Source organism: Paracoccus cavernae, from assembly GCF_042430175.1.
Lineage (GTDB): Bacteria > Pseudomonadota > Alphaproteobacteria > Rhodobacterales > Rhodobacteraceae > Paracoccus > Paracoccus cavernae.
In genome coordinates, this window is record NZ_JBHMDZ010000013.1 from 165912 (window position 1) to 221562 (window position 55651).

The following is a 55651-nucleotide window of genomic DNA, read 5'->3' on the forward strand; positions in this document are numbered from 1 at the left end:
CGGACATGTCCCCGGCTGAGACAACCACCCCGCCGCTCGCCGCCTCGAACAGGGGGCACGTCGTGGTGTCGGTTGACGCAATGGGGGGCGACCGCGGCCCCACTGCCGTCATCGCCGGCATTGCGGCAAGCGCCGCCGAGAATTCAGAGCTTCGCTTTATCGTCCACGGACCTGAAGCGGAGCTTTCCGCATTGATCGCACAGCACCAAGGCCTTGCCGAGCGCTGCACGATCCGCAATGCGACCGGCGTCGTCACCATGCACGACAAGCCCAGTCAGGTCGTGCGCAACGGCGATGGCACCAGCATGTGGTCCACCATCGAATCGGTGCGCTCGCACGAGGCATCCGTCGCGGTTTCCTGCGGCAATACCGGCGCGCTCATGGCGGTGTCGATGATCCGGCTGCGCAAGCTGCCCGGCGTCAACCGTCCGGCGATCGCCTGCTTCTGGCCCTCGCGCAATCCGCAAGGCTTCAACATCATGCTTGATGTCGGCGCCGACGTGAAAGCCGATGCGCCCGATCTTTTGCAATATGCGCTGATGGGGGCCTCCTATGCCCGCAACGGGCTGGGCGTCGAACGTCCGCGCGTCGGGCTGATGAATGTCGGCACCGAAGAGCATAAGGGCAAGGCAGAGCTCAAGCTCGCGCAAGAGCTGATCGCCAATGCCGCGCAAGACGCCAATTTCGAATATATCGGCTTTGTCGAAGGGGGCGATCTCGCCTCGTCCAAGGTTGATGTCATCGTCATGGACGGTTTCACCGGCAATATCGCCCTCAAAACCGGCGAAGGCACTGCCAAGCTGGTGGGCGAGTTCCTGAAAGAGGCCTTCAGCGCCTCGATCCTGTCCAAATTCGCGGCCCTTCTGGCGATGTCCTCGCTCAAGCGGCTGCAAACCCGCATCGATCCGCGTCGCGTGAATGGCGGCGTCTTCCTCGGCCTGAACGGCACCGTCGTGAAATCGCATGGCTCGGCCGATGCGACCGGCGTTGCCGCCGCGATCCGGCTTGCCTCGGACCTTGCGAAATCGGGCTATCAGGACCGCCTCGCCGCCCGCGTCGCCCATGCCGCCGCCTCGCCCGAGGCCGGCCGCGTCTCACAAGATGAACAAGGCCAAGCCGCCGGTTCGTCGCAATCGGAGAGTCAGGAATGATTCGTCGCTCGGTTGTTCGGGGAACGGGTCACTACCTGCCCGAGCGCATCGTCGAAAACGCGTTTTTCGAACAACAACTTGAGACCTCGGACGAGTGGATCCGCGCCCGCACCGGAATCGAGCGGCGCCATTTCGCTGCCGAAGGCCAGACCACCAGCGATCTGGGCATCGAGGCCGCGAAGGCGGCTTTGGCCAATGCGGGATTGAGCGCCGACGATATCGACGCGATCGTCGTCGCGACCTCGACCCCCGATCTGACCTTCCCCTCGGTCGCAACCATGATCCAGGGCGGTTTGGGCATGTCGCGCGGCTTTGCCTTCGACGTTCAGGCGGTTTGCGCCGGTTTCGTCTTTGCGCTTTCGACCGCCGATGCGATGATCCGCGCGGGTCAGGCCGACCGCATCCTCGTTATCGGGGCCGAGGCTTTCAGCCGCATCCTCGATTTCACCGACCGCTCGACCTGCGTGCTTTTCGGTGACGGCGCGGGCGCGGTCATCCTCGAGGTGCAAGAAGGCGAAGGCACCAATCAGGACCGCGGCATTCTGGCACTCGACCTCAACAGCGACGGGCGCTACCGCGACCTGCTTTACGTCGACGGCGGTGTTGCGACCACGGGAACGGCGGGCCATCTGCGCATGCAGGGCAATCTTGTCTTCCGTCACGCAGTCGAAAAGCTGGCCGCAACCGCCCATCGCGCGCTCGACAAGGCCGGCATTCCCGCCGAATCCGTCGATTGGCTGGTGCCGCATCAGGCCAATATCCGCATTATCGAGGCCACTGCGAAACGCATGGAGCTTCCGATCGAAAAGGTCGTGCTGACCGTTGCCAATCACGGCAACACCTCGGCCGCCTCGATCCCGCTGGCGATGTCGGTCGCCAACAGCGAGGGCCGCTTCAAGACGGGCGACGTTCTTGTCGCCGAAGCCATCGGCGGCGGTCTGGCTTGGGGAAGTGTCGTCCTGCGCTGGTAATCCGGCGCGGGCGAAGGCCCCTTACCGCAATTGCGAATCCTTCGAGCCGCGCCGGTTGATCCCGCTGCGGCTTTTGAATGTCCGGTCCCTGCCCTGCTGGCATTCGACACAAAGCTTGACGCCTGGGATCGCCGCGCGCCGCGCCATCGGGATCTCTTCGCCGCATTCCGCGCATTCGGCGAAACTCTCGCCGCTCGGCACCTTGTTCTGCGCGCGCATCCGCGCCAGTTCGTCGGCGATCGAGGCCTCGATCTGCTCGTTCACCGCCCCATCATGCGCCCAACCTCCAGCCATGCCCGCCTCCTTTCATGCGATGCAGATGACATAACCATGAAGGACCAACATATGGTGCGGGCCGCAAAGTTCAAATCAGCCCTTGGTCCCTGAGCCAAGGCCGTGTTCCACGCAAGCGAGCCTCACCCGCCTTACGCCGGGGTAACTTTGGCCCTTTTTGGGGCAACTCCGGCCCCGATCTGAACCGCTATTCTGGCTCTTGCGGCACTTCCTCCGCCTATATCGTCAGAAAACCGTTTCTAACGCTCGAATATTGCAGGAAAATAGATTAGCGATGGGAACACATCCCGACGCACGATGTTGACTCACAACGGTAAAGTCCCCATCCTGACGCCTATTCGAAAGGTAGATTTCATGAGCGACAACACTTTGACCCGCATGGATCTTGCAGAGGCAGTTTTCCGTGATGTCGGACTGTCCCGGCACGAATCTGCCCAGCTCGTCGAAAGCGTGCTCGGCCATATTTCGGATGCGCTTGTGCGCGGCGAGCAAGTGAAGATCTCTTCCTTCGGGACCTTCTCGGTGCGCGACAAGAACGAACGCGTCGGCCGCAACCCGAAAACCGGCGAGGAAGTCCCGATCACGCCGCGCCGCGTCCTGACCTTCCGGCCCTCGCATCTGATGAAAGATCGCGTGTCGGCGGGTAACAAGCGCTAAACGGGATGACCAAAGCCCCTGACGCCTTCCGCTCGATCGGCGAGGTATCGCGCCTCATTGGCGTCGCCCCCCACGTCCTGCGTTACTGGGAGGGGCAGTTTCCACAACTTTCGCCGGTCAAACGCGCGGATGGCCGGCGCTACTACAGGCCGGACGACGTGCGTCTCGCGGCGGGCCTTTGTCAGGTCATGCGCGAGGACGGGCTGAGCATCCGCGGCGCCAAGCGCCTGATTGCCGAGGACCGCGGCGCAGGCCTGCGCCAGATCGGTGCAGCCCGCCTTGGTGCTTTGCTCGATCCGGCAGCGGGTCAACCCGCGCTCTCGGGTCCGGTGGTCCGGCTTGCCGTTCCGCAGGAGGCACCGGCAGCCGAGGCTCCCGATGCCGCGCTGCCCGCAGATGCCGCAGCCGAAACCGTCCCGCCCGCACCCGAACTCGATGCTGCAACCGTGGCGCAGGCAAAGCCCGCCCCACCCGCACCTGCACCTGCAGCACCGAAACCGGCAAGCGAACGCGAGGCTCCGGCCCAGCTCCCCTTCGATCTCGACGCGCAGGATTCTCCGGATGTCGCGAATCAAGTGCCCGCAGCAGATGCGTCGGCAACAGATTCGCACCCCGCCCGCGACGATTCTGCCGATGGCACCGCGCAATCGCATACGATTCCCGCGAGCGATTGGCTCGATCATCTCGATCGGGTTCTCGACAAGCTCCAAAGTCGCCGCAGCGCGCCGCCGCAAGCGGCAGCAGCCCTGCGCGATGCGCTGAAAACGGCGCTCTAAACCGTGCTGCGGCAGGGTTTTTCCACAAGATTTCAAAATCTTGGATTTTCTCTCCAAGAAAGCACTCTCCCCCCCTTGTGCCCGTCCTCCGGTTCGATCTATATGACCCTCGTCGGGCCGTGGCGCAGCCTGGTTAGCGCGTCCGTCTGGGGGGCGGAAGGTCGAGAGTTCGAATCTCTCCGGCCCGACCATATCAGAAACGCTCATCTCCATCCGGGGGTGAGCGTTTCCGTTTTTACGGAGTCCGCATGAACGGCGTCTTGCCAGATCAGGCCCTGCGCGTCCTGATCGCCAATGGGGCGATCACCGCAAGCCAGCCCATTCTTCCCGAACAGATCCAGCCCGCGAGCCTCGATTTGCGGCTTGGCCAGTCGGCCTGGCGCGTCCGCGCCTCGTTCCTGTCGGGTCGCGATCGTCTGGTCTCCGAGCGGCTCGCCGATTTCGAAATGCACCGCATGGATCTGAGCGGCGGCGCGGTTCTGGAAAAGGGCTGCGTCTATCTGGTCCCGCTGATGGAGCGACTATGTCTGCCCAAGGGGCTCGATGCGGTGGCCAATGCCAAATCGTCGACCGGCCGGCTCGATCTGCTGACGCGCCTCGTGACCGACAACGGCACCGAATTCGACCGCCTGCCCGAGGGCTATGACGGCCCCCTTTACGCCGAGATCTGCCCGCGCTCCTTCTCGGTCCTCGTGCGCCCCGGCATGCGCCTGAACCAGCTGCGCCTGCGTCAGGGTCAGGCCGTGCTCGACGATGGCGAGCTGCGCGCTCTCCATGCCGCAGAGCCCCTTGTCTCTGGCGAGGCATTGATCGACGAGGGTCTGGGCTTTTCCGTCGATCTGCGCCCCGAAAGCGGCGATCTGGTCGGCTACCGCGCGCGGCCCCATACCGGCGTGATCGACCTAGACCGCATCGGGGCCTATCCCGCCCGCGACTTCTGGGACACGCTCCACACCGATGACGGCAGCCTGATTCTCGACCCCGGTGCCTTCTATATTCTCGTCAGCCGCGAAGCCGTGGCGATCCCGCCCGATTATGCCGCCGAGATGTCGCCCTATCTCGCCATGGTCGGCGAGTTCCGCGTCCATTACGCGGGCTTCTTCGATCCGGGCTTCGGTCACGGTGTCGCGGGACAAGGCGCACGCGGCGTGCTGGAAGTGCGCTGTCACGAGGCCCCCTTTGCCCTCGAACACGGGCAGGTCGTGGGCCGTCTGGTCTATGAGCGCATGGCCGAGCGCCCGGAACGCCTTTACGGCACCGGCATCGCCTCGAATTACCAAGGTCAGGGCCTCAAGCTCGCCAAGCAGTTCCGCTAAGGCTGCCGGCGCGCGCCCCATCCGGTCCCTGCCCGTCGCGTCACGCCCTTCTGCCGTTGACCTGCCGCGCATGGGGGTATAGCTCAATCCCATGACCAAGATGCCGACCCTTTTCGCGACGCTCTATTACCCGCTGCCATAGGTAGCGGTCACTTTGTCATGTCCCCGCTGCAACTGTCAGCGGTTCGCCATGATTTCTCCATGAACCCCTGACTCTCTTTTCAGGATGCCGTTCATGCCCGCCCTCCCGCCCTCCTCCGTGACGATCATCGGCTTTGGCGCCTTTGGTGCGCTGATGGCAAACCATCTCGGGGCATTGGCTCCGCTTTCGGTCTATGACAGTGATCCGGCCGCGAGGGATCGCGCAAAGGCGCTGGGGCTGCGCGTGCTGGACGATCCGGCAAAGATCACCGCCTCCGTCGTCGTTCTGGCGGTACCGGTCCAGACCCTGCCCGCTTGTCTGGCGCAGATCGCGCCGCATCTCGGGAGGGGCCAGATGGTGGTCGATGTCTGCTCGATCAAGGAAGAGCCTGCACGGCTGATGCGCGAGATGCTGTCGCCCGAGGTCGAGCTTCTGGCCAGCCATCCGATGTTCGGTCCCGCCAGCGCCCAAGGGGGAATCGCGGGTCAGCAGATCGTGCTTTGCCCTTTGCGGGGTACGGGCTGGCCGCGCGTCGCAGCCGCCTTGCGCCGCGCTTTGGGGCTGAAGGTCATTGTGACCACGCCCGAAGATCACGACCGGCAGGCCGCGCTCTCGCAGGGGCTGATCCATCTTCTGGCGCAGATCCTGCCGCCCGCAGCCAAAGCCCCGAAAATCCGCACCAAAAGCTACGAGCTGCTGTCTCAGGCCCTCGCCATGGTCAGCCATGACGCGCCCGAGGTGGTCGAGGCGATCACGCGGCGCAACCCGCATATGGCGGGGCTGCGCGCGCATCTTTTGAAGGCGCTGGAGTAGAGCGCTCCCGCCTTAGCGGCCCAAGCGGCGCGTGATCTGCGCGGCCTGACGGGCGCGTTTGGCCGCCTCGCGCGCGTTCTTTTGCTGTTGGCGCATCTGCGGGCTGACGGTTTGGCCCTGCGTTTTCGCAGCCCCCGCGCCCGTGCCTTTCGCGGCGCCGGCCTGTTTGCTCATGGCTTTGCTCGCGCGGCGCATGGCCCAGTTGGCAAGCTGGCGGCTCGCCATTTTGGTGATCTGGTCGATAATGCTCTTCATCGCGTTCCCCTGTCCTATTCGTCGTCGAAAAGATCCTCGGCGGGGCCGTTGGCCTCGTCCTCGGCGTGCTTTTCAGGCAGCAGACCCGCAGGCAGCCCGTCGGATGGCGGACGCGATTCCAACAGGCCCGCCGCGCGGAGCTCGGTCAGACCCGGCAGATCGCGGGCGCTTTCGAGGCCGAAATGGTCGAGAAAATCCTCGGTCACGACGAAAGTCGCCGGACGGCCCGGCGTCATGCGGCGGCGGCCGATGCGGACCCAGCCCATCTCGATCAGCTGGTCCAGCGTACCGCGGTTCACGGCAACGCCGCGGATCTCTTCGATCTCGGTGCGGGTGACGGGCTGGTGATAGGCGATGACCGCCAGAGTTTCGGTCGCGGCGCGCGAGAGGCGGCGGTTTTCAACCGCGTCCTCCTCCATCAGAAAGCCGAGATCGCCCGCCGTGCGGAAGGCCCATGCATCGCCGACCTTGACCAGTTGAACGCCCCGCCCCTCGTAACGCACGCGCAGCCCGTACATGATCTCGGCCGGCTCGCTGCCCGGCGGCATGCGTGCGGCGATCTGGCGCGTGGTCATGGGCTTGGCGGAGGCAAAGAGAATCGCCTCGACCATGCGCTCCTGCTCGAACAGGGGCGGCGGCGGAAATGTGTTGAGGTCGGGCTCGGGGCCGTCGGCCGTTGCGGATGCAGTGGTATCGGAGAGGTCGTTCACGTCGGGTCCGATTCTTGGTTGCGCCGCCGGATCGTGATCGGGGCGAAGGTTTCGGATTGGTGGATCTCGATCGCGCCCTGCCGCGCCAATTCGAGCGAGGCGGCAAAAGTCGCCGCCGTGGCCGAGCGGCGGCGCCGGCTTTCGCCTTCCCAGCCATCGGGGAGAAACTGTGCCAAAGCGGTCCAGTCGCCGGTAAAGCCGATCAGCGAGCGCAGACGGTCGAGCGCTTGCTCCATCGTGAAAACATCACGGCGATCAAAGGCATAGGGGCGAAACTCGTCACGGGTTCTGAGCCGCGCATAGGCCCGCATCAGGTCGAGAAGCCCCGCTTGCCAGCGGGTTTCGCGGTTGCGGGTGATCTCTTCGGGGGCACCGCGCGCGAAGCGCTGATGGCCGAGCCGGTCGCGGGCCATCAGCCGCGCCGAGGCCTCGCGCATGGCCTGCAGACGTTCGAGCTGGAAGGCGAGATGACTGGCCATATCCTCGGCCGAGGGGCCATCGGCTTCGGGATCGGGCGGAAGAAGCAGGCGCGATTTCAGATAGGCGAGCCATGCCGCCATCACGAGATAGTCGGCGGCAAGTTCGATCCGCAGGGCACGCGCCTGATCGATGAAGGCGAGATATTGTTCGGCCAAGTCGAGGACCGAGACCGCCATGAGGTCGACCTTTTGCCTGCGCGCCATCGTCAGAAGCAGATCGAGCGGGCCCTCGAAGCCCGAGACATCGACCATCAGCACCTCTTCGGCGCGCCGTTCGGCTACGGTCTGATCCGGCGCGGCTTGCCCCGTCGGGCCCTGCCCCTCTGCCGCGGGTGTGCCGGAAATCGCGATATCGGGGCCTGCCGGCGAAAGATCAGTCATTATCGGGAAATCAAAGGCCAATGCGCGGGGCGGGAAAGGGGAAGACGGAGCGAGCCGAAGCTCTTTCTTTGCAAGATTGTGTCAGAATCCGCAAGCGCATGGTCCCTGTCAACATTTGAGCGGGCGGGGTGAGGCGGACGGCCCCCTCCCCGCGATGCAAGGCCGATGCGGGGCCCTGCCCCGCACCCCGGGATATTTGGCCATGAAAGAGGGGATCAGGCGAGGCCGCCCAAAGCGCGCAACTCGGCGCGAAGATCCGCAAGATCGGCATCGTCGGGTGCTTTGCGGAAGGACAAGGCGGCATTCGCGCGTCGCAGCGCGGCGTCCCGAAGTCCGCCCGAGGCGGCAACGATCCGCTCCATCTCGGGGATGGTTTCGTTGCAGCTCAGGACCATGTCGCAGCCGGCCGCGATCGCTGCTGCGGCGCGCTCGGGCAAGGTTCCCGAAAGCGCCTGCATCCCGATATCGTCGGTCATCAACAGCCCGTCGAAACCGATGCGGTTGCGGATGAGCTCGATCACCGGCTTCGAGGCGGTCGCGGGGGCATCATCGACGGCGGTCAGGCGGATATGGCATGTCATCGCCATCGGCAGATCGGCCAGAGCGCGGAAGGGCGCGAAATCGGTCTGCTCGAGATCGTAGAGCGTCGCGTCGATCACCGGCAGGTCGTGATGGCTGTCGACCTTGGTGCGGCCATGGCCCGGCAGATGTTTCATCACCGGCAAAACGCCGGCAGCCATGAGACCGTCGGCCGCCGCGCGCCCCAAACGGGTCACGGTTTCGGCGTCGCCACCGAAGCAACGGTTGAGCAGGAAGGGATGGGTGGTTGCGCCTGCGATATCGAGACCCGGCGCGCAATCGACGTCGATGCCCATCGCCTGAAGCTCTTCCCCGAGCAGTCGGTATTGCAGCCAGACCGCACGCTCGCCATGGGCGGCGAGATCAAGCGGCGCGGCGAAATCGGTCCAATGGGGGGCGCGCATGCGCTGCACGCGGCCGCCCTCCTGGTCGATCAGGATGGGGGCATCGCGGCCCACCGTCTCGCGCAGCCCGGCGGTCAGGCGGGTCAGGCGTTCGGGTGTGTCGACATTGCGGCCGAACAGGATGAAGCCCCAAGGATCGGCGGCGCGGAAAAAGGCGCGCTCGTCGGGGGAAAGATCGGGACCGGCGATCCCTCCGAGGATGGTCGCGCCGGTCTTGCTTGTGATCCCGCTCACTTTGCGGTCGCCGGGATACAGTCGATGCCTTCGGCGATCAAAGCGGCGCAGAAGCGGCGGGCCTCGTCGCGGCTCTCGAAGCCGGCTGCGCGCAGACGCCAGAAGTTGCGCCCGCCGCTTTCGGCTTTCTGGATGACTTGTGCCTTGCCCGAGAACAGGCTGCCGAATTTGCCCGAGACGCGGTTCCACTCGCCTTCGGCCAGCGCATTGCTGTCGAATGCGCCGATCTGGACCATGGCCGCACCCGAAGCGATCGCCGAGGGGGCGACTTTCGGTGCGGGTGCCGGAGCGGGCGCCGCGGCGGCGGCCGTTTGCACCGGAGCGGCAGCAGCAGCCGGGGCTGCGGCGACAACGGCGGCGCGGCGCGGACGCGGTGCCGGACGGGCCGAAACCTTGACGGCTGCGGGCGGCGGCACGGCTGCAGCAGCAGCCTCGGTCAGGGCGGCGTTGATCGCATCGGTATCGGCGGCCTCGCCCGAAAGACCGGTCACGGCCTCGTTGGCGGGAGTTTCGCCGATCGGAGCAGCGGGCGTCTCGGCGAGACTTGCCAGACGCTGCGCTTCGGCGGCGGCAGCGGCCTCTGCTGCGGCAGCAGCTTCGGCATCTGGGCGCGGGATCACGCGCTCGCTGTTGGCCGTGATCGGCAATTCGGTATCGCGCGAGGGCGTGCGCGCGGTTGCGCCCAGCTCGCCCATCGCGACGTCTTCGTCGGTGAGATTGGTGGTTTCGGGGGCAATCGCGACCTGATTGGCCGGACGCTCGTTCGCGCCACCCGCGACGTTATTGACGGCCAGGCCGGTATAGGAGGTCAGCTCGCCGCCCGGGTTGTCGGGAGCCGAGCGTGCCTCGCCCTGAATGGCGCGGATCACCGGCACGCCGGAGACATCGCGGACCACGAGCTTGTAGCCCCAGACCAGCAGCATCACCATCAGCCCGACCGAGACCAGCGCGCCGAGATATTGCGTGAAACGGCCGACACGGCCGATCACGGTCGTGCCTCCGGTCAGCAACCCGTCGTCACCCTGCGTATGATAGCGCGATTCGTCCCATTGCGGATCGTTGTCCCAATCCTCGGCATCCCCGTCGTAACGGGGATCGCCGCCATTGGGATAGTCACGCACCTGCCGGGGCTGTGCACCAACAAATCCGCCGGAGCGGAAATCAACCACTGCCATGTCCTGCCTGCCTGCCGGTTGGTCCGGCCTAAATCGTTGACTGCTCACTCAAGGCCGACCCGGCGCCTGTATCAGCGCATTTCCGTTGCCGGCGTGACCCCAAGAATACCAAGGCCGGCCGAAATAACAACGCCGACGGACCGCGCCAATGCGATTTTTGCGGCGGTTGCCTCGGGATTTCCGTCCTGCACGAAGCGCAGCGAGAGGTCGTCATTGCCGCGGTTCCACAGCGAATGCAGGTCCGAGGCCAAGTCATATAGGAAGAATGCAATGCGGTGCGGCTCGTTGGCGCGGGCCGCGATCTCGACGATGCGTGGCCATTCTGCAACTTTTTTCGCAAGCTCAAGCTCTGCCGGATGCGAAAGTTGCGTCAGATCGGCCTTTGCCAGCGCCGCATCCGAGACATCGACCCCCATGTCGGCCGCGCGCGTCGTCACCGAATTGATGCGCGAGCTGGCGTATTGGACGTACCAGACAGGGTTGTCCTTGGACTGCTCGAGCACCTTGTCGAAGTCGAAATCGAGCGCCGCATCGTTCTTGCGGGTCAGCATGTGGAAACGCGTCACATCGGCGCCGGCCTGTTCGACGACATCGCGCAGCGTGACGAAAGTCCCTGCCCGCTTCGACATCTTGAAGGGCTCGCCGTTCTTGAAAAGCTTCACCAACTGGATCAGCTTGACATCGAGCGGCACGCGACCGTTCGACAGCGCCTTGACCGCTGCGGTCATGCGCTTGACATAGCCGCCGTGATCGGCGCCGAAAATGTCGATAAGCTGGTCGAAGCCGCGGTCGATCTTGTCCCAGTGATAGGCGATATCGGGTGCGAAATAGGTCCAGCTGCCGTCGGATTTCTTGACCGGACGATCAACGTCGTCGCCGTGCAGCGTCGAGCGGAAGAGCGTCTGCTCGCGCGGCTCCCAATCTTCGGGGGTCTTGCCCTTCGGCGGTTCGAGCACGCCCTCGTAGATCAGCCCCTCGGCCTGCAGCCGCGCGATCGCGGCCTCGATGCGGCCGGTCCCGTAAAGTGCCTTTTCGGAGGCATAGACGTCCATCTCGACGCCGAGCATCGCGAGATCCTCGCGGATCATCGCCATCATCTCGGCGGTGGCGAAATCGCGGATCTCGACCAGCCATTCGGATTCGGGGCGGTCGATCAGGCTCGCGCCGTATTTTTCCTTCAGCTTCTCGCCGACGGGGATCAGGTAGTCGCCGGGATAAAGCCCCTCGGCGATCTGCGGCTCGAGGCCGTTGGCTTCGCGGTAGCGTTCGTAGGCGGAACGCGCCAGCACATCGACCTGCGCGCCGCCGTCGTTGATGTAATACTCGCGCGTGACATCATAGCCCGCGAAGTCGAGCAGCGACGACAGGGCATCGCCGAAAACCGCGCCGCGGGTATGGCCGACATGCATCGGGCCGGTCGGGTTGGCGCTGACGAATTCGACGTTGACCTTGAGGCCCTGCCCAAGCGTCGAGCGCCCGTAATCGGCACCGGCTTCCAGCGCCGAGCGCACGACGCCCTGCCAGTTGTCGTCCGCAAGGCGCAGGTTCAGAAAGCCGGGTCCGGCGACATCGGCTGCGGTGATGCGCGGGTCTTCGCGCAAAAGTTCGGCAAGCGCGTCGGCGATCTCGCGCGGCTTTTTGCCGGCCGGCTTGGCCAATACCATCGCGGCATTCGTGGCCATATCACCGTGGGCCGGATCTCGCGGCGGTTCCACGGCGACAGCAGTCATGTCCAGCCCGTCGGGCAGGACGCCCGAGGCCGCAAGTTTGCTCAACGCGTCAAGGACCAGCGTGCGAATATCGGAAAAGAGGTTCATGGGATCCATCCTAGATTGCTATGCGGGATAGCCTTGCGGGCAAGGGGCAGTCAACCTCCGGCCATGCTTCGGGCCCCGCAATTCGGGCTAATGGCGCGCGAAACCGCGTGAAAACGTGCAGATACGCGCGATTTGCGCGTCAAGGCGGGGCGAGGCACCATTCCGAACCCCAAAACCGTCCGCGCCGTTCGGCCGGAGCGGAGCACCCCTGCCCGCCCCTGTTCCGCGCGGGGCGCATTTCGTGATCACGATTGACGTTTCCAGGCAATTGCGGTAGTGGCCGAATATCGCATTCGGCGACATTCACAGGGGCGTTTGGAAGATGCGTCCCGACCAGCCGTCAGGCATGGACCTGCCCGCTGTTTTGGACACTCAAGCACCATCGCGAAAGCCCTAATGACCAAATTTACCGATCTCAAGCTGGACCCCAAGGTCCTTCAGGCAATTGCCGAGGCAGGCTACGACAGCCCGACCCCGATCCAGGCCGGTGCGATCCCGCCCGCGCTCGAGGGCCGCGACGTCCTTGGTATCGCCCAGACCGGCACCGGTAAAACCGCCAGCTTCACGCTGCCGATGATCACCCTTCTCGGCCGTGGCCGCGCTCGTGCGCGCATGCCGCGCAGCCTCGTTCTTGCGCCGACCCGCGAGCTTGCCGCTCAGGTCGCCGAGAACTTCGACGTTTACGCCAAACACACCCGCCTGACCAAAGCCCTGCTGATCGGCGGCGTTTCCTTTGGCGAGCAGGACAAGCTGATCGATCGCGGCGTCGACGTGCTGATCGCAACCCCGGGCCGCCTGCTCGACCATTTCGAGCGTGGCAAGCTGCTGCTGACCGGCGTTCAGATCATGGTCGTCGACGAGGCCGACCGCATGCTCGACATGGGCTTCATCCCCGATATCGAGCGCATCTTCCAGCTGACGCCTTTCACGCGCCAGACCCTGTTCTTCTCGGCCACGATGGCCCCCGAGATCGAGCGCATCACCGACACCTTCCTGCATTCGCCCGAGCGGATCGAGGTGGCGCGTCAGGCGACGACTTCGGAAACCATCACCCAGCGCCTGATCGAGATCACGCCGACCCGCAAAGACCAGACCGCCAAGCAAAAGCGCGAGCTGCTGCGGGCGCTGATCGATTCCGAGGGCGAGACGCTCCAGAACGCGATCATCTTCTGCAACCGCAAGACCGACGTCGATATCGTCGCGAAATCGCTCAAGACGCATGGCTATGATGCCGCGCCGATCCACGGCGATCTCGACCAGAGCCAGCGCATGCGCACGCTCGACGATTTCCGCGACGGCCGCCTGCGCTTTCTCGTGGCCTCGGATGTGGCAGCGCGCGGGCTCGACATTCCTTCGGTCAGCCATGTCTTCAACTTCGACATGCCGAGCCATGCCGAGGATTACGTCCACCGCATCGGCCGCACCGGCCGCGCCGGCCGTCTGGGCACCGCGATCACCATCGGCACGCCCTCGGACGAGAAACTTCTTGCGGCGATCGAAAGCCTCGTGAAGCAGTCCCTGCCCCGCGGTTCGATCCCCGAAGGCTTCTCGCTTTCGGCAGCAGCCCAGGGCGCGCCGCGCGTCCATCCGGGCCAGCAGCGCGGCGGCCGCAACGAGCGCAACACTAAGTCGCGCCGCCACCCGCGCGATCACGAGCATAACGAGCAAGCCGCAATGGCTCCGATCGAGGTTCCGGTTGCAGCGGCTCCGGCCGAGAAAGCCGCCGAGCCCCGCCGTGAAGAGCGTCGTGAGGAGCGTCGCGATACCAGCCGTGACGAGCGCCGCGACAACGGCCGCCGCAATGGCCGCAACGACGACAAGCGCGACGAGCACCGCCACGACGACAGCCGCGGCGAACATCGTCACGAGCACCGTCAGGAGCCGCGCAACGACTCGCGTCAGGACCAGCCGCGCAACGAGCGTTCGCGCGACAACCGCCGCGAAGACCGCCAGCCGGTTCTGGGCATGGGCGACCATGTTCCCGACTTCATGCTGCGCAGCTTCCGTCCGGCGATCCTCGTGAACGAAAGCGTCGAGGACAGCGCCGACAAGCCGGAGAGCGAAGCCGAGGTCGTGACCGAGCAGGGCGAAACCGAACGTCCGGCATCGGGCCGTTCGCGCTCGCGTTCGCGCTCCGACAGCCGCAAACGTGACGGCGAATCCCGCAAGCGCGACGGCGAAAGCCGCAAATCCGAGCCGCAGGTCGAGATCATTCCGATCCAGACCACTGTCACCGAACTGCCCGAGCTTCAGGCCGAAGCGCCCGCTCCGGTCGCGGTCGAGGTTAGCGTGGTCGAAGCGCCTGCCCAAGCCGAAGCGCCGGTCGTGACAGCGGCAGTAGCCGCCGAAACCAAAGCCGAAACCGCGCCCGAGGCTGTTTCGCCCGCCGAAGCTGCGGCTCCGGCCGAAGCGCCGGTCGAGGGTGCGGCAGCCGAAGAGGCTCCGGTGAAGAAGGCTCCGCGCAAACGCGCGCCGCGCAAAACCACCAAAGCCGAAGCCCCCGCCGTCGAGGCAAGCGCGACCGAAGCCCCCGCCGCAACGGAGGCAGCCCCCGCAGCAGCCGACGCCGAGGCAGAGGTCAAAAAGCCCGTGCGCAAACGTGCACCGCGCCGCAAGGTCGTGAAGGAAGGCGAAGCCGAAGCGGCAGCTCCGGCAGCCGAAGCGCCCGCCGCACCGGCAGCGCCCTCCGAACCCGAGGCCTGATCCGGCGAAATCATGAGCGCTGACCCGTCATCTCTTTCCCGTTCATCGGGTTCGGGGCGTCGGGTCGCGCTTTTTGCTTGCGACATCCTGCTTGGCGCCGCCGCCGCTTTGGGTCAGGCACCTTGGGGGCTTTGGCCCGTCTCGGTCGCGGCCTTTGCGCTGATCGTGTGGCGCGTCGCAACCACGACATCCGCGCGCGACGGAGCCCTGAGCAGCCTGCGCGCGGGCATCGGCTATTTCGCCCTTTCGATGTTCTGGATCATCGAGCCCTTCCTTGTCGAACCCGAGATCTACGGCTGGCTTGCGCCCTTTGCCCTGACAGGAATCGCCGTCGGCGGCGCGCTGTTCTGGGCTGTTCCGACATGGCTGGCGCTTCTGCCGGTACGCGGCGCAGCGATGCGCGGCGTGGCCTTTGCGGCGGCAATCGTGCTTTCGGACTGGCTGCGCGGCTGGCTCTTCACCGGCCTGCCCTGGGCGCTCGGCGGCCATATCTGGATCGACAGCCCCGTCGGACAGATCGCGGCATTGGCGGGCAGCATCGGCCTTTCCGCTTTGACGATGTTGCTGGCGCTTCTTCCGAACCTTTTGCGCGCGCTCGACAACAACCGCATGCGCGGCCTGCTTTCCGGCGCGGCGCTTTCGCTCGCCGTTCTTGCGGGCGCTTGGGCCTATGGCAGCGCCCGCCTTTCAACGCCGCTCCCCGATACGACCCGCCCGCAGATCCTGCGTCTGGTCCAGCCCAATGCCGAGCAACGCCTGAAATGGGATCCCTATTGGTCGGGCGTTTTCTTCCAGCGCCTGATCGATCTGTCGAGCGGCCCGACCGCCGAGGGCGGCCGCCCCGATGTCGTGATCTGGCCCGAGACGGCAGTGAACTTCCTGCTCGAGCATGCGGGCACCGCACCCCAAGACATCAAGACCGCGATCGAAGCCCCGCTTTTGCTCGGCATCCAGCGGGTCGAGGGCAACCGCTATTTCAACAGCTTTGCCGAATTCCGCCGCGACGGAACCATCGGCCAGATCTACGACAAATTCCACCTTGTGCCCTTCGGCGAATATACCCCTTGGGGCGATGCGATGTCGCGGCTGGGGATCTCGGCCTTCGCGGCACGCTACGGCAACGGCTATACGCCGGGCGACGGGGCGCATGTGCTGCGCGGTCTGGGCGCGGGCCTGCCGCCGGTACAGGTGCTGATCTGCTACGAGGCGGTATTCTCGCGCCATCTGATCACCCAAGGGGCGGAGCGGCCCGAATGGCTGCTCCAGATCACCAATGATGCATGGTTTGGCACGCAATCGGGGCCGTGGCAGCATCTGGCGCAGGCGCGGCTGCGCGCGATCGAATCCGGCCTGCCGCTGATCCGCGTCGCCAATACCGGCGTGACCGCGGTGATCGATGCGCGCGGCACAATCAAAGCGCAGCTCGACCTCGGCATCGAAGGCCGGCTCGACGCCGCACTGCCCGCCTCCCTTGCCTCGACGCCCTGGAGCAAACTCGGCGATTGGCCCGCCGTTTTGCTCGCCGCGCTGGCCCTGCTCGGCGCAATCGTGGGAAGTGGATTAAAACGCAATCCATCCGCAGGTTGACCTTGGCCATATTAGGGCCTATTTCCAATTTCTGACTGTCACAACGGCTTCCTGGCGTGACGGCTAAGGCTAACGGAGCAACCCCATGTCCAGACAGAATTACGTGTTCACCTCGGAATCGGTTTCCGAGGGCCATCCCGACAAACTTTGCGATCAGATTTCGGATGCCGTGCTCGATGCATTGCTGGCCGAGGACCCCAATGCCCGCGTCGCATGCGAGGCTTTTGCCACCACCGGCATGGTGATGATCGGCGGCGAGATCGGTCTGGACGATAAAGACCGCCTGTCGCATTACATGAACGGCATCAGCCAGATCGCGCGCGACGTGATCCGCGACATCGGCTACGAGCAGGAAAAATTCCACTGGAATACCTGCAAGGTGCTCAATGTGCTGCACGAGCAATCGGCGCATATCTGGCAAGGCGTCAAGAACGACGCGGCGGGCGATCAGGGCATCATGTTCGGCTATGCCGTCGATGAAACCCCCGAGCTGATGCCCGCCCCGATCCAGTATTCGCATGCGATCCTGCGCCGTCTTGCCGAGGCCCGCAAATCGGGCGCGGAACCGCTGCTCGGCCCCGACGCCAAATCCCAGCTCTCGCTGCGCTACGAGAACGGCCGTCCGGTCGAGGTCACCAGCCTCGTGCTCTCGCACCAGCACAAGGACGAGAGCCAGAGCTCGGACGACATCCGCGCCATCGTCGAGCCCTATATCCGCGAGGTTCTTCCGGCGGAATGGCTGACCGAGAATACCGAATGGTGGGTCAACCCGACCGGCACGTTCGTCATCGGCGGACCTGACGGCGACGCGGGTCTGACGGGCCGCAAGATCATCGTCGACACCTATGGCGGCGCGGCTCCCCATGGCGGCGGCGCTTTCTCGGGCAAGGACCCGACCAAGGTCGACCGCTCGGCAGCCTATGCGGCGCGCTATCTCGCCAAGAACGTCGTGGCTGCAGGGCTTGCAAGCCGCTGCGTCATTCAGGTCAGCTATGCGATCGGCGTGGCCAAGCCCCTCTCGATCTATGCCGATACGTTCGGTACGGGCACCGTCCCCGAGGAGCAGATCGAAAAGGCCGTGGCCCAGGCCATGGATCTGACGCCCAAGGGGATCCGCGACCACCTCAACCTGAACCGCCCGATCTATCGCCGGACCTCCGCCTATGGCCATTTCGGCCGCGCGCCCGATGCCGATGGCGGCTTCTCGTGGGAGCGCACCGATCTGGTCGACGCGCTTCGCGCCGCGGTCTGATCGCGCGAGGAGAAAGGTCGGGGGCTTTGCGCCCCCGCACCCCCGCAGGATATTTCTACATGCAAGACAAAAAAGGCCGCGGCAGTTTCCCCTGCCGCGGCCTTTTGTTTCTCCGGAGAGAAAATACCCTGGGGGAGCGCGGAACGCGCGGGGGCAAAGCCCCCGATCGCTCAGTCGCGGAAGCTACGGCTTTCCTTGACTTGATCCCAAGCCCAGACCACCTCTTGCAGCCGATCTTCGTCCGAGCGGTCTCCGCCGTTCATATCCGGATGAAGAACCTTAACCAATGCCTTGTATTGTTTCCTGATTTCCGCGCGGGTCCACGTATCTTTGGCCTCAAGGATCTCGATCGCGCGCCGCTCTGTCGGGGGCAGTTTGCGCAGGTTGGCCTTTGCGCGAACCTCGGGATTGGTGCCGTTCGCGCCGAGGATCTCGAGCGGATCATCGATCCCGTGACGCGCCCATTTCTGTTCCTGCGTGGCGCGGCCGAAGGGTTTCGTCGGGCGCTCCCAGACAGTGGCATTGTCCAGAAACTCCTGGAATTCCTCTTCGGACTGGCCCTGGAAATAGTTCCAGTTCAGGTTGTACTCGCGCACATGCTCTTTGCAGAACCAGAAGTAATCATCCAGCGAGCGCGGCGATTTGGGTGCGCGATATTGTCCGGGCTCGTCGCAACCTGCCTTGTCGCAACGCCGGGTCGAGGTTTCGAAAGCACCCGACATTCCGCGGCGGCCTTTTGCCCTGCGCTTCTTGTCGGAAGCGGCGGAAATGTCGAAGGCGAACGGGTCCCTAGTAGTCATAGTGCCTGCCTTGTTTTCGTCGGGACCGGTAGTTTAGGCTATTTCACGCCACATGAAAGGGGGGTCGGGATGATAGCCGAAGAGATGCGGTCCAGACTTGCGGAGCTTCAACCGGAAGCAATTGAAATTATAGACGAAAGCGAAAGCCATCGCGGTCACTCGGGTTTTCGCGACGGCGGAGAGAGCCATTTCCGCATCCGTCTGGTCAGTCCGCATTTCGCGGGGCTGAGCCGGATCGAGCGCCATCGCCTCGTCCATCGCACGCTCGGCGATATCGTGCCGCGAATCCACGCACTTGCGCTGGATCTTCAGGAAAGCGCGACCGTTAGCGCCCCCAGTCTTGCTGCACCACCTGCCGAGGCGTAGAAGCCCGTCAATCCCATATCGTCCAAGGATATATCTCCATGCCCATCACGGATTTCAATGACCGCATGCTTTCGCTCGGCCTTGCCCGCGTCAGCGAAGCTGCGGCGCATGCCTCGGCTCTGCTGATCGGCCGCGGAGACGAGAAGGCCGCCGACCAGGCAGCCGTCAACGCCATGCGCGAACAGCTCAACATGCTCGACATCAAAGGCGTCGTGGTCATCGGCGAGGGCGAGCGCGACGAGGCCCCGATGCTCTACATCGGCGAGGAAGTCGGCAGCGGCAACGGCCCCGAGGTCGATATCGCGCTCGACCCGCTCGAAGGCACCACCCTGACCGCCAAAGACATGCCGAACGCGCTCACCGTGATCGCCATGGCGCCGCGCGGCACGCTTTTGCACGCGCCCGACGTCTATATGGACAAGCTCGCGATCGGTCCGGGCTATGCCAAGGATATCGTCAGCCTCGACATGTCGCCCTCCGAACGCGTCCGCGCCCTCGCCAATGCCCGCGGCGTCAAGGACAGCGACATCACCGTCTGCATCCTCGAGCGTCCGCGCCACGAGAACCTGATCGAAGAGGTCCGCTCGACCGGTGCCGCGATTCGCCTGATCACCGACGGCGATGTCGCAGGCGTCATCCACGTCGCCGAAGCCGAGCTGACCGGCATCGACATGTATATGGGTTCGGGCGGCGCCCCCGAGGGCGTCCTGGCGGCTTCCGCACTCAAATGCATGGGCGGCCAGATCTGGGGCCGTCTGTTGTTCCGCAACGACGACGAGCGCGGCCGTGCGGCCAAAGCCGGCATCACCGATCTCAACCGCATCTACTCGCGTGACGAGCTGGTCACCGCGGACGTGATCTTTGCCGCAACCGGCGTCACCAACGGTTCGATCGTGCAGGGTGTCAAGCGCCAGCCCGATTACCTGCAGACCGAAACCATCCTGATGCGCTCGAAAACCGGCTCGATCCGCCGCATGATCTATCGCAACCCGATCCGCTGATCCCTCTGGATCAACCGGATTTTCCGACAAAGGGGGCGGGCCGTGGCGACATGGCCCGCCCTTTTTGCACCTTTGCGCACGCCGCCCTTGCAAGCCCGAACGGAGTGGCGCAGAAAATCGGGCATGTGTGCTTTCCTCAATATCGACAATTCGCTGACCGGCCGGCGCTGGCTCGCCCCCGATCCCACCCTGGAACGCGCGGCCGAGGCCTTGCTGCAAGACACGGGCCTTCCGCTCGCCATCACGCGCATACTCGCCGCGCGGCAGGTCGAGGCGGCGGATGCGCAGGCCTATCTCGATCCCAAATTGCGCGACCTGCTGCCCGATCCGCTCAGCCTGCGCGATATGGCAGCGGCAGCGGCGCGGATCGTCGATGCGGTCGTCAAAGGCCAGAAGGTCGCGATTTTCGCCGATTACGATGTCGATGGCGGCGCTTCGGCCGCGCTCTTGATCGATTGGCTGCGCCAGCAGAACCACAAAGCCACGCTCTATATTCCAGACCGGATCGACGAGGGCTACGGCCCGAACGCCCCCGCGATGGAGATGCTTGCCGCCGCTCACGACCTGATCATCTGCGTCGATTGCGGCACGTTGAGCCATGATGCGCTCGCTGCGGCCAAAGGGGCCGATGTTCTCGTGCTCGACCACCACCAAGGCGGCGAGACCCTGCCGCCCGCATTGGCCGTCGTGAACCCCAACCGCATGGACGAGGACGGGACGCTCGGCCATCTCTGTGCGGCGGGCGTGGTGTTTCTCGCGCTGGTTCAGGCCAACCGCGTCCTGCGCGAGGCCGGACGGGCCCAGCCCGACCTGATTTCGCTTCTGGATCTGGTGGCGCTGGCCACCGTCGCCGATGTCGCGCCGCTGATCGGCGTGAACCGCGCCTTCGTGCGCCAAGGTCTTGCGATCATGGCACGCCGCGAGCGGATCGGCCTTGCCGCACTGGCCGATGTGGCGCGCCTCGATTCGACGCCGACCGCCTTTCATCTGGGCTTCCTGCTCGGGCCGCGCATCAATGCCGGCGGTCGGGTCGGCCGCGCCGATCTCGGCGCGCTCAGCCTCTCGACCGTGGATCCGCGAGAGGCGGAATCCCTGGCCAAGCAACTCGACGAGCTCAACCGCGACCGCCGTGCCATCGAAAGCGCCGTGCGCGAAGAGGCCCTTGCCCAGGTCGAGGCCCATCTCGCTGCCGACAGCGCGGCCAATCTGGCATGGGCTTCGGGCGACGGCTGGCACCCGGGCGTCGTCGGAATCGTTGCCGCCCGCGTCAAGGAAGCCGTGAACCTGCCCTCGGTCGTGATCGGGATCGAGCACGGGATCGGCAAAGGCTCGGCCCGTTCGGTTCCGGGCGTCGATCTCGGCCGCGCCATCCAGCGCCTCGCCGCCGAGGGGCTTTTGCTCAAAGGCGGCGGCCATGCGATGGCGGCGGGCCTGACGGTCGATGCCGAGGCCATTCCCGCCGCCATGGCGCGCCTCAACGCCCTGCTGGCCCGCGAAATGGCGGACCGGAGCGGCGTCAGCGACCTGCGCATCTCGGGCCTTCTGGATCCGCAAGGCGCCACGATCGAACTGATGCATCTGCTGGAACGCGCGGGCCCCTTCGGTCAGGCCGCCCCTGCCCCGCGCTTCGCATTCGCCGACCAGCTGATCGAGGGCGCCTCGGTCATGGGTGAAAACCACCTGCGCCTGCGCTTCCGCAGCCCCGGCTCCCAGCCGATCGAGGCGGTCGCCTGGGGCGCCATGAACGGCGCGCTCGGCCCCGCGATTCTCGCTGCCAAGGGGCGTCGCTTCCACCTCGCAGGAAAGCTGGAATTGTCGCTCTGGGGCGGCAAGGAACGGGTGCGTTTGCGGCTCGACGACGCGGCAATCGCCCAGAGCCTGTAGAGAAGATTAACAATTTTCAAAACAGCGGCTTTTTTGCTCTTGCAGGTCCCGACACCCTGGCCTAAACACCGCCTCACACGAAGCGGCACTGCCGCAACGTGCTGAAAGTGGCCCGTTCGTCTATCGGTTAGGACGTCAGGTTTTCAACCTGAAAAGAGGGGTTCGACTCCCCTACGGGCTGCCACTTCACCCAAGAATTGAGAACTGCGACAAAGACTTACGCTATGTGAGCTCTGCGCGTGTCATCTCCTTCACATGCTTAAGCGCGCCGATAAAACTCTGCCGGAAAGCCCGACTGCCCCATCCGGCTGACGCCCGCGGAGCACCCGTCGCCGCGAGCATAGCCGCCATTGCAATGAGCGACGCCTGCCGGAAACATTCGTCTCGTCCACCGACACGGACGACGTATTCGCCAACGTTTTGCAGGTGCCGAAGGCAGCGGAATCAACGAGGAGCCGGCACGAAAAGACCTAGAGCAAATCAGGTGCCGTAGCGGACCCAAGAGATCACGAAACAGCTCCGCTCAGATCCGAAACACGGCCCGAAACAGGCAAGTCGCTAGGCATGGGCGCCGCCTCCCCGAAACATGCGCAGGATGCAGGCACATCGTCGCTAAAGCTTCGTGCAAAAGCGTGCATTCTGCCAAAGCAACGGGAAATCATCATTTTCATATGGGGTGAAGTGGCAGCCCGTAGGGGAGTCGAACCCCTCTTTTCAGGTTGAAAACCTGACGTCCTAACCGATAGACGAACGGGCCANCGCCGCTTCGTGTGAGGCGGTGTTTAGGCGAGGGTGCCGGAAACCGCAAGATGAAAAATCGGCTTTCCGTCACAAAGATCGAACTTCCTCTCGCGAGCCCCCTATCGGGCCGGCAGCTTGCATGATTTGGAGAAAGAAACCGGCACTTTCCAAAGCTGACGACTCTCGATGCGCTGCATGAAAGCAAGTGAGCAACTCGCAACTTAATCATTGGCATATGCAGCAAGCACCAACGAGCGACGGCATACAGGATCGTATGTCGGCCACCGTTAACGGCTCAATCCGGCGATGGACGCCGATGCCATGCTTTCCTCATTTTCACGACACGACCCGCGGCCGATCCACGAGCGCGACCGGAACCGCGGCGGCAACCAGCGGCTCGGGCAGCTGCGTCCTTAATTTAGAGATTCTTGCGCTAGATCAAAGCCATCGGAGCGGAGAGCTGCTTAGCTTTTCGGATGATCCATGCATGAGGGCGAAATGAAAACCAAGCGTTCGATTACCATCTTGACCGGCCTTGCCGCTTTCTCCCTGATCGCCGCCTGCACTCCGGAGACAACGCCAACGACCGGCCGGAGCGATTACGCCACCTATTGCGCCGACTGCCACGGAGCTAGCGGGAAAGGCAATGGACCTGCAGCCGCAAGCTTGAGCAAGGCCCCGTCCGACCTCACAACTCTCGCCCTCAGGAACGGCGGAACCTTTCCGAGCCTCGCCGCAATGGGGAAAATCCACGGCGGCACGATGGGGCGCAGCGAAAGCGCCATGCCCGAGTTCGGCGCGATCCTGGACGGGAAAACCGTGCTGTTTGATGCGGGTGACGGCATCGAAACCCCCACCCCGTGGCGCTTGGTGGCCCTGACCAAATACCTGCAAAGCATTCAACAGAAGTAAATCGCTCGCTCTTTCGAGAGGTTGCAGGCAAAGTCCTCGCATGAAAGGGAACGCGTCGCCGAGCACATGGCTTCGCGCGGCGGAGGGCAGCGGGTTTGCGGGACGAAGCTACGGGTCATTGAATCAACCGAAGCAAATCTTCATGCGGCTGGTCGACCGCAAACCAAGCAGAGGATTCTACCGGTTCTGGGTCTGGATTTTCGGCAACGATGAAGTGGAAGGAAACAGCGGGCGATAAGAATGGCCGCTCGATCCCGAGCGTCATTGATTGGGGCTCAAAATCGACGCTCGGAATGTTTGCGAAGCCCATATCGGGGTAACGAATGTCCAGTGCCTCACTGTCTTCCGTTCCGATGACGACGAGATTTCCTCCTTCGCGCCATTCCTGCGCATCAAGATACTCGCCTGTACAAGCACTTGCGACAGCTCCTGTCGCGAGCGCCGCTTGCAAACGGAGGCTTTGGACCTTCTTTCCCGCCCGAACCTGAAGCAGCACCGCCGTGCAGGCTGAAAGGGTCATGCCTGCAGGGATCTTGGGCGAGAACGCGATCCCCCTCAGCGATATGTCATCGTCCACAAGAAAGGCCCCAGTTACCCGTGCTTGAAATGACAAGGGTCCAAGTTGTGTTGGCAGGATCAAAGTTTGACGAATTTCGATCATTAGCGAAGCCCCTCCTCGACCAACTCCCCGGCTTTATCGCGAAGGTGGTCGCGATAAAGCGCCTTTGCCAGCGAAGCGCACATCAGCGCCATCACGAAGGCAAAGGGCAAGGCGCCGATAATCATCGCATCCTGTAGCGCACCAAGGCCCCCGCCACCGGCAAGGATGAGCGCGGCGATCAGAAGCGTCAAAATGGCACCCCAGATGATGCGGTGCAGCGCTCCGGTATCGACAGCCCCACCGGCCATGATGGTGTTCATGACCAGAATGCCGGAATCGGCCGAGGTCACAAGGAAGGTGAGGATCAGAACCACCGCAAGGATCGAAACGACCTGAAACAGGCTGTCCGACAGCAGCAACGACAGCGTTGCGAACAGTTTGTTGGTCAGCGAGGCCTCGAGCACCGCCCCTTGCGCGATCCCCTGCAGCTCAAGATCGATGGCGCTGCCGCCAAGAACGGCGAACCACGCGAAACAGACCAGCGAGGGAACGACGACCGCGCCGAGAACGAACTCCCTGATCGTGCGCCCTTTGGAAATCCGCGCAAGGAACAGCCCGACAAAGGGCGAAAAGGCGATCCACCACGCCCAATAGAAGGTGGTCGCACCGGCCTGCCATTGGCCCAGCTCGGTTTCCATCCCGTAGGCCTCGAAGGAGAGCACGGGGAAATGGCCGAGATAGTCGAGGAACGCGCTTGCATAGGTCGACATCGCGAAAGCCAGTGACCCGAAGACCGCAAAGACCCCAAGCAGGATGCACGACAGGATCAGGTTGAGGTTGGAGAGGTACTTCACACCACGCCCGACGCCCGACACTGCCGAAAGGACCGACAGCCCCATGACCAGAACCAGCGAGACCAGCAAGCCGATGACCGAGGGCCGCGGGACTGTCGTGCCGTCGCCAAGCGCCATCAGCCATTGATAGCCGAACACCGCATAGGCCCCTTCCACCAGCTGGCTCACGCCATAACCGATCGTGACCGCCACGCCGAGAATGGTCGCCACGATACCCAGAATGTCTACGATATGCCCGAGCGGCCCGTTGAGCGCCGCGCCGAAGATCGGCGTCAGGGCCGAGCGGATGGTCAGCGGCATGTCGCGCGTATAGGCGTAATAGGCGAGGCAGAGGCCGGTCACGACATAGATCGACCATGCGTGAAAACCGTAATGCATGAAGCTGTAACGATAGGCGGATTGCAATGCCTCGGGAGACAGGGGCTCGACATTGCCTTGGATGATCTCGGGGTTTTGCGCCCAGAGGCCAAGCGGTTCGGCCGTGGCATAGACCATGAGCCCGACGCCGAGGCCCGCTCCGAACATCATCGCGAACCACGAAAAGGTCGAGAACTCGGGCGTGTCTCCGTCACGCCCCAAGCGGCGCCGACCGGACGAGGGAATGATCGCAACCGCAATCAGGAACCATGCGAAAACCCCGACGATCACGACGTAAAACGAGTTGAAAACATGCAAAAGGCCGGCGTTCAGGCGAGACAGGACGTCGCCTGCGCTCAAGGGGAACAGCAAGGCCCAGACGACCAGAAGCGAGATGCTGATTTTGGATATGAGCGCGATAGGCAGAGAGTAGCCCTCGTAAAATCCGTTGTCTCGGGTTTCGATTTCAATATCGGTAAATGGCGGCGATACGTCAGCCATGATGCGCGATGTCTCCTTCATTGTCGCGCTGCATCGGCACAGCGCAATAGGATGCCTGCGCCGGAAACGCGTCCGGCGAGACAGGATGGGATTTTATTGCTCCGAAGCGGCGAACAGAGCATTCGCCAAGCGCCGCGCATGAAGCACGGCAAAGCATCCTGAGGCGTCAACGGTATGTGACGCGAAAGATAAAACAGGCGCTACCAGAGCATATCGAGGCTGCTTCTTAACCCGAATTTCCCGAAGTTTAAACCGCGGAAAGGTAAAAATACGACATTCAGGTATAAAAACGACCTATCGGTCCAGCCTCACCCGCGCATCTCGCCCGACTGTTCATCAGCGATTGCAGGGATCTCTGCCGGTGCCGGGCAAGCTTACCGAGGCAATCCGTGAACTCGATTGTAGCAGGCGTGAAGCCCTTCCGGCTCGGCAGAGCCTTTAATTAATTTCAATTAATAACAAGCGCTTACAAACGGAAAGAACACCATGCAACCACTTCAACGCGGCTCTCGATGACAGCCTTGAACAGCCTGCGCGCAATCGCGCCGGATATATCCGTCGCCCGCTCCGCCGAACTTTCATGTGTGTGTTCAACAACGCAGCGCGCACGACTGGCCATCAGCCGTGAACATCGCTAGAACGTTCCCGCTTTTGAACTTATAGCCCGGAAGAACCATCACGACTGGCAGTCGTGACAGGCTTTCATTCTAGCGACCAAGGTAGCGAAAATGAACATGCCTTTTGTTTCGTTGCGTCCGGAAATCACGCGCGCACATGCACTTACCCTGATGGATTGGTTCGAGGACGAGCGCGTGACGCGCTTCCTTACCGATTCCCAAAGCACATCCCGTTTCATCGCTCAGGCCGTTGAACGAACCCACATGCCGATCCTGACGCACTTGTTCAATCAAGGCAGTCGCTTCTTCATGGTTTACGACCGCAACGACACACCTGTCGGCTTTGTGCGTCTCCTAATGGCGGGAACCGAATGCGAGATAGTCTTGACCATCGGCGACCACGAGAAGTGGGGACGCAGACTCGGGACCAGCACGATCCTTGAAGGGTTGAAAATCGCTTTCCTCGAGATGAAGGCGGAGCGGGTCATCGCAAAAATCCACCCGGAAAACACCCGATCCCTGCGCGGGTTCATGCGCTGCGGATTTGTAGCAAAGCGCGCCACCCCGACCCTCAAGTCATTCACGATGAGTTCGGGGCGGTACCTCCAACTTTTACAGGACGGAGGGATGGCAGTGACAACCGGAATTTACATCACCGAGATTGACAAGGCGCGCCTTCACCGGCTGATAGAATCGGAAGATGATCCCGTCATCGTCGACCTCGAGCACGAGATCGAACGTGCCACTGTCGTACTCCCACAGGAGGTCATCGGCAGCGTCGTGACCATGAACTCCGAAGTCCTCCTCAAGCTCGACGACGAACCAAGGCAAGTCGCCCTGGTTTACCCGCACGACGCCGACGAAGAATCAGGTAAGCTCTCTGTGCTCTCGGATCTTGGCACCGCGGTTCTGGGCCACCAGGAGGGAGACATAATCGACTGGCTGGTGGCAGATCGCACCCGACGAATTCAAATCGAAAAAGTGATCTACCAACCCGAGTCTTGTGGTGATCTGCATCTGTAGTCGCCAGTTCACGAGCCCTGTGACGAACCAGCCTCGATGACAGTCACCAGCGGCGATCTTCGCGGCTCAACAGTGCCGCGAAGATTCCAAACCCGCATGAACCCCACAGCCTTCAGCGCAAAATCGGGCATACAGGCAGATGTTCGGATATAGTTTTGCACAATTTGCGACAGCACTTCGCGGTCGTGCAAATCAGCATGGATGCCGCAAGCTTCTGCAATCATCCCGACAGCGGCAGCAACGGCAGGGACGCGCAAGGCGGTGGCGCTGGTGACTGTGACGCCGGATCGCACCGGCAGCCCAGCGAATAGGCCGAAAGCCTCGGGGCTGGTCAGCGTCACAGCTTTGGATTCAGTGACGCCCTGCCCGAACAGGCGGGCAAGGCGCTGGGTGATACTCATTAACAAAGCACTCGCAACAGACTTGTGGTAATATATTACCACTAACGCGAATCACGCTGCAAGCGATATTGTTCTGCTTTTATTCCGTCAGTTTGTAAGCGGGCAGAAGATCGATCACGCGGGCCTTGGCGATCAAGGACACGTCGCCGTAATCGTCAGAGGCGGACTTACTGGCGTGACCTTGGATCGCGTCAGTAACTCGCATGTCCAGCCCAAGCGTTCGGGCTTGGCTTTTGAAGCGATGCCGCCATGCGTGGCTTGGCTGCAATCCGTCCGGCACAAGCTCCAAGGTATGTAGCCATGCCGCGATTTTGTTTGACTGTGCCCGAGCCGCAGACACTGCCTTGGCGGGGTCTGCCGATCCGTGAAACAAAGGCCCGCTTCTTGCAGCCCTTACAAAGTCAATGAAGCCCAGCGCGATCACCTGCGAGTGAAGCGGCACGTCTCTGTAGTGTCCAACCTTCATAGTGCCAGCGTCGGGCGTGATGCGGATCACCCAGCGGTCGCCCTCTTGCCTTACATCTTCTTTCCGAAGTTGTAGCATCTCACCGACACGGGCACCGGCAAAAGCGCACAGCAGCGGCACCCACCTTTTCGCGGCAACGGCCTGTTCCTTCTCTCGAATGATACCGAAGGCGAGCCGCACGCGCGCGGCGATCAACAAAACGCGTTTCCTTCGCAGCGAGATATTCGAGCGACAGGTTCAACACCGCGATAGGATCGACAGGAAGCGAACCAAGGGCCTGCACCTTGCGAACCAAGCTTGCGCTGGCAGCTTCAACCCGAGACGGATTCGACATCTGTTCGCGGTGCAGCGTGTCCGCCTCAAGGGCCGCACTGTAGCGCTCCCAAACGGCACGCCCGAAATCCTCGGTCGAGACTGGCGTTCTGGGCGTGGTTTGATCAGGGCGCACGCGTCTGCCCGCAACCGCGATCTCGGCTTGCATGGCCGCAACAGCCGTTGGCAGCATCTTGATAGCGGCACGGCGATCAGGTCCAAGAGGTGTCCGAAGTTCAGACTTGCCGATGATTGCCCGCAAGTCCTTCGGCACAACCAACCGCGCAAAGAATCTGCCATCACGGTTCAAAAGGTATCGCTGCGCACCAGCCATCACAGACCCAAATTTGTAACAGAGTTTGTAACGGTGAAGCGGACAAAGCCCAGCAAAACAAGGACTTTATAGCAATTGCTGGGGATTGAATGGAGCGGGTGAAGGGAATCGAACCCTCGTATTCAGCTTGGGAAGCTGCTGCTCTACCATTGAGCTACACCCGCGTTGGCAACCGCGTAACCCACCGCGAAAGCGGCGTCAAGAAGTTACCGCAGGCCCATCTCGGCGAGCGCATTGGCGATGCTCGCGGGAAGGGTCGGCTCCGCACCGCGTCCCAAAGGCAGATCGGCGGGCGCATCGGCTCCGGCAAGATAGCGCCAGCCCTGAAACGGCCGTCTCGGCGTCGCCGTCACGTGCACCAGCGCGGGGTCGAGGACAAGGCCGCAGCGTAGAATGCCGTCCTCGCCACGAATTTCGCGCAGCTCGGTCAGGCGCTGCCGCGCGAGCACGGCACCTTTGAACACCCAATAAATCGAACCGCCCTCAAGCAATTCGGCCTCGCGTTTCGGCCACATTCTCGTGACGTGAACGGGCGCCTCGCCCTGCCAGCGCTGCTGCTGCCAAGCCTCGAGCTCGGCTGGACTGTCGCATCCGACACAAAGTTTGATGAGATTGAGGGTATTCTCCATGCCGCTACATTTAGGCACCGGGCCGGCACTGCGCAACCTGCCCGCCTGCTAAAGGGGTTGCGGCGGAAAATTTGTGAAGGTAGCGCAAACAGGAAGAAAAGGATGTCCCCATGACAGCACCAAGCCCCGCACCGGCGCGCCGCCTTCCTCTGCCCGAATTCATTGCGATGATGGCCCTGGTTTCGGCGGTGGTCGCGTTTTCCATCGATTCGATGCTTCCCGCATTGCCGCAGATTGCCGCGCTGCTGACGCCCGATGACGTCAACCGCGCGCAGCTGGTCCTGACCGCCTTCATGGCGGGAATGGGGCTTGGGACCTTCTTCGCCGGGCCGATTTCCGATGCGATCGGCCGCAAGCCGACAATCACCATCGGCTTCGGTATCTATGCGCTGGCGGCAATCGTCGCCGCGCAGGCCCAATCCCTCGAATTCCTGCTGGCGGCACGCTTTGTCATGGGGCTCGGTGCCTCCGCCCCGCGGATCGCAACCATGGCGCTGGTCCGCGATCTCTACCAAGGGCGCGAGATGGCGCGGATCACCAGCTTCGTGTCGATGATCTTCATCCTCATCCCTGCGGTCGCACCACTTTTGGGGAGCGTCGTCATCGGGATCTTCGGTTGGCAAGGCGTCTTCGGCTCCTTCGTCCTTCTGGCGATTATCGGCACAAGCTGGGTCAATCTGCGTCAGGCCGAGACCCTGCCCCCCGAAAAGCGCCGCCCCCTCAGGCCCGCTTCGCTCGTTTCCGGAATGCGCGAGGTCCTGTCGAACCGGAAAGTCGTGCTGATCACCGTGGTGCTCGCGCTCGGTTTCGGCCAGATGTTCGCGCTGCTCAGCTCGGCCGAGCAACTGTTCCGCACCACATTCGGTCGCGGCGAGAGCTTTCCTTATTGGTTCGCCGCCATGGCACTGCTGGCCGGGCTCGCCAACCTGCTGAACGCCCGCCTGGTCTTCCGGCTGGGAATGAAGGTAATGGCACGCTCTGCCTATCTGATCCAGACGGTGATTTCGGCGGTCATGGTGGTTTTGGTCTTCTTCAACCTCATCCCCGAGCCGCTTCGCTTTGCCGCCTTCATGTTCTGGGCCGTCAGCGTCTTTGCCATGGCGGGCGTGACCTTCGGCAATCTGAACGCGCTTGCGCTACAGTCCATGGGCCATATCGCAGGGACGACAGCATCGGTCGTTTCGGCACTGTCGACCTTCGGAGCCGTCATTATCGCTGCGCCGGTCGGACTGCTTTACGACGGGACCATGCGCCCGATGGTCATCGCCACACTGACATGTTCTTTGCTGGCGTCGCTTTTGATGAAATGGATCCCCGACAATTGAGCATGCGGCAAAGCCGGACGAAGTTCCGGCTCTGCCTTTCAGTCCACGCCAACCCGCCCGCTCGGCCTGCGGTAAAGCTCTGCCCGACCGCGGCCGAGCCTTTTGGCGTGGTAGAGCGCGCTATCGGCATCCGCGAGCATCGTCACCGAATTCGGTTCGGCATATTGGGACGAGATCGCCATGCCGATACTCGCGGAGATCCGGATCGGCTGCCCTTCGAAGGAATGCGGCTCCTCGATTCGGTCGATGATCCGGCGCGCGAGGCTGGCTAGCGCAGCCGGCACCCCCGGCCCCGGCAGGATGAGCACAAACTCGTCCCCACCGACGCGCGCGGCCGTATCGCAGGAGCGGATCTCGGAGCGCAGGATTTTGGCGACCGATTGCAGCACGAGATCCCCTGCAGCATGGCCAAGGCTGTCGTTCACCTTTTTGAAGAGGTCGAGGTCGACATGGGCCACGGCAAAAGGCATGGATCCGCAATCAAGCAGGGCCGTGTTCAGCGCGACATCCATGCCCCGACGATTATAAAGGCTCGTGAGCGGATCGGTATAGGCCTGAACCTCGGCCGCCTTGCGCGCTTCTTCGAGATGCAGGTTGAAGCGCGCCAGCTCGTTCTGGACGGCCGAGTTGGCCTCGTGAAGAAAGAGCAGCTCCATTGCCAGTTCCGAGGGCGAGAAATCGGCATCGGTCAGCCGGAAAAGCCGCACGGCCTCGGGCAGCCCGACCCCGAAGCCCAGGTTCAGAAACGCGCCGCCTTGCTCCAGCAATATCCCGCTTCCCCGCAAGACGGTTTGGGGATGTGCGATCGGGCGCAAAGCCAGGCGATCGGCTCGGCCGAGACAGGGCCTGAGCGCCGCAAAGCCGGCTGAAACATTCTTGGGCCGGTCAATCGTGAAGATTTCGTCGAAATGGCGACGCTCCCCGATGATCCGGCGCAGGGTGGCGCCAACGCTCACGACATCGCCGGCCGCAGAGAGGGTCAGCCCCATTGGCAAAAGCTGCGTCAGCCGCCCGATCTCGACCCGTTCCACCGCGTTCATAGCGCGATGCTTTCGCTTGGTGCGGGCGCGAGATCGAACGGGCGGCCCAGAGCGAATTCCTCTTCGAGAATGCGGATTTCGATGCCGTCCGCATCGGCCTCGATCAGGGCGAGAACGCCGTAATCATCCGCCATCCCCCGCAGGACGCCGGCGACAATCCATTGCAGCCCGAAGGGCCATCCATGACCTTGCACATCGTAAATCCCCCCTTCCTTCTGCGTCACGGTCAATGGCGGAAAGACCAGATCGGGCAGAGCCATGCGGGCGCGGGCGGGCAATTCTTCGAGTGCGTCGATGAATTCGGCAAACTCGCCGCCGCTAAAGCGCAAGAGCCTGCGGATCGGCTCGAGCCTGACCATCCAGCTGCCAGTGTCTTCCAAGATTTCCAGCGTGGTTTTCTTGAGCGTGGTGGCAGCGCAGCGCAAAAGCCGCGTCGTCGTTTCATCGGCATAATGGCGCAGACTGTTGAAGCCCCGCGCATCGACATCGGCGCGGGCCGCGATTTCTTTCCAGACCTTCTCGCCATAGGTCGTCCGCAAAAAGACCTCGATCGAGCGATTGACCAATCCCAGCATATCCCGCCTTCAAGCAGCAAATGGTTTCATACCCCGCCCGCCCTCTGGTCACCTGACCCAAAGACGCCGTCCCGCAACAGCATTCACGCTGTCGAGTCTGTCGGTTTGTGCGCCCGGAGTGAATGAAAATCCCCCGAATGCGTTAATGTCCTTTTTTCCGAAAATCCTGCAGTCCAGCGCGCTATTCGGCCCGTCAATCGCGATGTCCTGATCCGCAACAAGAATGGCATCATCATGGCAAAGCGCTGAAATGTCGGGAAGGCTCTTTCCCGAAAGATGGATAACGCGGCGCGGCCTGCCCGAGTCGTGCAGGATGGCGACGCGCTGGTTTTTGGGGCCGGACCACAGGCTGCGCGCCGCCGAACCTTGCTGCGAGGCTGCATCGCCGTCGTTCTCGAGCCAGCTCGAAGCCGAAAAGGCCCCGCCCTTGGGCTTCGACATTACCCGTCCCGCTGCGGTCATGATGCCGACGGCATCGCCCTCGGCCGAGACGAGGATCTTGGGGCGGTCAGAGACGAGCCAGACGCTCAGCGCAGCGATAACCAGCGCGGCCGCAATGCAGCGACAAAACCAGCGCAGGCTCTCGCCCTGCCCCTCCGGTCCGGGATCCATGCTGAAGGCAGCGATCGTCATCCCCGCTCCGAGCAGCGGCACGACGATGCGCGGCGAGGCCGCGACCAGAAAATCCGCTCCCCCCAAGGCACTGATGCTTTCTGCGATCCCGAGCATCCAGCCGGTACCGATCCCCATGAGCCAAAGGGGCGGCCCGGCAAGGCCGATCGGCGCGAGAAGCGTCGCGAGAAGGCCCATCGGCATGACAACTATCCCGACCACAGGCACCGCCAGCAAATTCGCCAGCATTCCGTAAGGCGCGATTCGGCCGAAATGGGCGGCGGCAAAGGGGCCGGTCGCCAGCCCGGCCAGAAGCGAGGTAAAAAGCAGCATCGCGACGGGCTTGAACAAGGGCGGCACGAAAGGCGCGACGGCCGCCCAATGGCGATGTCCGAGAATCAGGGCGACGGTCGCCGCAAAGCTCATTTGGAAGCTCGCCGAGGTCAGGGATTCCGGCGCAACCACCAAAATGGCCAACGCCACCAGCGCGACGTTGCGCAGGGAAATGACGCGTTTTCCGGCAAGGACAGCCAACAGAAGTACCGCCACCATGAGAAAGGCGCGCTCTGTCGCAACGCCACCACCCGAAAGGGCGAGATAGGTCGCGGCCGTCACGAACGCTCCGAGCGCTGCGGCCTTGTGGACCGGCCAGTCGGAGCGCCCCGCGCGGGCGGCAAGAAGTGCGCCCAGAAACCGCAGACTGCCGTAGGCAAGCCCCGCCAGCATGCTCATGTGAAGGCCCGAGATGGAGATGATGTGGTAAAGACTCGAGATCCGCATGATCTCGTTCGTCGTCTCGGAAATCCCAGAGCGGTCGCCCGTCATCAGCGCGGCGGCAACTGCACCGCTTTGGCCGGGGATCTCGTTTTGAACCAGCAGGGACAGCCGCATCTGCAGCCGCGTCATGATCTGCCCGCTTCGCGAACTCGGCGGCTCTACCAGCATGATCGGGCTGCGGGTATAGCCCACCGCTCCCAGTCCCTCGAACCACGCCGTGCGGCGGAAATCGAAGCCTCCGGGCTCGGCAGGTCCCGGAGGGGGGCCGAGGTGGCCGGTCAGCATCACCCTTGCTCCGGCTGCGGGCACGAGCTGATCGGCCATCAAGGACAGCCGCACTTTATGAGGCGTACGCGCAGGAGAAACCTTCTCAAGGTCGAGCTGGTCGAGCAGCACCCGCATGCGGTCGCGCGACGAGCGGTCGATGCCGATGACCCTGCCCTCGATCGCGCCGTAATAGCGAAAGTCGATGACCGGCGCCGCGACCAAAGCGGAGCGGGTTCCGACCGCGACAAACCCCGCAGAAACCAGCGCCAGTGAAAGGCTTGCCAAAGCAAGCCGGTCGGCGCGGCGCCACGAGAGCCTGCCGCTTTCGGCCCATGCAGGCAGGCGCCACCGCAGGAGCAGGGCGGCGACGGCAAGAAGGCCTGCAAAGGCGTAATGACGCGCATCTGGTTCGACCCGGAGCGCGAACCAGACCGCGATCCCCATGCCGAACCAGAAGGGTGCCCAGACGACGAAACCCGCTTGGGTCACGCGCGCCGCTTTCGCGCCGCTTTGGCCGGGCATCGTCAATTGACGGCGGAGCCAGCCCCCTGCTCGAGAGGCGGCCTTGGCGCGCAATGCCTTCAGGGGCATGCGGCTTTGATCGGCAGGCTCCGTGAGGGAAACCACGACCTCTCCTTGTCCTTATGGTCCGGCTTGCGTATTTCTGGACCCCAGAATGGCATGTGTCCCTTTATGGAACGTTAACACTCGCCAGTTATCATCGAACTTCGATATCAAGGCCTCCAATGACCCAAGAGCTTCCCGTCGTTACCCGTTTCGCGCCTTCGCCCACCGGCTACCTCCATATCGGCGGGGCGCGGACCGCGCTTTTCAACTGGCTCTATGCGCGTGGTCGCGGCGGCAAGTTTCTTCTCCGCATCGAGGATACCGACCGCGCCCGCTCGACCCCCGAGGCGACGGAGGCGATTCTCAAGGGCCTCACCTGGCTCGGCCTTGACTGGGACGGCGAGCCGGTCAGCCAATTCGAGCGCAAGGACCGCCATGCCGAAGTCGCGCGCGAAATGCTGGCCAACGGCACGGCCTATAAGTGCTTCTCGACCCAGGACGAGATCGAGGCCTTCCGCGAGGCCGCCAAGGCCGAGGGCCGCAGCACCCTGTTCCTGAGCCCCTGGCGCGATGCCGATCCTTCGACCTATCCCGATGCGCCTTTCGTTCTGCGCCTGCGGGCCCCGCGCGAGGGACAGACCGTCGTGCGCGATGCGGTTCAGGGCGATGTGACCTTCGGCAACGACCAGCTCGACGACATGGTGCTGCTGCGCTCGGACGGCACGCCCACCTATATGCATGCGGTTGTGGTCGACGATCACGACATGGGCGTGACCCATATCATCCGCGGCGACGACCATCTGACCAATGCCGCGCGCCAGATCCAGATCTACGAGGCGATGGGCTGGGCGATTCCGGTCTTTGCCCATATCCCGCTGATCCACGGCACAGACGGCAAGAAGCTGTCGAAGCGTCACGGCGCGGTCGGTCTGCATGATTACGCCGCGATGGGCTATCCTGCATCCGCGATGCGCAACTACCTCGCGCGTCTGGGCTGGAGCCATGGCGACGACGAGCTGTTCGACGATGCGCAGGCTTTGGAATGGTTCGATCTCGGCGGGATCGGCAAAGCGCCGGCGCGGCTCGACTTCAAGAAGCTCGAACATGTCAGCGGCTTCCACATCGGCCGGATGGAGAATGGCGCGCTGCTGGCAGAGCTTGACGCCTTCCGCGCCGAGATCGGCGAGCCCGCCTTGACCGAAGTCCAGAAAGCGCGGATCGAACCGGCGCTCGATGCGCTGAAATCAAAGGCGAAAACCCTGCCCGCCCTGCTCGATCAAGCTCATTATGCCCTGATCGAGCGCCCGATTGTTGCCGATGAAAAAGCGGCTGCGGCGCTGGATACGGTATCCCGTGGTATACTTCGAGAATTGACTGCCGCATTGCAGAATGTTACGTGGTCGAGAGACGATCTTGAGGCGAGCGCCAAAGCGGTCGGCGAGACGCATGGGCTGGGTTTGGGCAAGATCGCCGCACCGCTTCGTGCCGTTTTGGCCGGGCGCAGCTCGACACCAAGCGTGTTTGATATGATGCTGGCTCTTGGCCGCGACGAGACACTGGCCCGGATGCAGGACCAGCTGGGCTGAGGCCCTCACCAAATGCCGGCTCCGGCCGGTTTCAGGCGAAAGGAAAACGGAATGGCAGATGCTAAATCCGCAACGGTAAAAGTGAACGGCACCGAATACGAATTGCCGGTGCTGTCGCCGACGGCCGGTCCCGATGCGATCGATATTCGCAAGCTTTACGGCCAGGCCGATGTCTTCACCTTCGACCCCGGCTTCACTTCGACCGCCTCCTGCGAATCGACCATCACCTTCATCGATGGCGACAAGGGCGAGCTGTGGTATCGCGGCTATCCGATCGAGCAGCTGGCCAAGCACTCGAACCACCTCGAGACCTCCTATCTGCTGCTCTACGGCGAGCTGCCGAATGCCGAGCAGATGGCCGATTTCGACAATCGCGTGACCCGTCACACGATGGTCCACGAGCAGATGCACAACTTCTTCCGCGGCTTCCGTCGCGATGCGCATCCGATGGCGACCATGGTGGGCGTGGTTGGCGCGATGTCGGCCTTCTACCACGATTCGACCGATGTGAACGATCCGTGGCAGCGCGAGGTCGCCTCGATCCGCCTGATCGCGAAACTGCCGACCATCGCCGCGATGGCCTATAAATACTCGATGGGCCAGCCCTTCGTTTATCCCAAGAACGACCTCGACTACGCGTCGAACTTCCTGCGCATGTGCTTTGCCGTTCCGGCCGAGGAATACGAGGTTTCGCCCGTTCTCGCGAAGGCCATGGACCGCATCATGATGCTCCATGCCGATCACGAGCAGAACGCTTCGACCTCGACCGTGCGTCTGGCGGGATCGTCGGGCGCGAACCCCTTCGCCTGTATCGCGGCCGGCATCGCCTGCCTTTGGGGTCCGGCGCATGGTGGTGCGAACCAGGCCGCTCTGGAAATGCTGCGCGAAATCGGGACGGTCGACCGTATCCCCGAATATATCGCGAAAGCGAAAGACAAGAGCGATCCGTTCAAGCTCATGGGCTTTGGTCACCGCGTCTACAAGAACTTCGACCCGCGGGCGAAGGTCATGAAGGAATCGGCCGACGAGGTTCTGGACCTGCTCGGCATCCACAACAACGAGACGCTGAAAGTCGCCAAGGAACTCGAGCGGATCGCGCTGGAAGACGAGTATTTCATCGAGAAAAAACTCTATCCCAACGTCGATTTCTACTCGGGCATCATCCTTGAAGCGATGGGCTTCCCGACCTCGATGTTCACCCCGATCTTCGCGATTTCGCGGACCGTGGGCTGGGTTGCGCAGTGGAAAGAGATGCTGGCCGATCCGCAGAGCAAAATCGGTCGTCCGCGCCAGCTCTATATTGGTGCCGAGCGTCGCGACTACGCCGATATCGCCAAGCGCTGATCGCGCGATACGATTGCGAAAAGCCCCGAACCTGCTTCGGGGCTTTTTCATGTCCGCATCAATGCTGCCGCTTTCCGCCCCGCTCCGCGCGCCGGGGCTTGCGCGAAACGAGAAGCAGTGCCAAACGGTTGCCATGTCTGAAAACCTCTCGACCGACCCGACCAAGATCGCGCTGATCACCGGCGCTTCCCGAGGCCTCGGCGCCGCTCTGGCCGAAGGGCTGGCCGCGCGTGGCTGGCACATCCTTGCCGTCGCCCGCACCACCGGCGCGCTTGAGGAGCTGGACGACCGCATCCGCAAAGCGGGCGGCAGCGCCACGCTGGCACCGATGGATGTGACCAATCCCGAGGCGATGATCCAGATGGTGAAAGCCGTCATGGGCCGCTGGGGCGGGGTCGATCTTTGGGCCCATACCGCCATTCACGCGGCGCCGCTGTCGCCGGCCGGCCATATCGATCCGCGCGATTTCGCGAAATCGGTCGATCTGAACCTGACCGCGACCAGCGGGCTCATCGCGCTGATCGAGCCGCTTTTGCGCGGGCGCAACGGCCGCGGGCTGTTCTTCGACGATCCGCGCGCGGGGCAGAAATTCTTCGGAAGCTACGCCGCGACCAAAGGCGCGCAGATCGCGCTTGCCCGCAGCTGGCAGGCCGAAAACGCCCAGCTCGGACCGCAAATCGAGATCGCGACACCCGCGCCGATGCCGACCGCGCTCCGCGCCCGCTTCTTCCCTGGCGAGGATCGCGCCGGTCTTGCCGCTCCCCGCGACGAGGCCGAACGGATCCTGACCGCGCTTTACGGCGACTGAGCAATCTCTTTATCCCTTACGGCAACTATGCGACGCATGCTTGCCAACACCCGTTGTGGCGACTAGATAGACCCGTCGCTGAAAGAAAGGCCCCGCCGTGGAAAACGTCGTCCTCACTGTGCATCTGCTCCTGGCCGTGGCGCTGATCGTTCTGGTTCTGCTGCAACGCTCCGAAGGTGGTGGCCTCGGGATGGGTGGTGGCGGAGGCGGTGGTGTCATGACCGGCCGTCAAGCCGCCAATGCGCTGTCCCGCGTGACCTGGGCGCTTGCGATCGCCTTTCTCGTCACTTCGCTTGCGCTGACCGTGATTGCGGCCCGCAACGCATCGAGCGGCTCGGTCATCGACCAGCTCGACCTGAGCCGTCCGGCCATGCCCGCACCGGCAAGCGGCAATATGCCCGCCATGCCCGCATATGCTCCGCCGCCGGCCGCTGGTCAGCCGATCACTCCGCCGGCTCCGGCTGCCCCCGAGGCAGCCGCACCTGCTGCGACGGCACCTGCGGCTGTCGCACCGGCAGAAACTCCGGCAGAAACGCCTGCCGAAGCTCCGGCCCAAACACCTGCCGAAACTCCGGCAAGCAACTAATCTTGAAGACCCGGGGCGCAACTTGCGCCCCTTACACAAACAAGCGGTCCATTGCGGCTTCCGGAAGAATCGGTTATATCTTTTCTCCCGTGATGCTGGCCGATTTGGGCCGCATTTTTCATTTTTGAACTGATCACGGGGGCCCAATGGCGCGTTATATCTTCATCACAGGCGGCGTGGTTTCCTCCCTCGGCAAAGGGCTCGCATCGGCGGCTCTGGGTGCACTGTTGCAGGCGCGCGGCTATTCGGTCCGCCTGCGCAAAATGGACCCCTATCTCAACGTCGATCCGGGCACGATGTCGCCCTTCGAACACGGCGAGGTCTTCGTCACCGATGACGGCGCTGAAACCGACCTCGACCTCGGCCATTACGAGCGCTTTACCGGCGTGTCCGCACGTCAAAGCGATTCCATCAGCGCCGGCCGGATCTATTCCAACGTCCTCGAGAAAGAGCGCAAAGGCGCCTATCTCGGCAAGACGATCCAGGTCATTCCCCATGTGACCAACGAGATCAAAGACTTCCTCGCGATCGGCGAGGACGAGGTTGATTTCATGCTCTGCGAAATCGGCGGTACCGTCGGCGATATCGAGGGCCTGCCCTTCTTCGAGGCGATCCGCCAGTTTTCGCAAGACCGTCCGCGCGGCCAGTGCATCTTCATGCATCTGACGCTTCTGCCCTATGTCGCGGCTTCGGGCGAGCTGAAGACCAAACCGACGCAGCATTCGGTCAAGGAATTGCGCTCGATCGGCCTTCAGCCCGACATCCTCGTTTGCCGCTCGGAACATGTGATCCCGGAAAAGGAACGCGCCAAGATCGCGCTGTTCTGCAACGTCCGTCCCGACAGCGTCATTCCGGCCTATGACCTGAAGTCGATCTACGAGGCGCCTCTGGCCTATCACCGCGCCGGTCTGGACCGTGCGGTTCTGGAAGCCTTCGACATCAGCCCCGCACCGCGTCCCGATCTGACGCGCTGGGAGGATGTGATGGACCGCCTCAACAATGCCGAAGGCGAAGTGCGCGTCGCGGTCGTCGGCAAATACACCCAGCTCGAGGACGCCTATAAGTCGATCTCCGAAGCGCTGACCCATGGCGGCATGGCGAACCGCGTCCGCGTCAAGACCGAATGGGTCGACAGCGAGATGCTCGAGCGCGGCGATGTCGCGGGCCAGCTCAAGGATTTCAACGCGGTTCTGGTGCCGGGCGGCTTCGGCGAGCGTGGGACCGAGGGCATGATCGCCGCCGCGAAATATGCACGCGAAAAGAAAGTGCCCTATCTGGGCATTTGTCTCGGCATGCAGATGGCGGTGATCGAATCGGCGCGCAATACCGCCGGCCTGCCCGATGCCGGCTCCGAGGAATTCGATCACGAAGCGGGCGAGCAGCGCTTTACGCCGGTCGTCTACCACCTCAAGGAATGGGTGCAGGGCAACCACAAGGTCGAGCGCAAGCTTTCGGACGACAAGGGCGGCACCATGCGCCTTGGCGCCTATACCGCGACCCTGATCCCCGGCACCAAGATCGCCGACATCTACGGCAGCTCGCAAATCGAAGAACGTCACCGCCACCGTTACGAGGTCGATGCGACCTATCGCGACCAGCTTGAAGAGGGCGGGATGACCTTCTCGGGGATGTCCCCCGACGGCCGCCTGCCCGAAACGGTCGAGCTCAAGGACCATCCGTGGTTCATCGGCGTGCAGTTCCACCCCGAACTCAAGTCGAAGCCCTTTGATCCGGCTCCGCTTTTCGCCGATCTGGTGCGTGCGGCCAAAGACAGCGCGCGTCTGGTCTGATCCGGCGCGGCTTTGCAAAGCGGGCGGTCCTTCGGGGCCGCCTTTTTCATTGCGCGCTTTGCATCGACGCGGACGGCCCCTGCCCGCATCGCGGTGATTGAGGCGCGCGCCTTCTTGTGAAAGGCTGGGACAAAGGGCCGCGCGGCCCGCGAAACGCCCCGAAGGACAGATCATGCGCCTGCCTGCTTTTTCCCGAAGCCTCGGCCTTGCCGCCCTGCTGGCCATGTCCGGCGCGGCTTTGGCCGATGCGCCGGTCTTCGTGATCGACCAAAGCCAGCTGCCCTTCGATCTTGGCCCCGGCGCGCCCGAAAATGCGCCGGCGCGACAGTCGAACCTGCCGTCGGCAGCCGGAAACTCCTCGGCCAATGCCGCCAATTCCAGCGCGGCCTATGCCAATTCGCCCAACAACCCCGCCAATTCCAAACGCGTGCTGTTCACCGCCGAAGGCGAGGTCGTGGGTTATTACGCCGAAAACGGCAGCGGCACGCTCAATGTCTTCACCGCGACGGGCAAACGCGCCTTTTACCGGCCGCGCGGGACGAAAAGCCTGTTCTCCAACGCCGGCCAATGGTGCGGCACGGTCGCGGCCTCGCAGGGATCGGGCTTCGCCTTCGGGATCACCCGCGCCTGCGCGCCGCAGCTTTTCCGCTGATTGCGCCCGCCTGCGCCCCCACACCGCGGTTTCCCGCCAATTCGCAACAATTTCGTCATATTCTCGGCTATAATGGCGCGCGTAGGCTTCGGGACAGGTAAAGCAAAATGAATGTCGAAAATCCTTGGTTGCGCGCAGAGCTCGACAATACGCTCGACGAAGATATCGAGATCGAACTGGAGGACGCCGCCCTTTCGGAAGAGATCGGCCGCATCTACCGCGAAACCCATCCCGAACAACTGGACCGCCGGACCTATTTCTACGAGTTGCTGCGTCTTCAGGCCGAGCTGATCAAGCTGCAGGACTGGGTCAGCTATCACAAGGAAAAGGTCGTCGTGATCTTTGAAGGTCGCGATAGTGCGGGCAAGGGCGGCGCGATCAAACGCATCACCCAGCGCCTCAACCCGCGCGTCTGTCGCGTCGTCGCCCTCCCCGCGCCGTCCGACCGCGAAAAGACGCAATGGTATTTCCAGCGCTATGTGCCGCACCTGCCCGCCGGCGGCGAGATCGTGCTCTTCGACCGCAGCTGGTACAACCGCGCCGGTGTCGAGCGCGTCATGGGTTTTGCCACCGAGGACGAGGTCCAGCAATTTTTCGACGACGTGCCCGAATTCGAGCGCATGCTGGTGCGCTCGGGCATCCGCTTGGTGAAATACTGGTTCTCGGTCACCGACGAGGAACAGCAGATGCGCTTTTTGATGCGCATCCACGACCCTCTCAAACAGTGGAAGCTCTCGCCGATGGACCTGCAATCGCGCGTCCGCTGGGAGGATTACACCAAGGCCAAGGAAGAGATGTTCGAGCGCACGAATATTCCCGAGGCCCAGTGGTACATCGTGCCGGGCAACGACAAGAAGCGCGCGCGTCTGAACTGCATCTCGCATCTTCTGACGCAGATCCCCTACGAGCCGGTGCCCCATGAAGAGGTCCACCTGCCCGACCGCGTCTTCAATCCCGATTACGAACGCGACGTGCTGCCGCGCGATCTCTATGTGCCGCAGATCTATTGATCCCGCGCCTTCCGCACCGTTCCGTCAGGCCGCCCCCTCCGGCCTGACGTTCCGCTTTCCGGCGGCCTCCCTTTGACCCCAGCACGACGGCTTGCAAATGCCGCGCGGGACGTCGAAAACGGCCTGCACCCGCAAGGGGCCAGACCATCGCAGGGAGAAGATGTCATGCCCAAAGCCTATTGGATCGGCCATGTCTCGGTCGGGGACCCCGATATCTACGAGGGCTACCGCCGTGCCAATGCGGAGGCTTTCGCCAAATACAATGCGCGCTTTCTGGTGCGGGGCGGGCCGCAGAGCCTGCTCGAGGGCGAGATGCGCAACCGCTCCGTCGTGATCGAATTCGCCGATCTCGCGACGGCGCAGGCCTGCTACGACAGCCCCGAATATGCCGCGGCGCGCAGCATCCGCGAAAGTTGTAGCCTCACCGATCTCGTCATCGTCGAGGGCTGGGCCGATTGTCCGGCAGAGTGAACTTTGGGTTGACGGGAATGGACTTGTCCCCCCCCTGAAATCACCTATGGTTAACAAAACGCGATATTTGGACGCCATGTTTCGAAATCTTCTCAGCCGCCTCTTCAGTGAAGAAGCCACCGACACCAAGCTCTCGACGCAGGATGCCGAGGTCGCGATCGCGGCCTTGCTCGTTCGCCTGGCGCGCGCCGACGATCACTACGGCAAGGCCGAGAAGACGCGTATAGACCTGATTCTCGCCAATCGCCGCAATCTCGACCCCGAGGATGCCGCAGAACAGCGCGCCGCAGCCGAGATGATCGAGGCCGAAGCCCCCGATACCGTGCGTTTCACCCGCCTGATCAAGGACCGGATCCCGCTTGATGTCCGCACCGGCGTCATCGAGGCGCTGTGGTCGGTCGCCTATGCCGACGGCCGCCGCTCGGCACATGAGGACAGCTTCGTGCGTCTGATTTCCGGCCTGCTCGGGGTTACGGATGTCGATTCCGGCATCGCGCGTCAGAAAGTCCTCAAGGACCTCGGCATCAACGAGAAATGATCCGGCATTGACCTTGCGGCACTTGCGACGAAAGCGTTGCAATCCGGACGCAAATATCGCCTCATGACGCTATGAACACCTCTGATGCCCCTGCCGTTACCGGCACGTCTGCCGCAACCGGAACCGCCTCTGCCGGGCCGGTTATCGAGATTCGCGGCCTCCATAAATCCTATGGCAACCATAATGTCCTCAAAGGCGTCGGCCTTGTCGCGCCGCGCGGTCATGTCGTCAGCCTGATCGGCTCTTCGGGGTCGGGCAAGTCGACGCTTCTGCGCTGCTGCAACCTGCTTGAAGACAGCCAGCAAGGCGATGTCGTCTTCGAGGGCGAGGCCGTGAAATGGGCCGGAAGCGGCGCGGCGCGCCGTCCCGCCGATCGTGCGCAGGTCACGCGTCTGCGCACCAACCTGTCGATGGTTTTCCAGCAGTTCAACCTCTGGTCCCATATGACGATCCTGCAAAACGTCATGGAAGCGCCGGTAACGGTGCTCGGCCGCGACCCCAAACAGGTCGAGGAACGCGCCCGCGCGCTTCTGGCCAAGGTCGGGATCGGCGACAAGGCGGATGCCTGGCCCGCGCAGCTTTCAGGCGGACAGCAGCAGCGCGCGGCGATCGCCCGCGCCCTGTGCATGGAGCCCAAGGCGCTGCTTCTCGACGAGCCGACCTCTGCGCTCGATCCCGAGCTGCAGCAAGAGGTCGTCAAGGTCATCAAGGATCTCGCGGCCGAACACCGCACCATGCTGCTGGTCACCCACGACATGCGCCTTGCGGCCGATGTCAGCGACCATGTCGTCTTCCTCCATCAGGGCCTCATCGAAGAAGAGGGCCCGCCCGACCAGATCTTTGGCGCACCCCGCACAGAACGGCTTCGCCAATTTCTCAGTGCAGGTAATGCACAATGACCGTCCAACAGTGAGAGTAACCATGAAAAAACTGCTGATCGCCGCCACCGCTTTGGCACTGACCTCGGGGATGGGCATGGCCCAGACCGTGCGCATCGCCTCGGAAGGTGCCTATGCGCCCTATAACCTGATCAACGACAAGGGCGAGCTTGACGGCTACGAGATCGAACTCGGCAACGAGATGTGCAAACGCGCCGAACTGACCTGCACCTGGGTCAAGAACGATTTCGACGCGATGATCCCGAACCTCGTCAGCTCGAACTTCGACGCGATCATGGCAGGCATGTCGATCACCGACGAGCGCAAAAAAGCAATCCAGTTCACCCAGAACTACCTGCCGGCCACCCCCTCCGCCTATATGGCGCTGAGCGCGGATGCCGATGTCAAAGGCGGTATCGTCGCCGCGCAGACCGGCACGATCCAGTCGGGCTATGTCGCGCAATCGGGTGCGACCCTCGTGGAATTCGGTACCTTCGACGAAGCGACCGCCGCCGTGCGCAACGGCGAGGCCGATGCGATCTTCGCCGACAAGGAATATCTGGTTCCGCTGGTCAACGAAGGCAGCGACGGTTTCGCATGGGTCGGCGAGGATGTCGTTCTGGGTGACGGCATCGGCATGGGCCTGCGCCAGTCCGACACCGAGCTGAAGGACAAATTCGACGCCGCCATCGCCTCGATGAAGGCCGACGGCAGCATCAACACGCTGATCGAAAAGTGGTTCGGGCCCGAGGCCCAGAAATTCCCCACCAACTGATCCGGCATTAAGGACCGCCATCCGCAAAGGCTGCGGGTGGCGGCAATCGAGGCCCCATGTTCGCTTATTGCGCCGATCCCAAGGCCCTAGAGGGCCTGTCTTGGCTGATGTGTTACCTCACATCCGGCAAGCATATGATGTTCTACATGTCCTTCGGGACGGTGCTGCTGCTTCTGGCGATCACCGCGCCGATCGCGCTGTTGTTCGGCTTCGGCGGCGCGATGGCCTCGCGGTCGAACATCCGGCCTTTGCGCTGGTTCGGCAAAATCTACACCTCGATGGTGCGGGGCGTGCCCGACATCATCTTTTTCCTCTTCGTGCCGATCGCGCTGGATCAGGCCTTTGAATGGCTGCGCAGCCGCGTCTATTGCGACCCCTCGATCCCCGTCCGGCAGGGCAACGAATTTCTGGTCTGTGCGGCGGCAAAACTGCCGCTGTCGAGCTCGCCCGAATGGGTGCATCAGGCCTATGCGGTCTTTCTCGCCGTCCTCGCTTTTTCGATCGTCTTCGGCGCCTTTGCGGCAAACGTGCTTTACGGCGCGATGAATGCCGTACCGCGCGCCCAGATCGAGACCGCAGAGGCCTACGGCATGAGCACGCGCCAGACCACCCGCCGCATCCTCATCCCGCAGATGTGGACCTATGCCTTGCCCGGCCTCTCGAACCTCTGGCTCATCCTGATCAAATCGACGCCGCTGCTCTTCGTGCTCGGGGTCGAGGATATCGTCTATTGGGCGCGCGAGCTCGGCGGCTCCAAGACCAGTGCCTATTCCTATCCCCATCCCGATTGGCGGATTTACTATTTCCTCGGAATTCTCGTGTTCTATCTGCTGATGACATGGATTTCGGAACGCTTCTTCGACCGGCTCAAACGGCGCTTCTCGCGCGGGCAGGCGACGATGGCGGGTGAAGCCATGCGAAAGGCCGCGTGATGGAACAATGCCTCCAGACCATCCAGAGCTACGGGCTGCGCGCGATCGGCATCGGCGAGCGGATGCTGCCGCGATCCGATTTCACGCTTTGCGAACAGGTGACGCTGATCGGCTCGGGCCTGATCTGGAACATCTATTTCGCGGGCGTGGCGCTTCTGGTCGGCTTCTTCCTCGCCAATGCGCTGGCTCTGGCCAAGGCGAGCCCCAATCCGTGGCTGCGCAAACCCGCGGAATGGTTCATCTTCCTTTTCCGCGGCAGCCCGCTTTTCATCCAGTTCTTCGTCGCCTACGAGGCTTTGGTGCAATTGCCGCGTGCAGGCATCGACATCTTCGGGCTCACGGTCCAGACGAGCTGGATGACGCGGGCTTGGGCGGGCGCGCTGTTCGTGCTCACGCTCAACACCGCCGCCTATTCGGCCGAGATCTTCTACGGCGCGCTCCGCAACGTCCCCAAAGGTGATATCGAGGCCGCCGATGCCTATGGTTTCACCGGCTGGAAGCGCTACCGCAAGATCATCTGGCCGATCTCGATGCGGCTGGCATGGCCCGCCTATACCAACGAGGCGATCTTCCTGTTCCATGCCACGACGCTGGTGTTCTTCTCCAGCTTCCCCGCCTTCCAGCAACAGGGCGACGCGCTTTATTACGCGAGCTATTTTGCCGACAAGACTTTCAACCCCTTCGTCGCCTATCCGCTCGTTGCGGGCTATTTCATCCTCATGACGCTGTGCCTGATCGGGCTGTTCGGCATCATGAACAGACGTCTCAACCGACATATCCCCGGGCAGCAAAAGAAGCTGCGATACCGGCCCAACCTTCTCAGGTGACCCATGGACTGGCTGCGTGACCATCCCGATGTCAAGACGATCCGCGTTGCCGCGGCAGATCTGAACGGAGTGGCCCGCGGCAAACGCGTTCCGGCCCGATTTGCCGACAAGCTGATGACCGAGGGGACCAAATTCCCCTATTCCGTCCTCAGCATGGATATCTGGGGTGAGGATATCGAAAGCAGCCCGCTGGTGTTCGAATCCGGCGATCCCGACGGGATCCTGCTGCCCACCGAACGCGGCTTCATGCCGATGCCCTGGCTCGATGCGCCGACCGGCCTTCTGCCCTTGTGGATGTTTCACGAAGACGGCCGCCCCTATGACGGCGACCCGCGTCAGGCGCTCGCGCGGGTGGTCGAGCGCTACAAGGCGGCGGGCCTGACGCCGGTGGTCGCGACCGAGCTCGAATTCTTTCTCATCGACGATTCGGGCGGGCAATTGCGCGTGCCCCCCAGCCCGCGTTCGGGCAAGCGCCGCACGGGGGCCGAGACGCTCAGCCTGCGTGCGCTGGACGGGTTCGACCGGTTCTTCACCGCGCTTTACGACGCCTGCGAGGCGATGGACATTCCCGCCGATACCGCCATCTCCGAGGCCGCGCCGGGCCAGTTCGAAATCAACATGATGCACCAGCCCGATCCGCTGAAAGCCGCGGATGACGCATGGCTTTTCAAGCTTTTGGTCAAGGGTCTTGCGCGCCAATACGGTTTTGCCGGCTCCTTCATGGCCAAACCCTACGAGGAGTGGAACGGCTCGGGGATGCATATGCATTTCTCGATCCTCGACCGCGAGGGCAACAATATCTTCGACAACGGCACGCCCGAAGGCTCCGAACGTCTCAGCCATGCCGTCGCGGGTTGTCTGGCCGCCATGCCCGGCTCGACCCTGCTTTTTGCGCCGCATGAAAACAGCTATGACCGGCTGGTCCCGAATGCCCATGCGCCGACGGGCATCGGATGGGCCTATGAAAACCGCACCTCGGCGATCCGCATCCCCTCCTCCGGTCCCAAAGCCCGCCGGATCGAGCATCGCGTCGCGGGCGGCGATGTGAACCCCTATCTCTCGGTTGCGGCGGTTCTGGGCGCGGCGCTGAACGGGCTCGAGGATGCGCGCCCGGCGTCTGCGCCGATCAAGGGCAATGCCTATGATCAGGGCCTGCCGCAGCTTCCGGCCAGCTGGGCCGAGGCGATCGACGCTTTCGAGGCCTCGCCCGAGATCGGCCGGATCTTCTCGGCCCATCTCATCGAGAATTTCGTCATGATCAAACGGCAGGAGCTGCATTACATGGCCGAGCTCAGCGACGAGGAAACCGTCGAGCTTTACCTCGATACCGTTTGAGATCCTGCAAGAAAAAGGGCCGGTCGATTGACCGGCCCTTCTCAATTCCAACGCCTGTGCAGCCTTAGAGGACCGCGTCGACCGCCTTTTGCAGACGCGCCAAAGCAGCGTCGACATCCTTGAGCTTGTCGAGGCCGAACAGACCGATGCGGAAGGTGCGGAAATCGGCACCCTCGCCCACCTGCAGCGGAACACCCGCCGCGATTTGCAGGCCTTGCGCCGCGAATTTGCTGCCGTTCTGGACATCGGGATCGGTGGTGTAGGCGACGACCACGCCGGGCGCGCCGAAACCCTCTGCCGCGAGAATGCGGACGCCCTTTTCGCGCAGCATCGCACGCACCGCATTACCCAGCTTCCATTGCGCGTCATAAGCCGCCTGGAAGCCGAACTCGCGGGTCTCGTTCATCGCGTCGCGCAGACCGACCAGCGCATCGGTCGGAACCGTCGCATGATAGGCATGGCCGCCGTTTTCATAGGCCGCCATCACCGAGCGCCATTTCTTCACGTCAAGGAAGAAGCTGTCGCTGGTCGAGGCCTCAAGACGCTCGACACCGCGCGCCGAAAGCATGACCATGCCCGCCGAAGGCGCAGCCGACCACCCCTTTTGCGGGGCGGAAATCAGCACGTCGACGCCGGTTTTCTGCATGTCGACCCAGATCGCACCCGAGGCGATGCAGTCGAGCACCATGATCGCGCCGACTTCATGGGCGGCATCGGCGACCTGTTTGATGTAGTCGTCGGGCAGGATCATGCCGGCCGCGGTTTCGACATGGGGGGCGAAAACGGCATTCGGCTTGGTCTCGCGGATGCGGCTCACGACCTCTTCGACCGGCGGCGGCGAGAAGCTCGCCTGCGATTCGTTGCCGGTGGCGCGGGCCATGACGACGGTGGTTTCACGCGCAAAGGCGCCCGCGTCGAAAATCTGCGACCAACGATAGCTGAAAAAGCCGTTGCGGATGATCAAAGCATGGGCATCGCGGCCGAACTGGCGCGCAACGGCCTCCATCGCGGCGCTGCCGCCGCCGGGGATCAGCGCGACCTGCTCGGCACGGTAGACCTCGCGCAGCGTCTCGGAGATATCGCGCATGACCTGCTGGAAACGCTTCGACATATGATTGAGCGAGCGGTCGGTGAAAACGACCGAATATTCCAGCATTCCATCGGGATCGACTTCGGGGCGCAGACTGGGCATGTCTTTCTCCATAGTGTTTCAACGCATCTAGCATGATCGCCACTTTGAGGTCAGCCCGCCTTTAGGTCAGAGATCGCACTTGCCGTTTATACGATCTGTGGAAAATCTTTCCCGATATCGTGGAAAATTGACGGAAATGAGGCGGATTCAGCGCAACTTCCCCCCCTTGTCGCACCCGATGGCCCCGATTACCTTGAGGATGCACAATCACAGGCACATCAATGCGTATCGGCATTCTGAAATGCGGCCAATCCCCCGAGATCATCCGGGGCGAATTCGGCGATTACGACTCCATGTTCGAAAAACTTCTCGAGGGCCGCGGCTTCAGCTTCCAAAGCTGGCATGTCGAGGCGATGGAGTTTCCGGCCTCGGTCGCTGCCGCCGACGGCTGGCTGCTGACGGGCTCGCGCCACGGCGTCTACGAGAACCACCCCTTTATCCCGCCGCTCGAAAGCTTCATCCGCGAGGCCTATCGCGCCGACATTCCCCTGGTCGGCATCTGTTTCGGCCATCAGATCATCGCGCAGGCCCTTGGCGGCACCGTGATCAAAAGCCCCAAAGGCTGGGCGGCCGGCCCGCAGGACTATGATTTCGACGGCGAGAAAATCACGCTCAACGCCTGGCATCAGGATCAGGTCGTGGCCCTTCCGCCCGATGCCCGCACCGCCGGACACAACGAGTTTTGCGAGAATGCCGCGCTGATCTACGGCAATCAGGCCTTCACCATTCAGGCCCATCCGGAATTCCGCGACGGCTTTGTCGAAGGGTTGATCGCGCATCGCTCGGCCGGTGTCGTCCCTGCCGATCTGGTCGCCGGGGCCCGCGCGCGGCTCGGGACCGGCCTTGACTGTGACCGGATCGCCAGCCGGATCGAGGCATTCTTCAAACTGCCGCGAGGCTCCGCGGAATTATCCGTCGGCGGCGACAAATCCGTGTTATCTCAAGACAATAGATCAATGCTCCAGAAAGGTGACGCATGAAACCCCGTTGGTTGGACGACACGCCGCAGGCCGCCCAAGACTTTGTTGCGGGCCGTCGCCTCGACGAGGTCGAATGCATCGTCGCCGATATTGCGGGGGTGGCGCGGGGCAAGGCCATGCCCGCCTCGAAGTTCGCGACGCAGGAACGGTTCTACCTGCCCAATTCGATCTTTCTGCAAACAATCACCGGCGAATGGGCCGACAATCCGGCGGGTGCCTTCACCGAGCCGGACATGATCCTGACACCCGATTTTTCGACCACGGCCGCCGCGCCCTGGACCAATGACGCGACGCTGATGGTGATCCACGACGTCTCGGACCAGCAGGGCAATCCCGTGCCGGTCGCCCCGCGCAACGTGCTCAAACGCGTGCTCGCGCTTTACGAGGCCAAGGGCTGGCGTCCGATCGTCGCGCCGGAGATGGAGTTTTTTCTCGTTGCGAGGAACGTCGACCCCAACCAGCCGATCATCCCGCCGATGGGCCGCACCGGCCGCCGCGCGGCCGCGAAACAGGCCTATTCGATGTCGGCCGTCGACGAATACGGCAAGGTCATCGACGACATCTACGATTTCGCCGAGGCACAGGGCTTCGAGATCGACGGCATCTTGCAGGAAGGCGGCGCCGGCCAGATCGAGATCAACCTCAACCACGGTGATCCGGTCCATCTCGCCGACCAGATCTTCTACTTCAAACGCCTGATCCGCGAGGCGGCCCTGCGTCACGACTGTTTCGCCACCTTCATGGCCAAGCCGATCGAGGACGAGCCGGGCAGTGCCATGCATATCCACCACTCGATCGTGGATATCGCGACCGGCCAGAACATCTTTTCCGATCCCAAGGGCCGCGAGACGCCGGAATTCCTGCATTTCATCGCGGGGATGCAGAAACACCTGCCGGCAGGCGTCGCGCTGCTTGCCCCCTATGTGAACAGCTACCGTCGATACGTCCCCGATTTCGCGGCACCGATCAACCTCGAATGGGGGCGCGACAACCGCACCACCGGCCTGCGCGTGCCGGTCTCCGGCCCCGAGGCGCGTCGTCTGGAAAACCGGCTCGCGGGGATGGATTGCAACCCCTATCTCGGGCTCGCGGCCAGCCTCGCTTGCGGCTATCTCGGTCTGATCGAACGCGAAACCCCGCGCGCGGAATGTCTGGGCGACGCCTATATGTCGCAAGACGAGCTGCCCTATAATCTGGGCGACGCGCTGGATCTTCTGACCGAAAGCCAGGCCATGCGCGAGGTTCTGGGGCAGGAATTCGTCGATGTTTACGTCTCGGTGAAACGCAACGAATTCAAGGAGTTCCTTCAGGTCATCAGCCCGTGGGAACGCGAGCATCTGTTGCTGAACGTATGAACCTTCTGTTTGCCAACGACCGCAGGGGGGAATATCCCCCCTCGCTCTACGCAGAGACCCGCGAACCCTTGGAGCCCTTCGCCCCCCTCATGGGCGAGGCGCGTGCCGATGTCGCCATCGTGGGCGGCGGCTATACCGGCCTGTCGGCGGCGCTGCATCTGGCGCGGGCGGGCTATAGCGTCGCTTTGCTCGAGGCCCATCGCGTGGGCTTTGGTGCATCGGGGCGCAACGGCGGCCAGCTCGGCTCGGGCCAACGGCTCGAGGTCGACGCGCTCGAACGGATGGCAGGGCCAGAGACCGCGCGCAGGCTCTGGGATCTCGCCGAAGAGGCGAAGGCACTGACGCTTGACCTGGCGCGCGAAAGCGGCGTGGCATTTGCGCCAGGCATCGCCCATGCCTTCCGCTCAACGCGCGAATTCGACCATGCCAAAGCCCATATCGACCTTCTGGCGCGGCGCTACGGCTATGACCGGATCGAGCCGCTGGAGCGCGAGGCCTTCCGCGCCATCCTGCCCTCGGAGGCCTATCTCGCCGGAGAGCTGGATATGGGCGCAGGGCATCTCCACCCGCTCAACCTCGCGATCGGCATGGCCGGACTTGCGCGCGACGCCGGTGCGCGGATCCACGAGGGCAGTGCCGTCACCCGTATCGATCACGGTCGGACGGCAGGGGCTGCCAGCACGCTTTTTACCGATCAGGGCCGGCTCATCGCCGATCACGTCATTCTGGCGGCCAACGGCTATCTCGACCGGCTAGAACCGAAGGTCGCCGCCCGCGTCATGCCGATCAACAACTACATCGTCGCGACCGAGCCTTTGGGCGCGCGCGCAGCCGAAGTCCTGACCCGCGACATCGCGGTCCACGACACGAAATTCGTGGTGAACTACTGGCGGCTCTCGCCCGACAAGAGGCTGATCTTCGGCGGCGGCGAGACGATCACCTACCGCTTCCCCGCCGATATCGCGGCCAAAGTGCGCAAGCCCCTGCTGGAGGTCTATCCATTGCTCGCCGATGTGAAACTGACCCATGCCTGGGGCGGGACGCTCGCGATCACGCGAAGCCGGATGCCCTGCTTCACCCGCCCTGCCCCCAATTGCCTCTCGGCCAGCGGCTACTCCGGCCACGGGCTGGCGCTGGCGACACTCGCGGGGAAGCTGATGGCCAAGGCGGTCGCCGGTCAAGCGGAGGGTTTCGATGTCATGGCGAAGATGTTGCCCCCCGCCTTTCCGGGCGGCACGCTGCTGCGCCAACCCCTGCTAGTCGCGGGCATGACATGGTTCGCCTTGCGCGACCGGCTGGGATTTTAACGCGGCTCTCGCCCCTCAGGGGCGTTTGTCGGCAACAGCGCCCTCTTGCGCCTTCAGCGTCTTCAGAGCGGCGATACGCTCGGCCATCTTCTTCTCGCGGCGCTTGTGATAGGCGCGGATCAGCGGCACGGTCAGCGCATAGGTGATCGCGCCCGCAATCACGCCGGGGATGATGCTGCCGATCGAATAGGGCAGAAACACCTCGTGGTAGAACCAGCCGAGATGGCCCCAATGCATGGTCTGTTCGTTGAAAAGCGCGCGGATATTGTGCCAGAGTTCGGCCCCCGCCTGCGCGAATTCGACCGGCAGGCGGGTCATCGAAATCTCGCCCTCCGACCCCAGCAACCATCGCCCCGTCGAGATCGAGGTGAAGGCCATGAAGGGCGTCGTTAGCGGGTTGCCGACAAACGTGCCGAGCAGGCCCGCGATGATGTTGCCCCCGAAGAGCCAGGCCAAAGCCGCGGCCCCCATGAAGTGGAAGCCGAAGAACGGCGTAAACGAGATGAACACGCCGCAAGCAAACCCCAGCGCGATCTTGCTCGGCTGATCTGGCAAACGGCGGATGCGGTGCAGGACATAGCGCGAGGCCCGCTTCCAGCCGCCGCGGGGATAGACCATCTCGGTCGCCAACTGGCTGTAACTGCGCGGCTCACGACGTCTGAACACGGTTAAACCTCGCTACTGGCTTCGCCGGCCTATTGCAGCCGGGCGTTTGCATCCCTGATCCGCGCAACCTGTGCCACATCGCTTTCCGCATCGAGCGCGGTCATCAGAGCATGGAGATGCTCGTGGTCGCGCAATTCGACCTCGACGCGGAGGCGGTAGAAATCGGGCTTGCGGTCGATGAACTCCAGATCCGAGATATTGGCGCCCTGCAGACCGATCAAGGTACAGATCCGCCCCAATACACCTGCATCGTGACGAATCGTCAACGAGAGCGAGGTCGAATAGGCGGCCGGATGCTGGCCCTGCCGCCAGTGGAGGTCGATCCAGCGCTGCGGGCTATCCTCGAAATCGGCGAGGACCGGACAATCGATGGCATGGATGACCACGCCCTTGCCGCGATAGGTGATGCCCACAATCCGCTCGCCCGGAAGCGGCGAACAGCAGGGCGCGCGGGTGAATTCCTGATCGGCCTCGAGACCGGCCACGGCGGCCTTCATGTCGATATCGTCCTGCGGACGGCTGGCGAGCTCGGGGTAAAGGGCGGCGATCACCTCTTGGCCGGCGATTTCAGCACTACCGATACGGGCGAGAAGCTCGTCGGTATCGCTGATCGCCATCGTGCGCGCGGCGGTGCGCAGCGCCTTGTCGGTGACTTTGCGCCCGACATGTTCGAAGGCCACGCGCACCAGCTCCGATCCGAGGCGGATGAAGCGGTCGCGGTCCTCGTCGCGCAAAGCCTTGCGGATCGCGGCCTTGGCGCGGCCGGTCACCACGATATCCAGCCATGTCGCCTGCGGACGCTGGCCCGACGCGGCGATGATCTCGACCGACTGGCCGTTCTTGAGCCGCGTCCACAGCGGCACGCGGATGCCGTCGACCTTGGCGCCGACGCAGGAATGGCCGAGCCGCGAGTGGATCGCATAGGCGAAATCGATCGGCGTCGCGCCCTTGGGCAGCTGGATGACATCGCCGTTGGGCGTGAAGCAGAAGACCTGATCGGAATACATCTCGAGCTTCACATGCTCGAGGAATTCGTCATGGTCCTCCTCGCCGAAGCGTTCGGTGAGATTGGCGATCCATTCGCCCGGATCGACCGCGAAAGGGTTCTGCGTGCGCACGCCGTCGCGATAGGCCCAATGGGCGGCGACGCCGGCCTCGTTGACCTCGTGCATCTGGCGGGTGCGGATCTGGACCTCGACGCGCTTGCCGTCGCGGCCCGAAACCGTGGTATGAATCGAGCGGTAGCCGTTCGATTTCGGCTGGCTGATGTAATCCTTGAACCGCCCGGGCACCGCCCGCCAGCGCTGGTGGATACAGCCGAGCGCGCGGTAGCAATCGGCGTCATTGCGCGTAATCAGCCGGAAACCGTAGATGTCGGAAAGCCGCGAGAAGGACAGCTGCTTTTCCTGCATCTTGCGCCAGACCGAGAAAGGCTTTTTGGCGCGGCCATAGACATCGGCCTCGATCCCTTGGGATTCCAGAACCGCGCGGATATCGGCGGTAATCTTCGGCACGACATCGCCCGTCTCGCGCTGGAGCGTGACGAAACGGCGGATGATCGAATTGCGCGCCTCGGGATTGATGACCTTGAAGGCCAGATCCTCGAGCTCCTCGCGCATCCATTGCATCCCCATGCGGCCGGCAAGCGGCGCGAAGATATCCATGGTTTCGCGGGCTTTTTGCTGCTGCTTGTCGGGGCGCATCGATTTGATCGTGCGCATGTTGTGCAGGCGGTCGGCAAGCTTGACGAGGATCACGCGAAGATCGCGCGACATCGCCATGAACAGCTTGCGGAAGTTTTCGGCCTGTTTGGAATGGACGCCCGAGAGCTGCAGGTTGGTGAGCTTCGTCACCCCGTCGACCAGCTCGGCGACCTCGCGACCGAACAGGTCGGCGATATCGCTCCAGGTCGATCGGGTATCCTCGATCGTGTCGTGCAAAAGCGCGGTGATGATCGTGGC

The 55651-nt window shown here is 63.2% G+C and carries 51 protein-coding genes, 4 tRNA genes, 1 pseudogene and 1 riboswitch (1 of these 57 running past the window's edge); of the genes and pseudogenes, 34 read left to right on the plus strand and 22 right to left on the minus strand.

Annotated features, from left to right (window positions below; all coding sequences use genetic code 11):
- Positions 1-5 precede the first annotated feature (5 nt).
- Both plsX and ACFFUC_RS10565 read left to right on the plus strand, forming a co-directional pair.
- A complete protein-coding gene (gene plsX / locus ACFFUC_RS10560) occupies positions 6-1151 on the plus strand; it encodes a phosphate acyltransferase PlsX (RefSeq protein ID WP_377686042.1) in 1146 nt (381 codons plus the stop codon).
- Positions 1148-2122 (plus strand): beta-ketoacyl-ACP synthase III, encoded by a 975-nt coding sequence (locus ACFFUC_RS10565; RefSeq protein ID WP_377686044.1) that lies wholly within the window; start codon positions 1148-1150, stop codon positions 2120-2122. Before plsX ends, ACFFUC_RS10565 begins: the two co-directional genes overlap by 4 nt.
- Before the next feature lie 21 nt (positions 2123-2143).
- Here the strand turns inward: ACFFUC_RS10565 and ACFFUC_RS10570 are convergent, their stop codons facing one another.
- Positions 2144-2416, minus strand: a complete 273-nt coding sequence (locus ACFFUC_RS10570) for a DksA/TraR family C4-type zinc finger protein (protein ID WP_377686046.1) — start codon at positions 2414-2416, stop codon at positions 2144-2146.
- A 354-nt stretch (positions 2417-2770) separates the two neighbouring features.
- Here ACFFUC_RS10570 and ihfA point away from each other — a divergent pair, with 354 nt between their 5' ends.
- The 5 genes from ihfA to ACFFUC_RS10595 all read left to right on the plus strand — a co-directional run bounded on the left by ihfA (position 2771) and on the right by ACFFUC_RS10595 (position 6120).
- Complete coding sequence (gene ihfA / locus ACFFUC_RS10575; protein ID WP_377686048.1) at positions 2771-3073, plus strand: integration host factor subunit alpha; 303 nt, start codon at positions 2771-2773, stop codon at positions 3071-3073.
- 5 nt (positions 3074-3078) lie between these two features.
- Complete coding sequence (locus ACFFUC_RS10580) at positions 3079-3849, plus strand: MerR family transcriptional regulator (RefSeq protein WP_377686050.1); 771 nt, start codon at positions 3079-3081, stop codon at positions 3847-3849.
- Between the two features lie 113 nt (positions 3850-3962).
- Positions 3963-4040 (plus strand) — tRNA-Pro (locus ACFFUC_RS10585).
- A 57-nt stretch (positions 4041-4097) separates the two neighbouring features.
- A complete protein-coding gene (locus ACFFUC_RS10590; protein ID WP_377686052.1) occupies positions 4098-5165 on the plus strand; it encodes a 2'-deoxycytidine 5'-triphosphate deaminase in 1068 nt (355 codons plus the stop codon).
- A 235-nt stretch (positions 5166-5400) separates the two neighbouring features.
- On the plus strand, positions 5401-6120 hold the full coding sequence (locus tag ACFFUC_RS10595) for a prephenate dehydrogenase/arogenate dehydrogenase family protein (protein ID WP_377686054.1): 720 nt from the start codon (positions 5401-5403) through the stop codon (positions 6118-6120).
- A gap of 12 nt (positions 6121-6132) precedes the next feature.
- On the opposite strand, the gene ACFFUC_RS10600 is transcribed toward ACFFUC_RS10595, so the two are convergent.
- The 6 genes from ACFFUC_RS10600 to argS all read right to left on the minus strand — a co-directional run bounded on the left by ACFFUC_RS10600 (position 6133) and on the right by argS (position 12154).
- Positions 6133-6375, minus strand: a complete 243-nt coding sequence (locus ACFFUC_RS10600; RefSeq protein ID WP_377686056.1) for a hypothetical protein — start codon at positions 6373-6375, stop codon at positions 6133-6135.
- Between the two features lie 14 nt (positions 6376-6389).
- Positions 6390-6986, minus strand: a complete 597-nt coding sequence (gene scpB / locus ACFFUC_RS10605) for an SMC-Scp complex subunit ScpB (RefSeq protein WP_377686158.1) — start codon at positions 6984-6986, stop codon at positions 6390-6392.
- Positions 6987-7081: 95 nt separating this feature from the next.
- On the minus strand, positions 7082-7816 hold the full coding sequence (locus ACFFUC_RS10610) for a segregation and condensation protein A (RefSeq protein WP_377686160.1): 735 nt from the start codon (positions 7814-7816) through the stop codon (positions 7082-7084).
- A 344-nt stretch (positions 7817-8160) separates the two neighbouring features.
- On the minus strand, positions 8161-9162 hold the full coding sequence (locus ACFFUC_RS10615) for a glycoside hydrolase family 3 N-terminal domain-containing protein (RefSeq protein ID WP_377686058.1): 1002 nt from the start codon (positions 9160-9162) through the stop codon (positions 8161-8163).
- The gene (locus ACFFUC_RS10620) at positions 9159-10337 is read right to left on the minus strand and encodes an SPOR domain-containing protein (RefSeq protein ID WP_377686060.1); all 1179 of its coding nucleotides are present in this window, start codon (positions 10335-10337) and stop codon (positions 9159-9161) included. Before ACFFUC_RS10620 ends, ACFFUC_RS10615 begins: the two co-directional genes overlap by 4 nt.
- Positions 10338-10408: 71 nt before the next feature.
- Positions 10409-12154 carry an arginine--tRNA ligase gene (gene argS, locus ACFFUC_RS10625; protein ID WP_377686062.1) on the minus strand — a complete coding sequence of 582 codons (1746 nt, stop codon included), beginning with the start codon at positions 12152-12154 and terminating at the stop codon, positions 10409-10411.
- A 396-nt stretch (positions 12155-12550) separates the two neighbouring features.
- On the opposite strand from argS, the pseudogene ACFFUC_RS10630 reads away from it, so the two are divergent.
- From ACFFUC_RS10630 to metK, 3 genes and pseudogenes are all read left to right on the plus strand, one after another.
- Positions 12551-14165: pseudogene (locus tag ACFFUC_RS10630) on the plus strand (DEAD/DEAH box helicase); the annotation flags it as partial.
- A gap of 704 nt (positions 14166-14869) precedes the next feature.
- Positions 14870-16444: an apolipoprotein N-acyltransferase gene (lnt, locus tag ACFFUC_RS10635; protein WP_377686063.1), complete on the plus strand. Its 1575-nt coding sequence runs from the start codon at positions 14870-14872 to the stop codon at positions 16442-16444.
- A gap of 32 nt (positions 16445-16476) precedes the next feature.
- Positions 16477-16524: riboswitch (SAM-SAH riboswitch) on the plus strand.
- A gap of 5 nt (positions 16525-16529) precedes the next feature.
- Positions 16530-17696, plus strand: coding sequence for a methionine adenosyltransferase (gene metK / locus ACFFUC_RS10640; RefSeq protein WP_377686064.1), 1167 nt, complete (start codon positions 16530-16532; stop codon positions 17694-17696).
- A gap of 170 nt (positions 17697-17866) precedes the next feature.
- Here metK and ACFFUC_RS10645 read toward each other — a convergent pair whose 3' ends face one another.
- Complete coding sequence (locus tag ACFFUC_RS10645) at positions 17867-18496, minus strand: J domain-containing protein (RefSeq protein ID WP_377686066.1); 630 nt, start codon at positions 18494-18496, stop codon at positions 17867-17869.
- 69 nt (positions 18497-18565) lie between these two features.
- Here ACFFUC_RS10645 and ACFFUC_RS10650 point away from each other — a divergent pair, with 69 nt between their 5' ends.
- From ACFFUC_RS10650 to ACFFUC_RS10665, 4 genes are all read left to right on the plus strand, one after another.
- Positions 18566-18862, plus strand: coding sequence for a BolA family protein (locus ACFFUC_RS10650; protein ID WP_377686068.1), 297 nt, complete (start codon positions 18566-18568; stop codon positions 18860-18862).
- Between the two features lie 38 nt (positions 18863-18900).
- Positions 18901-19863, plus strand: coding sequence for a class II fructose-bisphosphatase (gene glpX, locus ACFFUC_RS10655; protein ID WP_377686070.1), 963 nt, complete (start codon positions 18901-18903; stop codon positions 19861-19863).
- A 123-nt stretch (positions 19864-19986) separates the two neighbouring features.
- Entirely contained in the window at positions 19987-21747 is a 1761-nt protein-coding gene (gene recJ / locus ACFFUC_RS10660) for a single-stranded-DNA-specific exonuclease RecJ (protein WP_377686071.1), read from the plus strand.
- A 109-nt stretch (positions 21748-21856) separates the two neighbouring features.
- Positions 21857-21931: transfer RNA gene (locus ACFFUC_RS10665), tRNA-Glu, on the plus strand.
- Positions 21932-22429: 498 nt separating this feature from the next.
- Here ACFFUC_RS10665 and ACFFUC_RS10670 read toward each other — a convergent pair.
- Positions 22430-22504, minus strand: a tRNA-Glu gene (locus ACFFUC_RS10670).
- Between the two features lie 482 nt (positions 22505-22986).
- Here ACFFUC_RS10670 and ACFFUC_RS10675 point away from each other — a divergent pair.
- A complete protein-coding gene (locus ACFFUC_RS10675) occupies positions 22987-23400 on the plus strand; it encodes a c-type cytochrome (protein WP_377686073.1) in 414 nt (137 codons plus the stop codon).
- 115 nt (positions 23401-23515) lie between these two features.
- On the opposite strand, the gene ACFFUC_RS10680 is transcribed toward ACFFUC_RS10675, so the two are convergent.
- Both ACFFUC_RS10680 and ACFFUC_RS10685 read right to left on the minus strand, forming a co-directional pair.
- Positions 23516-24061, minus strand: coding sequence for a hypothetical protein (locus ACFFUC_RS10680; RefSeq protein ID WP_377686075.1), 546 nt, complete (start codon positions 24059-24061; stop codon positions 23516-23518).
- The gene (locus ACFFUC_RS10685; RefSeq protein WP_377686076.1) at positions 24061-25713 is read right to left on the minus strand and encodes a BCCT family transporter; all 1653 of its coding nucleotides are present in this window, start codon (positions 25711-25713) and stop codon (positions 24061-24063) included. Before ACFFUC_RS10685 ends, ACFFUC_RS10680 begins: the two co-directional genes overlap by 1 nt.
- Before the next feature lie 728 nt (positions 25714-26441).
- Between ACFFUC_RS10685 and ACFFUC_RS10690 the strand changes: the two genes are divergently transcribed.
- Entirely contained in the window at positions 26442-27353 is a 912-nt protein-coding gene (locus ACFFUC_RS10690) for a bifunctional GNAT family N-acetyltransferase/nucleoside diphosphate kinase regulator (RefSeq protein WP_377686078.1), read from the plus strand.
- A gap of 8 nt (positions 27354-27361) precedes the next feature.
- On the opposite strand, the gene ACFFUC_RS10695 is transcribed toward ACFFUC_RS10690, so the two are convergent.
- The 5 genes from ACFFUC_RS10695 to ACFFUC_RS10715 form a co-directional block, all read right to left on the minus strand.
- Positions 27362-27754 (minus strand): hypothetical protein, encoded by a 393-nt coding sequence (locus ACFFUC_RS10695; protein ID WP_377686080.1) that lies wholly within the window; start codon positions 27752-27754, stop codon positions 27362-27364.
- Between the two features lie 79 nt (positions 27755-27833).
- Complete coding sequence (locus ACFFUC_RS10700) at positions 27834-28418, minus strand: site-specific integrase (protein ID WP_377686082.1); 585 nt, start codon at positions 28416-28418, stop codon at positions 27834-27836.
- Complete coding sequence (locus ACFFUC_RS10705; RefSeq protein ID WP_377686083.1) at positions 28300-28866, minus strand: DUF6538 domain-containing protein; 567 nt, start codon at positions 28864-28866, stop codon at positions 28300-28302. Before ACFFUC_RS10705 ends, ACFFUC_RS10700 begins: the two co-directional genes overlap by 119 nt.
- A gap of 90 nt (positions 28867-28956) precedes the next feature.
- Positions 28957-29030, minus strand: a tRNA-Gly gene (locus ACFFUC_RS10710).
- 42 nt (positions 29031-29072) lie between these two features.
- Positions 29073-29495: a DUF1489 family protein gene (locus ACFFUC_RS10715; RefSeq protein WP_377686085.1), complete on the minus strand. Its 423-nt coding sequence runs from the start codon at positions 29493-29495 to the stop codon at positions 29073-29075.
- A gap of 110 nt (positions 29496-29605) precedes the next feature.
- On the opposite strand from ACFFUC_RS10715, the gene ACFFUC_RS10720 reads away from it, so the two are divergent.
- The gene (locus ACFFUC_RS10720) at positions 29606-30820 is read left to right on the plus strand and encodes a multidrug effflux MFS transporter (RefSeq protein WP_377686087.1); all 1215 of its coding nucleotides are present in this window, start codon (positions 29606-29608) and stop codon (positions 30818-30820) included.
- Positions 30821-30858: 38 nt separating this feature from the next.
- On the opposite strand, the gene ACFFUC_RS10725 is transcribed toward ACFFUC_RS10720, so the two are convergent.
- From ACFFUC_RS10725 to ACFFUC_RS10735, 3 genes are read right to left on the minus strand one after another with little or no spacing between them, the layout of a single operon-like run.
- Positions 30859-31860 carry a GGDEF domain-containing protein gene (locus tag ACFFUC_RS10725; protein WP_377686089.1) on the minus strand — a complete coding sequence of 334 codons (1002 nt, stop codon included), beginning with the start codon at positions 31858-31860 and terminating at the stop codon, positions 30859-30861.
- Positions 31857-32435: a heme NO-binding domain-containing protein gene (locus ACFFUC_RS10730; protein ID WP_377686092.1), complete on the minus strand. Its 579-nt coding sequence runs from the start codon at positions 32433-32435 to the stop codon at positions 31857-31859. Before ACFFUC_RS10730 ends, ACFFUC_RS10725 begins: the two co-directional genes overlap by 4 nt.
- Before the next feature lie 48 nt (positions 32436-32483).
- Complete coding sequence (locus ACFFUC_RS10735) at positions 32484-34718, minus strand: ComEC/Rec2 family competence protein (protein ID WP_377686094.1); 2235 nt, start codon at positions 34716-34718, stop codon at positions 32484-32486.
- A 119-nt stretch (positions 34719-34837) separates the two neighbouring features.
- On the opposite strand from ACFFUC_RS10735, the gene gltX reads away from it, so the two are divergent.
- The 14 genes from gltX to ACFFUC_RS10805 all read left to right on the plus strand — a co-directional run bounded on the left by gltX (position 34838) and on the right by ACFFUC_RS10805 (position 48190).
- Positions 34838-36244, plus strand: coding sequence for a glutamate--tRNA ligase (gltX, locus tag ACFFUC_RS10740; RefSeq protein WP_377686096.1), 1407 nt, complete (start codon positions 34838-34840; stop codon positions 36242-36244).
- A gap of 51 nt (positions 36245-36295) precedes the next feature.
- Positions 36296-37588: a citrate synthase gene (locus tag ACFFUC_RS10745; protein WP_377686098.1), complete on the plus strand. Its 1293-nt coding sequence runs from the start codon at positions 36296-36298 to the stop codon at positions 37586-37588.
- Positions 37589-37721: 133 nt separating this feature from the next.
- The gene (locus ACFFUC_RS10750; RefSeq protein WP_377686162.1) at positions 37722-38396 is read left to right on the plus strand and encodes an SDR family NAD(P)-dependent oxidoreductase; all 675 of its coding nucleotides are present in this window, start codon (positions 37722-37724) and stop codon (positions 38394-38396) included.
- 97 nt (positions 38397-38493) lie between these two features.
- A complete protein-coding gene (secG, locus tag ACFFUC_RS10755; protein WP_377686100.1) occupies positions 38494-38982 on the plus strand; it encodes a preprotein translocase subunit SecG in 489 nt (162 codons plus the stop codon).
- Positions 38983-39128: 146 nt separating this feature from the next.
- Positions 39129-40772, plus strand: a complete 1644-nt coding sequence (gene pyrG / locus ACFFUC_RS10760) for a CTP synthase (protein ID WP_377686102.1) — start codon at positions 39129-39131, stop codon at positions 40770-40772.
- Between the two features lie 172 nt (positions 40773-40944).
- The gene (locus ACFFUC_RS10765) at positions 40945-41424 is read left to right on the plus strand and encodes a hypothetical protein (protein ID WP_377686103.1); all 480 of its coding nucleotides are present in this window, start codon (positions 40945-40947) and stop codon (positions 41422-41424) included.
- A gap of 107 nt (positions 41425-41531) precedes the next feature.
- Positions 41532-42434: a polyphosphate kinase 2 gene (ppk2, locus tag ACFFUC_RS10770; RefSeq protein ID WP_377686104.1), complete on the plus strand. Its 903-nt coding sequence runs from the start codon at positions 41532-41534 to the stop codon at positions 42432-42434.
- 165 nt (positions 42435-42599) lie between these two features.
- On the plus strand, positions 42600-42905 hold the full coding sequence (locus ACFFUC_RS10775; RefSeq protein WP_377686105.1) for a DUF1330 domain-containing protein: 306 nt from the start codon (positions 42600-42602) through the stop codon (positions 42903-42905).
- 76 nt (positions 42906-42981) lie between these two features.
- Entirely contained in the window at positions 42982-43443 is a 462-nt protein-coding gene (locus tag ACFFUC_RS10780; RefSeq protein WP_377686107.1) for a tellurite resistance TerB family protein, read from the plus strand.
- 71 nt (positions 43444-43514) lie between these two features.
- Complete coding sequence (locus ACFFUC_RS10785) at positions 43515-44342, plus strand: ABC transporter ATP-binding protein (protein WP_377686109.1); 828 nt, start codon at positions 43515-43517, stop codon at positions 44340-44342.
- A gap of 22 nt (positions 44343-44364) precedes the next feature.
- The gene (locus ACFFUC_RS10790) at positions 44365-45096 is read left to right on the plus strand and encodes a transporter substrate-binding domain-containing protein (protein ID WP_377686111.1); all 732 of its coding nucleotides are present in this window, start codon (positions 44365-44367) and stop codon (positions 45094-45096) included.
- 56 nt (positions 45097-45152) lie between these two features.
- Positions 45153-46028: an ABC transporter permease gene (locus tag ACFFUC_RS10795; protein ID WP_377686113.1), complete on the plus strand. Its 876-nt coding sequence runs from the start codon at positions 45153-45155 to the stop codon at positions 46026-46028.
- A complete protein-coding gene (locus ACFFUC_RS10800; protein ID WP_377686115.1) occupies positions 46028-46855 on the plus strand; it encodes an ABC transporter permease in 828 nt (275 codons plus the stop codon). Before ACFFUC_RS10795 ends, ACFFUC_RS10800 begins: the two co-directional genes overlap by 1 nt.
- Before the next feature lie 3 nt (positions 46856-46858).
- Complete coding sequence (locus tag ACFFUC_RS10805) at positions 46859-48190, plus strand: glutamine synthetase family protein (protein ID WP_377686116.1); 1332 nt, start codon at positions 46859-46861, stop codon at positions 48188-48190.
- Between the two features lie 64 nt (positions 48191-48254).
- Here ACFFUC_RS10805 and ACFFUC_RS10810 read toward each other — a convergent pair whose 3' ends face one another.
- Positions 48255-49382, minus strand: a complete 1128-nt coding sequence (locus ACFFUC_RS10810; RefSeq protein ID WP_377686118.1) for an aminotransferase class V-fold PLP-dependent enzyme — start codon at positions 49380-49382, stop codon at positions 48255-48257.
- A 221-nt stretch (positions 49383-49603) separates the two neighbouring features.
- On the opposite strand from ACFFUC_RS10810, the gene ACFFUC_RS10815 reads away from it, so the two are divergent.
- From ACFFUC_RS10815 to ACFFUC_RS10825, 3 genes are read left to right on the plus strand one after another with little or no spacing between them, the layout of a single operon-like run.
- Positions 49604-50362 (plus strand): type 1 glutamine amidotransferase, encoded by a 759-nt coding sequence (locus ACFFUC_RS10815; protein ID WP_377686119.1) that lies wholly within the window; start codon positions 49604-49606, stop codon positions 50360-50362.
- Positions 50359-51717 (plus strand): glutamine synthetase family protein, encoded by a 1359-nt coding sequence (locus ACFFUC_RS10820; protein ID WP_377686121.1) that lies wholly within the window; start codon positions 50359-50361, stop codon positions 51715-51717. The genes ACFFUC_RS10815 and ACFFUC_RS10820 overlap by 4 nt, the downstream gene beginning before the upstream one ends.
- Entirely contained in the window at positions 51714-53024 is a 1311-nt protein-coding gene (locus tag ACFFUC_RS10825; RefSeq protein ID WP_377686123.1) for an NAD(P)/FAD-dependent oxidoreductase, read from the plus strand. The genes ACFFUC_RS10820 and ACFFUC_RS10825 overlap by 4 nt, the downstream gene beginning before the upstream one ends.
- A gap of 15 nt (positions 53025-53039) precedes the next feature.
- Here the strand turns inward: ACFFUC_RS10825 and ACFFUC_RS10830 are convergent, their stop codons facing one another.
- Complete coding sequence (locus ACFFUC_RS10830) at positions 53040-53690, minus strand: DUF2062 domain-containing protein (protein WP_377686125.1); 651 nt, start codon at positions 53688-53690, stop codon at positions 53040-53042.
- Between the two features lie 29 nt (positions 53691-53719).
- Positions 53720-55651, minus strand: the 3' portion of a protein-coding gene (locus tag ACFFUC_RS10835) for a RelA/SpoT family protein (RefSeq protein ID WP_377686127.1). Its footprint extends 189 nt past the window's final position; only the last 1932 of its 2121 coding nucleotides appear in the window; the start codon falls outside the window, past its right edge — the gene reads right to left on this strand; its stop codon occupies positions 53720-53722.

Excerpts from the sequence above, each read along its gene's own strand:
- ACFFUC_RS10580 (WP_377686050.1), top strand. The coding sequence starts at position 3,079 with ATGACCAAAGCCCCTGACGCCTTCCGCTCGATCGGCGAGGTATCGCGC.
- glpX (WP_377686070.1), top strand. The coding sequence starts at position 18,901 with ATGCCCATCACGGATTTCAATGACCGCATGCTTTCGCTCGGCCTTGCC.
- ACFFUC_RS10790 (WP_377686111.1), top strand. The coding sequence starts at position 44,365 with ATGAAAAAACTGCTGATCGCCGCCACCGCTTTGGCACTGACCTCGGGG.
- argS (WP_377686062.1), bottom strand. The coding sequence starts at position 12,154 with ATGAACCTCTTTTCCGATATTCGCACGCTGGTCCTTGACGCGTTGAGC.
- ACFFUC_RS10705 (WP_377686083.1), bottom strand. The coding sequence starts at position 28,866 with ATGGCTGGTGCGCAGCGATACCTTTTGAACCGTGATGGCAGATTCTTT.
- ACFFUC_RS10680 (WP_377686075.1), bottom strand. The coding sequence starts at position 24,061 with ATGATCGAAATTCGTCAAACTTTGATCCTGCCAACACAACTTGGACCC.
- ACFFUC_RS10720 (WP_377686087.1), top strand. The coding sequence starts at position 29,606 with ATGACAGCACCAAGCCCCGCACCGGCGCGCCGCCTTCCTCTGCCCGAA.
- ACFFUC_RS10780 (WP_377686107.1), top strand. The coding sequence starts at position 42,982 with ATGTTTCGAAATCTTCTCAGCCGCCTCTTCAGTGAAGAAGCCACCGAC.
- ACFFUC_RS10565 (WP_377686044.1), top strand. The coding sequence starts at position 1,148 with ATGATTCGTCGCTCGGTTGTTCGGGGAACGGGTCACTACCTGCCCGAG.
- scpB (WP_377686158.1), bottom strand. The coding sequence starts at position 6,986 with ATGGTCGAGGCGATTCTCTTTGCCTCCGCCAAGCCCATGACCACGCGC.
- ACFFUC_RS10795 (WP_377686113.1), top strand. The coding sequence starts at position 45,153 with ATGTTCGCTTATTGCGCCGATCCCAAGGCCCTAGAGGGCCTGTCTTGG.
- ACFFUC_RS10765 (WP_377686103.1), top strand. The coding sequence starts at position 40,945 with ATGCGCCTGCCTGCTTTTTCCCGAAGCCTCGGCCTTGCCGCCCTGCTG.
- ACFFUC_RS10775 (WP_377686105.1), top strand. The coding sequence starts at position 42,600 with ATGCCCAAAGCCTATTGGATCGGCCATGTCTCGGTCGGGGACCCCGAT.
- ACFFUC_RS10750 (WP_377686162.1), top strand. The coding sequence starts at position 37,722 with ATGTCTGAAAACCTCTCGACCGACCCGACCAAGATCGCGCTGATCACC.
- ACFFUC_RS10785 (WP_377686109.1), top strand. The coding sequence starts at position 43,515 with ATGAACACCTCTGATGCCCCTGCCGTTACCGGCACGTCTGCCGCAACC.
- ACFFUC_RS10745 (WP_377686098.1), top strand. The coding sequence starts at position 36,296 with ATGGCAGATGCTAAATCCGCAACGGTAAAAGTGAACGGCACCGAATAC.
- gltX (WP_377686096.1), top strand. The coding sequence starts at position 34,838 with ATGACCCAAGAGCTTCCCGTCGTTACCCGTTTCGCGCCTTCGCCCACC.
- pyrG (WP_377686102.1), top strand. The coding sequence starts at position 39,129 with ATGGCGCGTTATATCTTCATCACAGGCGGCGTGGTTTCCTCCCTCGGC.
- ppk2 (WP_377686104.1), top strand. The coding sequence starts at position 41,532 with ATGAATGTCGAAAATCCTTGGTTGCGCGCAGAGCTCGACAATACGCTC.
- ACFFUC_RS10620 (WP_377686060.1), bottom strand. The coding sequence starts at position 10,337 with ATGGCAGTGGTTGATTTCCGCTCCGGCGGATTTGTTGGTGCACAGCCC.
- ACFFUC_RS10715 (WP_377686085.1), bottom strand. The coding sequence starts at position 29,495 with ATGGAGAATACCCTCAATCTCATCAAACTTTGTGTCGGATGCGACAGT.
- ACFFUC_RS10730 (WP_377686092.1), bottom strand. The coding sequence starts at position 32,435 with ATGCTGGGATTGGTCAATCGCTCGATCGAGGTCTTTTTGCGGACGACC.
- ACFFUC_RS10675 (WP_377686073.1), top strand. The coding sequence starts at position 22,987 with ATGAAAACCAAGCGTTCGATTACCATCTTGACCGGCCTTGCCGCTTTC.
- ACFFUC_RS10590 (WP_377686052.1), top strand. The coding sequence starts at position 4,098 with ATGAACGGCGTCTTGCCAGATCAGGCCCTGCGCGTCCTGATCGCCAAT.
- ACFFUC_RS10600 (WP_377686056.1), bottom strand. The coding sequence starts at position 6,375 with ATGAAGAGCATTATCGACCAGATCACCAAAATGGCGAGCCGCCAGCTT.
- ACFFUC_RS10610 (WP_377686160.1), bottom strand. The coding sequence starts at position 7,816 with ATGGTCGATGTCTCGGGCTTCGAGGGCCCGCTCGATCTGCTTCTGACG.
- ACFFUC_RS10570 (WP_377686046.1), bottom strand. The coding sequence starts at position 2,416 with ATGGCTGGAGGTTGGGCGCATGATGGGGCGGTGAACGAGCAGATCGAG.
- lnt (WP_377686063.1), top strand. The coding sequence starts at position 14,870 with ATGAGCGCTGACCCGTCATCTCTTTCCCGTTCATCGGGTTCGGGGCGT.
- ACFFUC_RS10820 (WP_377686121.1), top strand. The coding sequence starts at position 50,359 with ATGAAACCCCGTTGGTTGGACGACACGCCGCAGGCCGCCCAAGACTTT.
- recJ (WP_377686071.1), top strand. The coding sequence starts at position 19,987 with ATGTGTGCTTTCCTCAATATCGACAATTCGCTGACCGGCCGGCGCTGG.
- ihfA (WP_377686048.1), top strand. The coding sequence starts at position 2,771 with ATGAGCGACAACACTTTGACCCGCATGGATCTTGCAGAGGCAGTTTTC.
- ACFFUC_RS10815 (WP_377686119.1), top strand. The coding sequence starts at position 49,604 with ATGCGTATCGGCATTCTGAAATGCGGCCAATCCCCCGAGATCATCCGG.
- ACFFUC_RS10825 (WP_377686123.1), top strand. The coding sequence starts at position 51,714 with ATGAACCTTCTGTTTGCCAACGACCGCAGGGGGGAATATCCCCCCTCG.
- metK (WP_377686064.1), top strand. The coding sequence starts at position 16,530 with ATGTCCAGACAGAATTACGTGTTCACCTCGGAATCGGTTTCCGAGGGC.
- ACFFUC_RS10695 (WP_377686080.1), bottom strand. The coding sequence starts at position 27,754 with ATGAGTATCACCCAGCGCCTTGCCCGCCTGTTCGGGCAGGGCGTCACT.
- ACFFUC_RS10800 (WP_377686115.1), top strand. The coding sequence starts at position 46,028 with ATGGAACAATGCCTCCAGACCATCCAGAGCTACGGGCTGCGCGCGATC.
- ACFFUC_RS10725 (WP_377686089.1), bottom strand. The coding sequence starts at position 31,860 with ATGAACGCGGTGGAACGGGTCGAGATCGGGCGGCTGACGCAGCTTTTG.
- ACFFUC_RS10645 (WP_377686066.1), bottom strand. The coding sequence starts at position 18,496 with ATGACTACTAGGGACCCGTTCGCCTTCGACATTTCCGCCGCTTCCGAC.
- ACFFUC_RS10690 (WP_377686078.1), top strand. The coding sequence starts at position 26,442 with ATGAACATGCCTTTTGTTTCGTTGCGTCCGGAAATCACGCGCGCACAT.
- ACFFUC_RS10650 (WP_377686068.1), top strand. The coding sequence starts at position 18,566 with ATGATAGCCGAAGAGATGCGGTCCAGACTTGCGGAGCTTCAACCGGAA.
- ACFFUC_RS10685 (WP_377686076.1), bottom strand. The coding sequence starts at position 25,713 with ATGGCTGACGTATCGCCGCCATTTACCGATATTGAAATCGAAACCCGA.
- ACFFUC_RS10805 (WP_377686116.1), top strand. The coding sequence starts at position 46,859 with ATGGACTGGCTGCGTGACCATCCCGATGTCAAGACGATCCGCGTTGCC.
- ACFFUC_RS10595 (WP_377686054.1), top strand. The coding sequence starts at position 5,401 with ATGCCCGCCCTCCCGCCCTCCTCCGTGACGATCATCGGCTTTGGCGCC.
- ACFFUC_RS10810 (WP_377686118.1), bottom strand. The coding sequence starts at position 49,382 with ATGCCCAGTCTGCGCCCCGAAGTCGATCCCGATGGAATGCTGGAATAT.
- plsX (WP_377686042.1), top strand. The coding sequence starts at position 6 with ATGTCCCCGGCTGAGACAACCACCCCGCCGCTCGCCGCCTCGAACAGG.